Origin of the sequence: Pseudomonas sp. SB113 (assembly GCF_040754745.1) — a bacterium.
Lineage (GTDB): Bacteria > Pseudomonadota > Gammaproteobacteria > Pseudomonadales > Pseudomonadaceae > Aquipseudomonas > Aquipseudomonas grimontii.
This window is the reverse complement of the sequence record NZ_JBFMHW010000040.1, coordinates 1-41,264: the sequence shown is the minus strand read 5'-3', so window position 1 is coordinate 41,264 and position 41,264 is coordinate 1. Positions and strand designations below refer to the sequence as shown.

The window sequence follows — 41,264 nt, the reverse complement described above, 5'->3', positions numbered from 1 at the left end:
GCGTTGGGCTGCGAAGCGGCCCCAAAACACAAGCACCGTATTTCTGTCTGAAGGAGCGCGGTGGCACTACCGGGGCCGCTTCGCGCCCCAACGCGGGGCAAGCCCGCTCGCCACAACAAGCCCGTTTGCCACAGAAAGCCCGCTCGCCACAGGGTTTTGTCAGGCTTAGAATGCTCGTCTATTTACTGATCAGGGCCATTTGTCATGCTTCCTGAATGCCAGTTGTTCGGCACCCTGGGTTGCCATCTTTGTGAAATTGCCGAAGCCGAAATCATGCCGCTCGTCGAGCGCGGGTTGCTGGTCGAGTTGGTTGATATCACCGACCCCGAAGACCTGACCGACGCCTACGGCCTAAGGATTCCGGTGCTTCGAAGGGTAGATACCGGAGCTGAACTGGATTGGCCTTTCGACACTGATCAGGTTGTCGCCTTCCTTCGCTGACGTTTAGGCGATGGCGAGTTTCCGAATATTACGTTACTGTATGTTTGTACAGCGATTGAATAGAGGGAACGCCCGTGGTGAATGTTGAACAACTGAAAAGCAGCGTCAATCGCATGTCTGCCGATGTCGTGCGCGACGCGGTGAACGAGCTGCGCCTCGACGGCCTGGTCACGGAAGGCAAGACGCCGTTTAACAAAGTGCATTTCAATACCTGCTTTGCGGAGATCGAGGCGTTGTTCCAGCGCGCCGGGTATCACAAGCAGCTTGATGTGGTGGGCTATCAGGGCCTGTTGTACGCGCTTTACGATCCCGGCCGCTGGGAAGCGGTGGACGTGCTGCGCTGGCTCAAGGAGTTCACCGAGGCGGCGAGTGCTTCGCCGATCCTGCGCGCGGAATTGGTTAAGGCCTGAGATCCACCCTAGGCTCAATCCCGCTTCATGCGGGATAATGCCCGCCTGTTTTTCCAGGCTTCGAGCACTTCATGTCTACATCCGCTTTTTCTGCGTCCCAGCACCAAGCCAGCACCCTGTACCTGCCACCTGGCCCGTGGGCGACGGTGCTGGAGTGCCTGTGCGAGCACTTTGCGGCGATCAGTCGTGAACACTGGCTGGACCGCATCGCCCGGGGGCGGGTGCTGGATGTCAACGGCAGCCCGATCAGCCTGGACCTGGCCTACAAGGAAGGCCTGTGCATCTATTACTTCCGTGAAGTACCCAACGAAAAAGTGATCCCGGTGCAGGAAACTATCCTGTACGCCGACGAGCACTTGGTCGTGGCGGACAAACCGCACTTCCTGCCCGTGACCCCGGCCGGCGAGTACGTCGAGCAAACCCTGCTGCGCCGCCTGATCCGCCGCCTGGACAACCCTGCGCTGGTGCCGCTGCACCGTATCGACCGGCACACCGCCGGGCTGGTGTTGTTCTCGGCAAACCCCGCCAGCCGCTCGGCCTATCAGCAGCTGTTTCCCACGCGCCAGATCGATAAACTCTACGAAGCCATCGCCCCGGCCTTACCTGGGCTGACGTTCCCGTTAGTGCACAAAAGTCGCCTGGTGGATGGCGAACCTTTCTTCCGCATGCAGGAAGGCCCCGGCGCCAGCAACACCGAAACAGCCGTGGACGTGCGGGAAAAGAACGGCGACTTATGGCGTTACGGCCTGTTTCCCGTGACCGGCAAGAAGCACCAGTTGCGTGTGCATATGACCGCGCTGGGGGCGAGTATCTGCAACGATCCGTTCTACCCGGACGTGATCAAGGATGCCGTGGACGATTACGCCAATCCCCTCAAGCTGCTGGCCCAGGGCGTGCGGTTTATCGACCCCGTCACCGGTGAAGAACGCAGCTTCCGCAGCCGGATCACCCTCGACTGGTGACCCCCGGAAACGACAAGGCCCGCGCGAGGCGGGCCTTGTGTGCAAGCGCTAAGACTTACAGGTCTTTAACGGTGCGAACCTGATCTTTGTTGATGCGGGTACGCTTGCCGTCAAGCTGTTCGAATTCGTAGAAACCCGAATCTTCGTTGTATTTCGGGGTGTCGACGGCCTGGATTTCGCGACCGTCATTCAGGGTGATCACTGTCGGCGAGGCGCAACCGGCGAGGGTAGCGAGGCCCAGTGCAAGCATGAGAGCGGCGATGGTCCGGTGAGTCATGGGTGTTGTCTCCGAGAGAATACTTTTTGATTGCTGACCTTGTGACGTGTGAGACGTCGCCAAAGTTCCTTAAGCGAAGCTTCATTCTGACACGTCAAACCTTGGGCGCAACAGCTCTGGTGTATTCAGGTTGGCCAGGCGCGGGTCATCGGTTGGGCATTCCAGGCCCACGCCGCCCAATTGCAGGAGGATCTTTCGGGGGCTGCGTTCACCGGCATGCCAGGCTTGTTCTACCTCGGTTTGCAGGCCGATGGGGATGATGCAGATCAAGGGTTCCCAGAATTCACCGTGGCGCACCATCACCGGCAACAATGGATTGCGTTGTGCGGTTTCACGCAGGTCGGCGAGCAGACGGGCATCGATATGGGGCACATCACACGGCAGGATCAGCAGGTGCTCATGGCGCGCGGCGGCCAGGCCCGCGCGGATACCGGCCAGCGGGCCGGGGAAGTCTGGGCTGTCGTCGCTCACCAACTGGTCGGCATAGGGCGCGTACTGCGCCTGGTTGCGGTTGCACGAGATGATCAGGTCATCGGTCAGTGGCCGCACCAGGCGCTGCAAGTGTGCGATCAAGGGCAGGCCGTGCCAGTCCAGCAGGCCTTTATCCTGGCCGCCCATGCGCTGGCCGCGGCCACCGGCCAACAGCAGGATCGAACAGGGCAGGGGTATTGAATCGGGTGGCATGTGGGTTCCGCGCAGGCAGCTGAACAGGGGCCTGTGATATAACATCGGGCTGTTCCTTCGACAACCGGACCGTGCCATGAAAGCCAAGGCCGATGCGCCCTTCGTACCCCTGAATATCGCTGTATTGACCGTCAGCGACACCCGCACCCTGGACACCGACACCTCGGGCCAGGTCTTCGTCGACCGCCTCACTGCCGCCGGCCACAACCTGGCCGAGCGTGTGCTGCTCAAGGACGACCTCTACAAGATCCGCGCCCAGGTCGCCCACTGGATCGCCGAAGACGTGGTGCAGGTTGTGTTGATCACCGGCGGCACCGGCTTCACCGGCCGCGACAGCACCCCCGAAGCCGTCAGCTGCCTGCTCGACAAACAGGTCGATGGCTTTGGCGAACTGTTCCGCCAGATCTCCGTGGCCGACATCGGCACCTCCACCGTGCAATCCCGCGCCCTGGCCGGCCTGGCCAACGGCACCCTGGTGTGCTGCCTGCCGGGCTCCACCAATGCGGTGCGCACCGGTTGGGATGGGATCCTCGCCGAACAACTGGATAACCGTCATCGCCCGTGCAATTTCGTGCCGCACCTGAAGCTCGCCGAACCCTGTGAATCCCGTGGGTAAGCCCGGCAAGACCGGCGCCCTGATGCCGGTAGAACAAGCCCTGCAGCAGCTGCTGGCGATGGCCGACGCCGCGCCCATCCGCGAGCAGCAACGGCTGCCCCTGGCCGAGTGCGATGGTCTGGTGTTGGCGCAGGACCTGGTCTCCACCCTCGACCTGCCGCCCTGGCCCAACAGCGCCATGGACGGTTACGCCATATGCCTGGCGGATTGGACCGGTGAACCGTTGCCCGTCAGCCAGCGTATCTTTGCCGGCCAGGCGCCGCAGCCGCTGGCCGCCGGCACTTGCGCACGCATCTTCACCGGGGCGCCGGTACCGGAAGGCGCGGACTGCGTGGAAATGCAGGAAAACGCCGTCGTCCACGCCGATGAGCGCGTGAGCTTTACCGCGCCGTTGCGCCCAGACCAGAACATTCGCCCCCAGGGCCAGGAAACCACCGTCGGCGAGTTAGTGCTCGCGGCCGGTACGCGCCTGGGCCCGATCGAGCTCGGCCTGGCGGCATCCCTGGGCCGTGACCGCCTGGACGTGATCCGCCGCCCGCGTGTCGCCGTGTTGTCCACTGGCGATGAACTGATCGAACCCGGTTTGCCGCTCGGTCCGGGCCAGATCTACAACAGCAACCGCCGCGTGTTGTGCAGTTGGCTGAAGCGCATGGGTTGCGAAGTCATAGACGCTGGCATCCTGCCGGATGACCTGGAACAGACCCGTTCCAGACTGGCAGGCTTGAGCGCGGTGGATCTGATTTTGTCCACGGGCGGTGTGTCGGTGGGCGAGGCGGACTTCCTCGGTATCGCCCTGCGCGAAGAGGGTGAACTGGCGTTATGGAAGCTGGCGATCAAGCCGGGCAAACCCCTGACCTTTGGCCATTTCCGTGGCGTGCCGGTGATCGGCCTGCCGGGCAACCCGGCCTCGACCCTGGTGACCTTTGCGCTGTTGGCCCGCCCGTACTTGCTGCGCCGCCAAGGGGTGGCAGACGTGGAGCCGTTGCGTTTCGACGTGCCGGTGGGGTTCACCTGGCCCAAACCGGGCAATCGTCGCGAGTATCTGCGCGGGCGCATCGAGCAGGGCAAGGCGATCATCTACCGCAACCAGAGCTCCGGCGTGCTGCGCAGCGCGGCGTGGGCGGAGGGGTTTGTGGAGGTGTTGGAAGGCACGACGCTGGACATCGGTGATCGAGTCAATTTCATCCCGCTAAGCGAAGTCTTGAATTGACCCCAATCCAAATGTGGGAGGGGGCTTGCCCCCGATGGCGGAGTATCAGTTACCTAACTTGTGTAGCTCAAACCACCGCTTATCGGGGGCAAGCCGCCTCCCACATTTGAACCTGAATATGCCTGTGGCTATTCAGTAGTCGTCGCCACGCTCGGTCACATCCCGCTCCACCGGCCCCGCATCCGGGTCATAGCCCACCGGGAACTTGCCTTTCAAGGTCCAGGCAAACGCGATGATTTCGGCAATCGTGCGGTACAACTCCTCCGGAATACTGTCGCCCAACTCCATGCGCGCCAGCAGTTTCACCAGCTCGGCATTTTCATAGATCGGTACTTCATTTTCCCGCGCCAACTTGAGGATCGCTTCAGCCAGGGCATCGTCGCCCTTGGCGGTCAGGGTCGGCGCTTGCTGGCCGTCGTACTTGAGGGCAATCGCCTGGCGCGGCGGGTTGGCGTTGTTCATGCGATTTCATCCACCCAGCGTTGCTCCAGTCCGGTTTTCGGCCCGCGAGGTGGCGTGCCCAAGTGGCAATCGAGGTCGCCGACGTTGATGCCCGAGTTCACCAGGCGCTCGCGCAAATTGCCCAAATGGCTTTCGATCAAACTCGCGGTAAACGGCCGCGCCGCCCACAGCTGGCTGGACAGCTTGCCCTGATTCAACTGCGCCTGGACCTGCAACGGTCCCAGAGGCTCCATGTCGAAGGCCAGCTCCACGCGCCAGAGCATCTGTTTGGGTTCCTTGGTGTCTTTGCGTTCGGGCTGGTCCTTGTCCGGCGCCGGCTCTTCGCGCTGGAACTTGACCTGCAACGGCACGATGTCCTGCAGGGTGCGCATGGGGATTTCCAGCTGCCAGGTAGTCTGCAGGCGGCCATCGGCGGTGGTGCCGGTCTGTTCCAGGCTCGACAGTTGATGGCTCTGCAGGCGCGAGATCGCCCCAGCGGCCAGGCGCAACAGGTTTTCGAGGTCGCCTTCGCCCTCCAGTTTCGCCATGAGCCGCTCCGGCAGCGGGAAGCTGACCGGCGTCTGCCGCGCACCAACCTGACCGAGAGTGCCCAACGGGCTGCGCACGAAGTTGGGCATTACCTGGGCCAAGGTATTGGCGGCAAGGATGGCATTCAGGTTGGTGTTGGCGGGCAAGGCAGGCAGTAGGTCGGCGACCAGCCGCAGAAGGGCGCCTTTCATATCCAGTGGCGGCACTTGCGGGTTTTGCCCGGCAAGTAACTTGGCTTCAAGGAACGCCCCACTGTTCTGGATTACCTGGGCCAACACCTTGGGATTACTCACCTGTGCCAGGTCGGGCAAGGCGGCCAGCAAGCGGTCGGCAGCGGCACGCAGGTCTGCGGACGTGCTGTCGCTGCGCGGCAGATTTTGCAACGCGGTGAAGACCGCATCCAGCGAGCCCTGACGACTTTGCTGGGTCGACAGCTGCTGGGTGACGGCCAATTGATCCTTGAGGCCGCTCAACGGCACGAAGTTCAAGGTTTGCGCGTTCTGCACCACGGCGCTGAGCAAGCTGCCCACGCGCAATGGTTGTGGGCTTTCCACCATCAGGGTCGTACTGGCCAAGGCGCTGTTGAGCACAGTCACCAATGAACGGTAGATCGCCGGCTGCGCAGCGCCTTGGGGCAGGGCCTGGGTGGTCAGCACCTTGGCTTGCAGCAGGGTGCCTTCCGGGATTTTGGACGTGTCGATACGAGTGAGGGCCGCAACGTTTGCGCTCAACGCTTGTTGCAGGCTCAGGGTCAGGTTTCCGGCCGGTGTCTGGCTGACCGCCACATTGCTGCCCAGCGGCAAGGGTTGGGCGCTGCTGGCCTGCACCAGGGTCTGACGGCCACCTTCCAGGGTCAGCTTGAGCAACAACTGAAAGGCTTCACCGCCCTGCTTGAGGGCAATGACTTCCGCATTCGCGGTTTTTCCTGCGCCGATCAAGCCGATCTGCGGCTCCAGCAGTTTCAGCAATTCTCCAGCCGCAGGCTGCGGGGCAGGGCCGGCCGCCGGGGTGGGAGGAAGCGTAGGAAGGTTGATCTCGCCGGTCATCGTGCGCGTCGTCTCTGGGGAAATAGCCCTCTTTAGCGTAGGGCATCGCATGTATAATGCCGCCCGTCTGCAAAGAGAGCGCTAAAAACCTCACAACTATTTGATCCAGCTCTCTAAAATCGATCGCCAAAGCCGTTATTGTGCTTCTTTCTATAACGGCCGCTGCACCGCCGACTTGAACCGTAAAGGCCCAAAACTAGTGTGGACTGGTCCTGCGCTGTATTGAGGTCATGGTGCCCGCTGAGCAAAATCTCAATTTTTCAGTGTCTGATTTCATGTCGTAAACCTCATGCGGCAATCGTTAGATTACACCCATCAGTTCTCCCCGATGTTTGCTCATCCCTTCCCCAAAGTTTTTAGATTATAACGAGACAGTCATGTGTCCGCACGATAGTGATCTTTCGCTCATATTTGTGGCTTATCTCCCGCCCCAAAAACGGCTGACTTGAATTTCGATTTTATCTGAGATTAGGTTTGAGATAAGGACTACATCTCAGCGGGAATTTACCTACATCAATCACCATTGACGATTCATCTGAAGTAGCTAATATCTGTCATGTAACTTTAAGTATTTAGCTGGATGCAACGTTCTCGGAACAGAATGTCTACTTTCGGGGGGCAGTCTTTGTCTTCCTTAGTTTGTGGCTCGGCTATATTTCGATACTAATAATAAAGGAATGTGCTTTATGTATCTTATAAAGGTTAAAGAAATTGCTGCGAATATTTTGTTTCTCGAGTCATTGGACGATATTGAGAGTGATGTTCCATTCGGCGATATAGGGTTTTCCTCTATAGATTTTATTGATTTCTGCTATGAGATTAAATCTCAAATAAGCTCTGACATTGAGCCGCATGATATATGGCCGTTTGCTCGACTTCTAGTAGATCCGGTTTTATTGCGATGGTCGGTGGACTGAAGGAGGAAGAAGCGCTGTTAATGAAATCCTAGGTGTGAGTAGTGGAGTAGAAATTGATCCAAAGTCACTAGATAAATATTGGACACCCGATTTTTGCGCGCGGCGGATCGAGAGTTTTTTAAATGTCTAATTTATATATAACTGGGTATGGTATAACTCAAGCAGCGTTAAAAAACGACTCTCTTGCTCATGATTTATCTGAGTGTGCCAGTGAGTCGTCATCAGTTAAACTAGATGAGGCTATGTTGTTTCCAGAGATTGCGGCACTAATGGCTCGAGAGGATCGAGCAATGCTGACTTCGCAATCTATCCATTGTCTGAATGTAGGCTTCTCTGCAATGAAGATGGCCGAGGGGGATGTGAAGTTTACTCCTGCTGAAAAGGAGGCAATGTGCGTTTACTCTACTTTCGAAACTATAAGAGATTTTCATGACGTTGTATGGGCGTTCAAAACATCCAATGTACAGTACACTGAAAAGCAGTTACTCCTAAGTCATTTGGGATGTATGTCAAGTATCGTGCATCCTTTACGGTTGTTTCGGAAACTGCCAACAAACAGCCTATATCATTTATCGAAGATTTTTGAACTTCGCGGCGGTGGTTATCCGTTACGTAAGATGTCGCTAGGCGGGCTGTCTTTACTTGAGGAGGCATTCTATAACCTGTCATGCAGCGATTCCCGTGGTGCTTTAATTTGCGCCTACGGAGACATGTCGAAGCCGGATAATGCTGAAGTTTTTCGCAAAATGGGCTTGCTTGACCCCCTAGACTCTAGCCGTTCGAGTGTCCGTGGGGCCGAAGGTGCCGTATCGTTGGTCGTAGAAACCGCGGAAAGAGTTTTCCTGAAAGAGATCAGGCCGCTCGCGCAAGTCTTACTGGCATTCAGTCGCTACTCCACAAGCATGTTTTCCACAGCACAAGACTGGATTGAGGCTTATAAGCATTTAGACGATTGGGTTCGTGAAAGCAATCCAGTAGTTGTTTTATATGACAACGGGGCTCCAGGTATTGGAGACGCTGAAGTGCGGGCACTAGAGAGTTGTTTTGAAAGTTTTGAAGTGCGCCGATACAAACCGTTGTCAAAATACGCAGTAGCTACAAGCGGTTTGGTTGATCTGGTGTGCGCACTGGCTGACTCATCAATCGAGCCCAGCAGGGTTATTATTATCCACGGAGAAGGAGCCGGGGTAGGTCTTAGCCTTATAGTTTTACGTAAATTGGAAGCGCCGTTACCCCAATCAGCAGGAGCGCTGACATGAGCAATCAAAAAGTCGTCATCAGTGGGTTTGGATGCTGTACTCCTTTGGGCGATAACTACACGGCTATTGAAGAGGCACTTCGCGAAGGTCATTCAGGTATAAGAAAAATAAATAAATACTGCACCGATACATTTAAAAGTCATTTTGCTGGTATCCCTGCAATAGGCAATTTTCTAATGGCGAGTGAACGGCAGCGGTTCAGCCATGAAGAGTTTTATACCGCTACCGCCATGGAGAATCTGCTTGCTTCAGTTAATTTTGAGCCCGCTGTCATCGGGGAGCACCGCATTGGCTGCTTTCTAGGAGTTGATGAACCAGTGGTGGATATTCAACAAACAGTTAATTTGGCATATGATTTAACCAAGATTAATGGACGGTTTTCAAATCTTGACACCGCCTTGGAAAAGCACTTTCGAGTACAAGACTTTATTCGTTACGATCCCACCAATGCGCTGCGGACTATCCACTCGTTCATTGCGTTTAAAGGTCCTGCCTCGGTAAATCTCGGATTATGCTCTGCATCGTTGCAAGCTATCGGTACTGGTTTACAAGCCATCAGACAAGGCCGTGTCGATGTTGCAATCGTCGGTGGTATCTCCGCAAAAATTACGCCCGAACATTATATAGGTTTAGAGTCAGTTGACATCATCGCCACAGATGATCGACTGGATCCAACAGCTCTTTCACGGCCGTTTGAGATGAGGCGCTCCGGATATGTGCCAGCTGAAGGTGCAGTTCTGTTTTTACTTGAATCCTTAGAGTCTTGTTTGCAAGGTGGGCGAGAGCCGCTATTGGAGTTGGTGGGTTATGGTACCAGTACCAATGCGAGTCATATTGTTAAGCCTGCTTTAGATTCTAGAGAAATGAAACTATCAATGACGCGAGCATTGGCGAACGCGGGGCTTTGTGCACGTAATATAAGCATGGTAAATGCCCATGGAACGTCGACTATATTAAATGATGTACATGAATCTGCTGCTATATGCGCAGTACTAGGTGAGCAGGTGCCGGTGACCGCCAATAAGTCTTTACATGGCCACATGATTGCGGCCGCTGGGGCCATGGAGACACTTAATACTTTGATAAGTCTACGTTCGGGTTTCATCCCCGGTACGATCAATCTTGAGTCTAAAGATAGAAGTTGTCGAGCTAATATACTGCCTTTTACCGCATCGCACAAAATGGATTATTGCATGAAAAACTCTTTTGGTATGGGTGGTCTCGCAGCTTCGATGATTTTCAAAAGAATTTAAGAGTATATCTAGTAATGAATATAAAAAATAAAACGTCATTCGATATGAAGAAGTTCAATGAGATGGTAGGTGTATACGCCGATCAGTCTTATCCGATGGAGATGCCTGAGGTAACGAGTTATGAAGATTTTGCACTAAAATATCCGCCTGTTGACAAGCAGGGGCTTATGGCGGTTAGCGATAAACTCATATTAGCTGATAAGCTAAAAAACTGTTATGTCATCTCTACATCCGGCACTACATCACGACCTTTAGTACTAGCGAGTCGTATTTTTCGAGATATTACGGAAAATAGCTATCCCTATCAGATTCGCGGTTTTATGGCCGAACACGTATTCTGTGAAAACGATACAGTAGTGAACCTTCTCACTGCAGGGTGCTTGGGTTATAACTACGAGGGTATGTGTCGGTTGCTTGAGCCGATCGGCTCTACGGTGTTGCCTGTAGGGCGCCCGGATATCATGAACAACATGCCATATTTATTGGAAACTATGGCCCGTTTCAATACCAACGTACTGGTCGGTTCTCCAACTGGTATTATTCAAATTGCCCAAGCTGCGGAAAATTTGAATATTGATTTATTGATTACGAAAATCGTATTTGTCGGTGAAGCCTTTCACCCCAGCAAACGAGACTTTATTCAAAGATTATGGCCCCGTGCTGAGTTCTATAGTCTTTATGGTGCGACTGAATTTGGGTTTGCAGCAGTAAATACTCCATCCATGACGGCACACCACCATTTGGTTATTTCAAGTTGGTTTTTTATTGAGTAGGCTAGTTGCGGTGAACTGCTGGTTACCGATTTCAAGTCTCCAGTAGTACCTATTATTCGTTACCGTATTGGGGATATTGGCGAAATTGTCCAAGCAGACGGTGATAAGTTTTACTTGAAAGTTGGTTCGAGAACAGCTGAAGAGTTTAGCTTGGGTGGCCACCGGATCAGTTTGGAATTGGTAGAGCGCGCGTTGATTGCTTCTGGGGTGTCAACAGAAATTTACCAAGTAAAACTATCGATTGTCGAGGGCGGAAAAGATTGTTTAACTGTTATTTTAGATATAGAAGACTCTAAAATTAGCACAGTATTAACTATGCATTTAGAAAAATGCCTGTTGAGTATTTCGAGGTTGAGGGAGGCTGTAAATCGTGGGGTCTCGGTGATTGGGTGGCGAGGGCGTGAACAATTTATATATAGCCCTCGAGGTAAACTTAATCGTTTATTAGATATTCGTAATAAAGTGCCCGGAGTGCAAGGGCTTTAAGTCGATAAGATCTATGGTTTAGACAATAGGAGGCATAATGCTTGATATATTGCGTGGTACGCCATTATGGGTGTATGCGGTTTTTTTTGTGGTAACTTATTATGGTCTTATAGCTTGCTTCAAAAACTACCAGTCAAAGAAGTCTCTTCAAATAACGCCGGTAGTATTTGTAGTTTTTTCTTTGGTCTCTATAGCACCCTCTCACGGTGTTGTTGTTCAATTATTGGTTTACGCGTTGGGTTTGTTTGTTGGGTCGTTTCTAGCCTTACGGTTTTATTCGTATAGCAATATTGAGCGAGAAGGAGGACGCTTGATCATCGCAGGTTCGATAAAGGTGCTTACTGTTTATTGGTGCTTTTTTGCATGGCGATATTATATCGGATATCAAGCAGCTATGTATCCCGAACTAGCCAATGAAATTTCTGTCAAGTTTTTATCTTCTTTGGGGGGCGGACTCATCAATGGCTTGATTGTCGGTCGGTGCCTGAGGTTGTTAAGTCTATTTAAGGCTGATAGCGATGACACGGTAGTCCCGAAATGAAGGAGATACATTCCTTGGCCGGATCGGAGCTTTCAACCTCAAAATCATACTTGGAACTGTGCCCTCCGGTGTATGAGGCCGCCGGATGCTGGACTAGTCATATTAGTGAATATTGTTTCGATGGTTATACTGGTTTTTATAGCCCTGTGGTATTGCTCACGGAACTACTCAGTCAGTTTGCGGTTCGTTGCGCTCGTAACTCTACCACGTGGAGCGTTTTGCATATCCATCATGTTCCCGCATTGATTACAGGCTTGCGTGTGCTCAATCCAATGGATATTTCTGACTTAGTAGGTCAGGTCAGTATTGACAATAACGTAGCTCGAGTCGTAGTGGTTGGAAAGATGCGCTCAGGCACTAAAGATTGCTGTTTGGCGACGATTACAGTGCTGGAATTAAGGACTTCAACATTATGATTAGACTTTTAATTCCTTGGCTGGCGTTCCCCTATGTCATTGATTGGCTAGATGGCGATTTTGCAAAATCCGCTTTATTAACGGCTGCATTAATAGCAGTTATGTGTTTTAAAAACCTTACGCGGGGCTTTGTGGTAGAGAGTACCGTGGTGGCCGCTTTGGTGGGTATGGTAGTTTTGTCCCGATATTACCCACAATACTCAGGCGTCGAAACCACCAAGATTTTTTTATACGGTTTATTGAGCGTTGCGGGGTGGGCAGGAGTGCTGTTAGGGCGCCCGTTTACATTGCAGTATAGTCGTTCCGAAGTTGCGGATGGATATCATCGATCAGACAGGTTTCTTAAAATAAATAATACTATATCGAAAATATGGTGTGTGTCATTTTCGATAAATTTGGTTTTCACGATTTTAAGTATAAGTTTTGAGTTTTATTGGCCTGTTTTTTTACTTGGCTCTTATTTTAGTATTTTGATAGCTTCCGTGGTGACGGAGGTTTTTCCTGAGGCTTATTTAAATAAATGCGAGGCCACTCATGAGTGAGTTTGAGATTTTTCGAGTGGATCATTTTATGGTGAGTGACAGTCGATTTGAGGTTTTTTTTACGATCAATACTAACGCTGTGATTTTTACTGATCACTTTCCAAATTTTCCAATTGTACCAGGGGCTTGTATTGTGGGGTTCGTCATTGCATGTATTGAAGAAATGGACAAACCCATGCTCGGTTTATTTTCACTTCAACGTGTCGCTTTTCTCGAGCCGATTACTCCAGGCCTTGAACTGCATCTTGTTATCGATAAAAAAATTGGGAGTGGAGGATACGAAGTTGATAGGTACAATTTTAAAATTTGCCAAGCAGCAATAAATTTTTGTCGTGGAGCTATAAACTTTGGAGTCGATAGCCAGTGAGCAAAATTGCGCTAGTAACGGGCGGAACTAGAGGTATCGGTAGATGTATTGCGGAGAAATTTGTCGAGGCCGGTTATAGAGTGTTTGTCACCTTTCTCCGTGATGAACAAGCCGCTGCCACGCTTATGGCGCGATATTCCACACTAATTGCTTTACAGGTAGATGGGCGAGCAACGGATCAAATACATGCATTGCGGGAACGGATCTGTGCTGATGGGATACCATCGGTTCTTGTCAATAACGCAGGAATCACTGGGGATGCTATTTTTTTAAACGGTAATGTTAATGTTTTTCATGAGGTTATGGCTACGAATTTTGTAAGTACTTTGAACTATTGCGATACGTTTGCTCCCCTGATGGCGAGTGCTCGCTTCGGTAATATAGTCAATATTAGTTCTATAGCTGCTACTAAGATAAAACTAGGAAACACGGCGTATGGGTGCGCCAAGGCGGCAATCGAACGACTTACGCTTGGACTCGCCTTGGAACTGGCCCGCTTTGACGTAAATGTAAATGGAGTATCCCCCGGGTTCGTGGATACAGAAATGTATAAATTATTCGCAAAGGGAGTAGAGCGGGAGATCTTAAGGTCCATTCCGGCTAGAAGAATAATGCAGCCGGACGAGGTTGCTAATATGGTTTTTTTGTTAGCTTCACGTCAGTTCTCTACGACTGGAACTATTCTAAAGGTTGGGAATGGTGAAAATATAGGATAGAACCAGGCGACGTAGGTATTTTGTTTGCGTTCTATACGTTTAGCTGATTGTTAGCTGGCTTTTTCGGAGTTTGCAGGTGGGTGCCAGAATGGATTCAATACGAGTGACGGATGAGGGCGACCCAATAAGGCCCTTATGGCTTGTTCATTATTTCGAAATGATAAAATTAGTGATGCCGAAAGGTCATAACTCAAAAATATTGGCGGACATACACATTGCGCATGTCAATGCTATTGCGTACGACATGTTGGACGTCTTCCTCGGGGTCACACCCGCATTTGCTATGGATGACATACGTAGGAAACTATTTTCTGGGCGGCGCGGGGGGGGCTGTAGTCAATTGAATGGCTTGCTAGCTGCTGTTTTGGAGTCTCTTGGATTCCATGTGCGGCGAGTACTCTCCTCTGTCGTTCGTGAGGACAATACATCGAGATTTTTTACGCACATGGTGTTGTTGGTAAGTGCCGATAATGAGGAGTGGGTGTGTGACGCGGGGTTCGGTTATCGAGGATTTTTGTATCCTTTGCGCCTTCAGCATAATGCGTATGCTATACAAGGAATTCATGAGTACCGTGTGCAAAAGAAACAGGGTATGACTTGGTGCATTCAATACAAACACAGTGCCCTATGGGCCGATATGTATGTATTTAAGGAGAAATTTTATGAGCAAGAAGAGTTTGTGGTAGCGCAATTTTTCAACAGCTACTTCCCGTTGTCTCCATTTAAGGCGAATCTGATTTGTGCAAAGCCATCTCTCGAAGGCGGTAGCTATTTGCTCAATAAGGTTTTGGTGTCAATTAAGGGCGGCGTACGTGCTCAACTAGTTATAGGCTCTGTTGAAGAGCTTGTTGGTGTGTTGAGTGAGCATTTTTTAATTAAAGTTGATTCGGCAGACTTCGTTTCTCTGCCGGTGGGTATATTTGATGTTGTGAAGTGAATAGGGAGCGTAAAAATGCCTTCATGCTTGATTGTGAATCCCGTATCAAATGCAAATATATTGGTGCGTTATTTGAAAGGTAAGGGGGTTGATTGCTATGCGATCATTGAACTTGAAAAAGTGGCGCAGATTCCGGTGCTTAGCTCGAAAAAAAAAGGTGAGTTCCAGGCCGATTTATATAAAGGGATCTTCACTTGCGAAGAGCAATTACCGTCAATTCATAGTGGTTTGTTTGACGCTGTTTTACCAGGAAGTGAGAACGGTGTGTTTTTAGCCGAAAAGCTAGCTGCAAAATACTCACTCGTTGGGAATAATCCGGCGACTTCATTCCTGCGTCGACATAAAGACGAGATGCAGCATTCTCTGGCCAATTCAGGTCTGGCGTTTATACCTACCACCGTAGTGAAAAGCAAGAGAGATGCGATGTTGGCCCTTGAGCAGTGGGATCACTATCCCTGCATTTTTAAGCCGCAATCTTCCGCCGGGGGCGAAGGTGTGCGACGTTGCAATAATCTTAACGAGCTAAAATACGCAATAAATAATGCTTCTTGGGGTAAGTTTTCCGCAACTTGGACAACTAATGATAATTTTCTGATACAGCCTATGATCCCCGGCAGCGAGTACGTTGTGGATTTGGTGGCTTATGCTGGCACTTACTTCATATCGGCTGTTTGTCGGTATGTTCGAGGTGATGAGTTGAATATCGAGCATTGCGATTTCGTTAAAAAATTCACTTTTATGCTACCTCTCGACTCTCCAGTCAGTGTCGTACTAGCCGATTATGCAAAGCGTGCCGCAGAAGCACTAGATATTACCTATGGCGCTGTACACATGGAGTTGGTGATGGGGAAGGATGGGCCAGTAATGATTGAGGCTGCTGCCCGCATCCACGGAACAATTACTCCGAAATTATTCATAGACAGTTATACCCCATCGTTGTTGGGTCAATTATATGATGTCTATTTCGGTGTCCCGGAAGAACTAAAAGATGCAGTGCTTGTTACTCCTGCAGTTGTTTCTGATGTTATTTGTATGACGAGTGGCGTTTATGCAAGTAGCGAGGCTCAGATTAACAAGGAGTTGAATACTTTAAAGTCGCTCAGAGGCTACTCCTGCCTGATTGATCAAGGTGACGAGTATGTTGTTACGCGCGATCTCTTTTCGTCGCCGATGAATGCGTGTTTCTGCGACTTGGATACTGATCAGTTGTGGGCTGATGTATCTGCTTTCGATAGGGCCGCTGAGCGATTAATGGGCGGTGTGGGATTCAGCGCTGGAAATTGGCTTTCCATTCGTAGCATTTATGAAGCGTACCTGAAGCCTATTTGACGACGCTGGCGCGGATTTTCGCATGGTCGCGATGTCAGTCTAACGCGCTAAATTTACCCCAAGTGTATGAAGAAGACACTCTCCGGACGATTGTTCTTTCTGGCTCCACGCGAGAAATATTTTCGTTGTGCGTGCGACTTTTGTTTTACCGGTGGCTGTCGCCAAACTGCATCCTCGTCGAAAATTTCACCAGTTCGATGTCGCACGCGTCGTCTCTGGTGAAATAGCCCTCTTTAGCGTAGGGCATCGCATGTATAATGCCGCCCGTCTGCAAAGAGAGCGGTAAAAACCTCACAACTATTTGATCCAGCTCTCTAAAATCGGTCGCCAAAGCCGTTATTGTGCTTCTTTCTATAACGGCCGCTGCACCGCCGACTTGAACCGTAAAGGCCCGCGATCTCTTGACCAGCCCTCTTCTTGAAGCCGTAGCGCTCTCCTGTGAACGCGACCTGCGTCTGCTGTTCGAGCATCTCGACCTGTGTGTGGCGGGCGGCGACATGGTGCAGATCAGCGGTCCCAACGGTAGCGGCAAGACCAGCCTGCTGCGTCTGCTGGCCGGCCTGATGCAGCCCACGGCGGGTGAAGTTCGGCTGAACGGCAAGCCGCTCAACGAACAACGCACCGAACTGGCGCGCAACCTGATCTGGATCGGCCACGCCGCCGGAATCAAGGACGTGCTCACCGCCGAAGAAAACCTCAGCTGGCTCAGCGCCCTGCACCATCCCGCGAGCCGCGAAGCCATCTGGCAGGCCCTGGCCGCCGTGGGCCTCAAGGGTTTCGAAGACGTTCCCTGTCACACCCTGTCCGCCGGCCAGCAGCGCCGCGTGGCCCTGGCGCGCCTTTACCTGCCGGGCCCGCCGCTGTGGATCCTCGACGAACCCTTCACCGCCCTCGACAAACAAGGCGTCACCCAATTGGAAGAACACCTGGCGCGACATTGCGAGCAGGGCGGCCAGGTGGTGCTCACCACCCACCACACCCTGGCGCGCATGCCTGTCGGTTACCGCGACCTCGACCTGGGTCGGTGGTCGGTATGAGTGTGTTTGCCCTGTTGGTCGCCCGCGAAGCGCGGTTGCTGTGCCGTCGTCCGGCCGAATTGGCCAATCCGCTGGTGTTCTTTGCCATCGTGATCGCGTTGTTCCCGTTGGCGGTCGGCCCCGAGACTAAACTGTTGCAAACCTTGTCGCCGGGACTGGTGTGGGTCGCGGCCCTTTTGTCCGTCCTGCTCTCGCTGGACGGGCTGTTTCGCAGTGATTTCGAAGACGGTTCCCTCGAACAGTGGGTCCTTTCGTCGCACCCCCTGCCACTTCTGGTACTGGCCAAGGTACTGGCACACTGGGCTTTTTCCGGCTTGGCGCTAGTCTTGCTCTCGCCACTGTTGGCAATGATGTTGGGATTGCCCAGCGAGTGCCTGCCGATCCTGCTGCTGAGCCTGCTGCTCGGCACTCCGGTACTCAGCCTGTTGGGGGCAGTGGGTGCCGCGTTGACCGTCGGTTTGAAGCGGGGTGGCCTGTTGCTGGCCCTGTTGATTCTGCCTTTGTACATCCCGGTACTGATCCTGGGCAGCGGCGCGTTGCAAGCCGCGCTCATGGGCATGCCGGCGACCGGTTACCTCCTGTGGCTTGGCAGCCTGACCGCCTTGGCGGTAACCCTGACACCCTTTGCTATAGCCGCCGGCCTGAAGATCAGCGTCGGTGAATAATGAGGTCTGACCAAGCGGCACTGTCAGCTCTTCAACATAAGAAAGACCCTACGCTTCTCGCCATGACGAGAAGCAACCGTGAGAAACAGCAATGAACTGGACCTGGTTTCACAAGCTCGGCTCGCCCAAATGGTTCTACGGCATCAGTGGCAAACTGCTGCCTTGGTTCAGCATCGCCGCCGTGTTGCTGATCGGCATCGGCCTGGTCTGGGGCCTGGCCTTCGCGCCGCCGGACTACCAACAAGGCAACAGCTTTCGCATCATCTACATCCACGTGCCCGCCGCGATGCTGGCCCAGTCCTGCTACGTGATGCTGGCGGTGTGCGGCGTCGTCGGCCTGGTGTGGAAGATGAAACTCGCGGACGTCGCCCTGCAATGCGCCGCGCCCATCGGTGCGTGGATGACCGCCGTGGCGCTGGTCACCGGCGCGATCTGGGGCAAACCCACCTGGGGTTCGTGGTGGGTGTGGGATGCGCGACTAACGTCCATGTTGATCCTGCTGTTCCTGTACTTCGGTCTGATTGCGCTGGGCAATGCGATCAGCAATCGTGACAGCGCCGCCAAGGCCTGTGCGGTGCTGGCGATTGTCGGCGTGATCAACATCCCGATCATCAAATACTCGGTGGAGTGGTGGAACACCCTGCACCAGGGCGCCACCTTCACCCTCACCGAAAAACCGGCGATGCCCGTGGAAATGTGGGCGCCGTTGCTGCTGATGGTGCTGGGGTTCTACTGCTTCTTCGGTGCCGTGCTGCTGATGCGCATGCGCCTCGAAGTGCTCAAGCGTGAAGCCCGCACCAGCTGGGTCAAGGCCGAAGTGCAAACCTGCCTGGGAGCGCGTGGATGAGTTTTGCTTCTTTCAGTGATTTTCTCGCCATGGGCCACCACGGCCTGTATGTCTGGACGGCCTATGGCATCTGCCTGGCCGTGCTGGCCCTCAACGTCGCCGCGCCGATCCTGGCCCGCAAGCGTTACCTGCAACAAGAGGCGCGTCGTCTGCGCCGGGAGACCGAAAAGTGAATCCGCTGCGTAGAAAGCGTCTGTTGATCATCCTTGCCATTCTGGCCGGCGTCAGTATTGCCGTGGGCCTGGCGATGAGCGCCCTGCGGGAGAACATCAACCTGTTCTACACCCCGACCCAGATCGCCAACGGCGAAGCGCCGCTGGATACACGCATCCGCGCCGGCGGCATGGTGGAGAAGGGTTCGCTGAAGCGTTCCGGCGATTCCCTCGACGTCACCTTCGTGGTCACCGATTTCAACAAGGCCGTGACCATCACTTATCGCGGCATCCTCCCGGACCTGTTCCGCGAAGGCCAGGGCATCGTCGCCCTGGGCAAGCTCAACGCTGATGGCGTAGTGGTGGCCGATGAAGTGCTGGCCAAGCACGATGAGAAATACATGCCGCCTGAGGTGACCAAAGCCCTCAAGGACAGCGGCCAGTCCGCACCAATCCCAGCGAAGGAGGGCTAAGTCATGACTTCCGCACTGTTTATTCCGGAGTTGGGCCAATTGGCGATGATCCTCGCCCTGTGCTTTGCCATCGTCCAGGCCGTGGTGCCGTTGCTCGGCGCCTGGCGGGGTGACCGCCTGTGGATGAGCCTGGCGCAGCCGGCCGCCTGGGGCCAGTGTGCGTTCCTGGTGTTCGCGTTTGGCTGCCTGACCTACGCCTTTATGACTGACGACTTTTCCGTCGCCTATGTGGCCAATAACTCCAACAGCGCCTTGCCGTGGTACTACAAGTTCAGCGCGGTATGGGGCGCCCACGAAGGTTCGTTGCTGTTGTGGGCATTGATCCTCGGCGGCTGGACCTTTGCGGTGTCGGTGTTCTCGCGCCAGTTGCCGCAAGTCATGCTCGCGCGGGTGCTGGCGGTGATGGGCATGATCAGCATCGGCTTCCTGCTGTTCCTGATCATGACCTCCAACCCGTTCACCCGCATCCTGCCGCAGATCCCTGCGAACGGTCATGACCTCAACCCGCTGTTGCAAGACATTGGCCTGATCGTGCACCCGCCGATGCTCTACATGGGGTACGTCGGTTTCTCCGTGGCCTTCGCCTTCGCCATCGCCGCCTTGCTCGGCGGGCGTCTCGATGCGGCCTGGGCGCGCTGGTCGCGGCCGTGGACCATCGTCGCCTGGGCCTTCCTCGGCATCGGCATCACCCTAGGGTCGTGGTGGGCCTACTACGAACTCGGCTGGGGCGGCTGGTGGTTCTGGGACCCGGTGGAAAACGCCTCGTTCATGCCATGGCTGGTGGGGACCGCACTGATTCACTCGTTGGCCGTCACCGAAAAACGCGGTGTGTTCAAGAGCTGGACCGTGTTGCTGGCCATCGCAGCATTTTCCCTCAGCCTGCTCGGTACCTTCCTCGTGCGTTCGGGCGTGTTGACCTCGGTGCATGCCTTCGCCTCCGACCCGGAGCGCGGCGTGTTCATCCTGATCTTCCTGCTGTTTGTGGTCGGCGGCTCCCTCACCCTGTTCGCCCTGCGCGCGCCGGTGGTCAAGAGCCAGGTCGGCTTCAACCTGTGGTCGCGGGAGACCCTGTTGCTGGGCAATAACCTGGTGCTGGTGGTGGCCGCGTCGATGATCCTGCTCGGCACCTTGTACCCCTTGGTGCTGGATGCCCTGAGCGGCGCCAAGCTGTCCGTCGGCCCACCGTACTTCAACGCGTTGTTTATTCCGTTGATGGGCCTGTTGATGGTGGTGATGGCGGTCGGCATGCTGGTGCGCTGGAAGGACACCCCGGTCAAATGGCTGGCAGGCATGTTGATGCCGGTGCTGCTCGGCAGCGTGGCCCTGGCCGTGGTCGCCGGGATTGCCTATGGCGACTTCAACTGGGCGGTGCTCGCCACCTTCCTGCTCGCCGCCTGGGTGTTGCTGGCCGGTGTGCGTGACATCTTCGACAAGACCCGTCACAAAGGCCTGGTCAGAGGCCTGCCGACCCTGACCCGCAGCTACTGGGGCATGCAGATTGCCCACATCGGCATCGCCGTGTGCGCCCTCGGCGTGGTGCTGTCCAGCCAGAACAGTGCCGAGCGCGACCTGCGCCTGGCGCCGGGTGAGTCCATGGACCTGGCCGGTTACCAGTTCATCTTCGAAGGCGCCAAGCACTTCGAAGGGCCGAACTTCACGTCAGACAAAGGCACCGTGCGCGTAGTCCGCAACGGCAAGGAAATCGCCGTGCTGCACCCGGAAAAACGCCTTTACACCGTACAAAGCTCGATGATGACCGAAGCCGGCATCGACGCCGGTTTCACCCGTGACCTCTACGTGGCCCTGGGTGAACCCCTGGGCGAGGGCGCCTGGGCCGTGCGGGTGCATGTGAAACCGTTCGTGCGCTGGATCTGGTTCGGTGGTTTGCTCACCGGCTTTGGTGGTTTGCTCGCGGCGCTGGATCGCAGGTATCGGGTCAAGGTCAAGAGCCGGGTGCGTGAAGCGCTGGGCATGCAAGGAGCGGCGGTATGAAGCGTTGGTTGATGGTGTTGCCGCTGGCATTGTTCCTGGTGGTCGCGGTGTTTCTGTATCGCGGCTTGTACCTGGACCCGGCCGAGCTGCCCTCGGCGATGATCGGCAAGCCGTTCCCCGCGTTCAGCCTGCCGACCGTGCAGGGTGACAAGACCCTGACCCAGGCCGACCTGCTCGGCAAACCGGCGCTGGTCAACGTGTGGGGCACCTGGTGCATCTCCTGCCGCGTCGAGCACCCGGTGCTGAACAAGCTGGCCGAGAAGGGCGTGGTGATCTACGGCATCAACTACAAGGATGACAACGCGGCGGCCCTGAAGTGGCTGGCGGAGTTTCACAACCCGTACCAGCTGGATATTCGTGATGAAGACGGCAACCTCGGTTTGAACCTCGGCGTGTACGGCGCCCCGGAAACCTTCTTTATCGACGCCAAGGGCGTGATCCGCGACAAATACGTCGGCGTGATCGACGAAGTGGTGTGGCGCGAGCAACTGGCCGCCAAGTACCAGGCGCTGGTCGACGAGGCCAAGCCATGAAGCGCCTGTTAGCCGCTGCCGTGCTGGCGCTGGGCTTGGCCGGGATGGCCCACGCGGCCATCGACACTTACGAATTCGCCAAGGACGGTGACCGCGAGCGTTTCCGCGAATTGACCAAGGAACTGCGTTGCCCCAAGTGCCAGAACCAGGACATCGCCGACTCCAACGCGCCCATCGCCGCCGACCTGCGCAAGGAAATCTTCCGCATGCTGGGGGAGGGCAAGGACAACCAGCAGATCATCGACTTCATGGTCGACCGCTACGGTGATTTCGTGCGCTACAAACCGGCCCTCACCGGCAAGACCGCGCTGCTCTGGTTCGGCCCTGCCGGGCTGCTGCTGGCTGGCGTCGTAGTGATGGCCGTGATCGTCCGCCGTCGCCGCGCCGCACCTACCGATGGTTCCGACGCGCTATCCCCCGAAGAGCGCCAACGCCTCGACCAATTGCTGGACACCAAGACTGATGATTGATTTCTGGCTCGCAGCCGGCTTGCTGCTTCTGATTGCCCTGAGTTTCCTGTTGATCCCTGTGTTGCGCGGCCGCCGCGCCCAGCGTGAAGAGGACCGCACTGCGCTGAACGTAGCGCTTTACCAAGAACGCGTCGCCGAGCTGCAAGTGCAGCAGGACGAAGGCGTGCTCAACGCCGCGCAGCTCGACACCGGTCGCGCCGAAGCCGCCCGCGAGCTGCTGGCCGACACCGAAGGTGTGGAAAAGCCCCGCGAATCGCGCCTGGGTAAACCGCTGCCATTGCTCGCCGCCGTCCTCGTGCCGGTGCTCGGCCTTGGCCTGTATATGCACTTCGGTGCCAGTGACAAGGTTGAACTGACCCGCGAATTCTCCCAGCCGCCGGTGTCCATGGAAGACATGACCCGCCGCCTGGAGCGCGCCGCCGCCGCCCAACCGGACTCGGCGGAAGGTTTGTACTTCCTCGGTCGCGCCTACATGGCCCAGGACCGTTCCGCTGATGCGGCCAACGTCTTTGAACGCACCGTGGCGCTGGCCGGTCGCCAGCCGGAATTGCTCGGCCAATGGGCCCAGGCGCAGTACTTTGCCGACAACAAACGATGGTCGCCCAAGGTCCAGGCGCTGACCGACGAAGCCTTGAAGCTCGACCCGAAGGAAGTCACCAGCCTCGGCCTGCTGGGTATCGCCGCGTTTGAAGGCCAGCGCTATCAAGAGGCAATCGACTACTGGAGCCGCCTGCTGGCCCAATTGCCACCAGAAGACAACTCCCGCGCAGCGCTGCAAGGAGGCATCGACCGCGCCGCCGAGAAGCTCAAGGAAAGCGGTGGCACCGTCGCGCAAAAGGCGGTGATGAAAGTCCGCGTGGACCTGTCCGCCGAGGTCAAGGCCAAAGCCCTGCCTACCGACAGCGTATTCATCTTCGCCCGCGCCGTGACAGGCCCGCCGGCACCCTTGGCGGCCAAGCGCGTCACCGTTGCCGAACTGCCCGTCACCGTCGAACTCGGCGATGCCGACGCGATGATGCCGCAGTTGAAACTGTCCAACTTCCCCGAAGTCCAACTGGTTGCGCGCATATCCCGGGCCGGTCAACCGACCACTGGCGAGTGGATCGGCCGCAGCCAACCCTTGGCCAGCAGCACCACTGCGCTGCAGCAGCTGACCATCGACAGTCCGGACAAGTAATTCGAGGAAACGCCTATGACCGCATTTGCACGCATCACCCTGCTCAGCCTGGTATTGGGCCTGAGCGCCTGTGCGGTCCACCGCCCACCTCCCGCGCCGACCGGCCCGACCATCCCGCCGTCAGGCCCTTCGACCCAGCCAAGCACCAAGCCCTCAGGCCCGGTGACCCCGCCGCCGAAGCCACTGCCGAGCAAATCGCCTACCTTCGCCCCACCACCGGGCGCCGCCAGCCACTGGGACGGCAAGATGCAGGTGTACGTGCTGGACGACCAGCCCGACACCTTCTACCGCCAGCGCACCTACTACCGCTGGAGCAACGGCTGGAGCCGCTCCATCAGCCCCAATGGGCCATGGGAAGACACCGACGTGCAGGGCGTACCGCCGGGCTTGAGCAAGCAGTACGCGCAATGACAAAAGGCGACCTTCGGGTCGCCTTTTTCATGCCTGTGAAATCCATTCTTTCAAACACTGAAGATCAAATGTGGGAGGGGGCTTGCCCCCGATAGCGGTGTTTCAGTTAATTAATGTCTGACTGACATACCTCTATCGGGGGCAAGCCCCCTCCCACAGGAGATCTCCTCAGCCATCAAGCCACAGGACACTCCCGCTCCAGTGCCGCACCCACTAACAACTGCGCAATCTCAACCATCTGTACCACCGCCAGCACCTGCTTGCGGCTTGAGCTGCGGTGCTGAGGCCGGGGCGGACGCTGAAGATGATGTTGGGTGGGTCTTGCGGGGTGTCATCCGGGGAGGATGGCGGGGATTTGGCGTGATTTTTTTCATGCAGTAAATCTCCATTCAGTTGGAGCTCACCACATCCGCGACCAAGCGGAAAGGCGGCGAGCTGTACGCAGGTTGGTCGACCAGGGAATGGAAATCCGGCAGGGCCGTAAGCCTTCCCACGCACAGCTCGTCATAACGCGAACACAATAATGCCGCTTGCGCGGCACTGTGCGCCGTTCTAATCCAGGCGACCAAGCCTGATCGCTGATGAGCAGCGACTGCGAGAGGCTAACGGTGCGTTATAGCTACTGCAGGCCACAGAGATCGTAGGAAATGTCCTGTTAGCGTTTCGCTGATTTGATTGATCACGCCAAGCATGGGAACGATCATTAGGAGATAGGCGGCAATATGATCAGGACCAGATTAACTCCCCACCCTTCAACGAGACGGACCCTCATGAACCTCTACGTCATACGCCACGGCGAAACGTGGGCCAACGCGGAGCACCGCTACCTCGGCGTACTCGACCCGGAACTGAGCGAGCGGGGCAGGGAACAGGCTGTTTTGCTCAGCAAAAAACTGCCTGACGGTATTGAGGTGTTGATCGTTTCTCCACGCCTGCGGGCGCGGCAAACGGCGCAGATTCTTAATCGTGTGTTAAACCTTGAACCGGTGACAATTGATAGCTTCCGCGAGCGCGATGTGGGTGTGTTCGAAGGGTTGACTCAGGCGGAGGCCAAGGCCATGCATCCAGCGCTCTGGGCACAGAACATTACGCGCCAATGGGCGGCGGGGCCTGACGGCGGTGAGTCGATTGCTGATGTGGTCATGCGAGTACACCAAGGCCTGGTCCAGTTAACGTCGCTTTATCCAACACAGGTTGTTTTGCTGGTGGCACATGGTTTTGTGGCAAAGGTGATTCGTGCATTGGCCAGAGGGGACTTCTCGGATTTCTACACCTGGCAGCTTTCAAATGGGGAGATGTTGGCCATGGAAGATTTTCAATTGAAGATACTTCCGGCTGTCTCGCCCTTTGAAACGCACTGAATCACCGCCACAGGCGACTTTCAACCCCCCCCGGGGCTGCGCAAGCCCTACGCCCAGCAAATATTGAAGAGGCGCTCCCCGGCGCCTCTGCTCAGATGTTCATCAGTTTCGCCGCGATGGCATTCCAACCAGCCGGTTCTTGGATCATGGCCAAATAATCATGACCCGCGAAGAGCTGACCCTGGAAGGTATGTTTCGCCATGATCTCCTTGATGATCAAAGTGGCGGGGCCCAGGCCGGTATTGCCGGTCCGGGCGTTGAGTGCCTGGCTTCGCACCTGGGTGGTTATCGCCGCGCCGAGCTGCATCTTTCTTTGTTCAAGCTGTTTGATCTGATCTGCTCGGGATAAGCCGGCGAGGCTGGCTTGCGGCATATCCGCGGCGCTGGGGTTCTGTTCAAGAAAGGCCGCCCACTGCAACTCCATGGCCGCCACCTTGCACAGCGCGGCGTATCGGTCGCTGACCAGGAGCCGGGCCAGTTCGAGTTGGAAGCTGACCATAATGAGCGGGATTTTCCCGACCAGCCCGATGCCCGTAAATGAAAGCAAGGTCGATGTGGTCGACACGGCCATCTCTGTGCCTCGAAAGGCGAGCTTCTTGAGCTTGACCTCAATGGCCAGTTGCAGCCATTTGATCGCATCGCTGACTTGTTCATCGCCCGCAGCGAAGGGTTGATAAGCGGCGAGCAATTTGGACAGGTGCCGCAGATGTATCGCGGTAGAGGCCGTGGCAGAGGCATGCCTGGCTGCATAGAACGGCGCGGGAACAGGCGATATGGCCGGGCCCAGCGCCGCCACTCCCACCCCGGTTGCGTTAACACCCAGGCCCTTCAATTTGCGGTTGGCAAGCATCCTCTGTGTTTTCGGCGAGAGGCCACAGTTTCCGTTTTTGACAAAGTAAGGGTTGAGTTTTAACCCGCTTTGTTCGCAGGCCTTCATATAACTTCTGGCGAGGCCGATCACTGATATGACCGGGTGTACACCGGCCAGCCCGGAGAGCAGGGCAAAGAATATGTCCTCCTTCGATTGTTCTGTTTGAGCGGTTTCACGTATTTGCGCGGCTATTGAGTCAGGCACTTTTTCGTCTCCGTTGTTGGGAGCGGTATCGGAAGCCGTACCGTAGGTAAGTGCTTTACTGCTGGCTGTAGGATTGTTCGGGAGGCAACCTCCAGTCGCCTATCAAACAGACAGAAAAGCCCATGACCCACCCTGGAAGCGGCGCGCGGCTGCCAAGCGCTGAACATGAAAGTATTGATGGGCGCGCCTAACGTGGTGCGTGGCGGGTCGCACTCCGGTAATGTGGCCGCCGCCGGCCTGGTTGCCGAGGGATTGCTGGATATACTTTCCAGTGACTACTACCCGGCCAGCCTGTTGCAGGCGCCGCGCAGGGCTGTCAGTGGTACAACAAGTCTGGCGACAAGCGAAGAGGGTGTTTTGATGGCAGGCAGGTTGATCTATCTCATCGGGCCATCGGGTTCGGGCAAGGACAGCCTGCTGGATGCCGCACGCCCACGCTTGGCCGAGCGCGGTTGCCGGATTGTGCGCCGCGTTATCACCCGCTCGGCGGAAGCGGCGGGTGAAGCGGCCCAGGGAGTGAGCCCGGAGCAATTCGCCGGGATGCAGGCCGAGGGCGCGTTTGCCCTCAGCTGGCACGCCAATGGGTTGTCTTATGGCATTCCCAAGGTCATTGACGAATGGTTGGCGGCGGGGGAGGACGTGCTGGTCAACGGCTCGCGCGCGCATCTGGCGCAGACCCGCGAGCGCTATCCGGACGTGTTGGTGCTGTTGCTGACGGTGGATCAAGCGGTCTTGCGCCAGCGCTTGATTGCGCGGGGGCGTGAGTCTTTGGCGGACATCGAAGCGCGCCTGGCCCGCAATGCGCGATTTACCCAAGAGCTGATCGCCGGCAATGGCGCCGGGTTGTTCGTACTGGATAACTCCGGCCCGCTGGAGCATACGGTCGAGCGTTTGCTGTTCTGCCTGGACCAGGGGCACTCGGCATGCGCCTGACCCTGCTCGGCACCGGTGACGCGCGGCCAGTCCCGGTGTATGGCTGCGAATGCGCCGCCCGTGCAGCGCGCTGATTGAAAGCGGCGACCAGCGCTGGTCGATCGATAGCCGCTTGCCCGACCTCAACGGTTCAACAACTGCTCCACATACTCCACAAACGCCCGCGCCTTGGCGCTCGCCATGCGCCCGCTGGGGAATACCGCCCACAGGTCCCTGGACGGTAATTTCCAATCGTTCAGCACGGTCTTGACCTCGCCACTGGCCAGTTCCGGCGCGAACATCCAGGTCGATGACAGGGTCAGCCCCAGATGGCTCAGCACGGCGGCGCGTACGCCTTCGGCTGCGGTGACGCGCACGCGGCCGTGGGCGACGAGGGGATATTGCTTGTCGCCCTGGGTGAAGTTCCAGTGCGAGCCTTCGCCACGGGTGTAGATGACCGCCTGGTGTTGCAGCAGGTCCGCCGGAGTGGCGGGTTCGCCGAAGCGTTCGAAGTAGGCCGGGGTGCCGAGGATAACGCAGGGCGATTCACCGATCTTGCGCGCCGTGAGGCTTGAGTCATTCAGGTTGCCCATGCGCACGGCAACGTCGATGCCTTCCTCCACCAGGTTGAGGCTGCGGTCATCGAGCACCACGTCCACGTTCACACCTGGGTACTGCTCCAGGAACGCCCCCAGGTGCGCAATGATGTGCATGCGGGCGAAGGTCACTGGCGCACTGATCCGCAAGTTTCCCGAGAGCCCGGAGCCTGCGCCGCGTGCCGCCTCGTCGGCCGCATCGGCTTCATCGATGGCGCGCTTGGCTTTATCGAAAAACGCCAGCCCCGCCTCGGTCGGCGTCAGGCCCCTGGTCGAACGCATCACCAAGCGTACCGCCAGGCGTGCCTCCAATTGCGCGACGCTCTTGGACACGGCCGGTTGGCCGATGCCCAGGCGCTTGGCGGCGGCCGAGAACGAGCCGGTCTCGACAACGTGGACGAAGGTTTCCATGGCGGTGAGACGGTCCATCGGGTGTTCCTTGCTGGATTGGGCGCATCGCGAGGCAGCGCGGCGTACAAGCCTAAGGGGAATGCCCATGGGGTGTCATCCGGTTGGCGGTTTTCAACATGGCGCAAAACAACCCAATCTGTATCGAATGGGGCGATGACTTCACCGCCACGGGTATCCAGATCCCCGATATTCCAGGCGCCGTCACCGCCGGGGACAGTTTTGAAGAGGCGTACAACGCCGCTGTGAAAGTCGCGCACACCCTGCTGCAGGAGATCGCCGCAGAGGGTGGGGGGATTCCGATGCCAACGTCGGTGGCCGATCATCACGCCCACGCAGACTATGCCGGGAAGGGCTGGGGCATGCTGGAGTTGGACATCTCGCCCTACCTGGGCAATACCGAGAAGGTCAATGTGACCTTGCCCGGCTATGTCATCCAACGCATCGACCGTTATGTGCGCGAGCACAAGGTCAAAAGCCGCTCGTCATTTCTGGCGGACGCGGCTTTGGAGAAGCTGGTGCGTTCTTAGGCGGTGGCGACAGCCGTTCGCCGCGACGCACTGAGGAACCGCAACAATGCCACCAGCGGGAACGCACTGCCCACCAGCATCACCCCCAGCCAGCCGCCGTGTTCGTACACACTGCTGGCAATCGCCGAGCCGAACGCACCGCCGATGAAGATGCTGGTCATGTACAACGCGTTCAAGCGGCTGCGGCTGTTGGCGTCGAGTGCGTAGATGGCGCGTTGGCCGAGGACCATGTTCATCTGCACGCAGAAGTCCAGGACCACGCCGGTCACTGCCAGGCCGATCACGCTGTACAGCGGGTGCACAAAGGCCGGCAGGAAGCTCAGCACCGCAAAGACCATGGCCAGCAGTGATGCGCGGTGGGTATGGCCAGCATCGGCCAGGCGTCCAGCGATGGGGGCGGCAATGGCGCCGATGGCACCGACCAGGGCGAAGATCGCGATCTGGGTCTGGCTCAGGCCGTGGTTGCGCACCAGTTCCAGCGGGGCTGCGGTCCAGAACAGGCTGAACGTGGCGAACATGCAGCCTTGGTAAAACGCGCGTTGGCGCAGCAGAGGTTGTTCACGCAGCAGGGTGCCCAGGGAACGCAACAATTGGCCATAGCTGGCGCTGTGGTCCGGCTGGCGCTTGGGGATGGTCAGCATCAGCACCACGCTGATAAACGCCATCAGCGCGGCGGCGACCATGAACATCGCGCGCCAGCCAAAATGGTCCGCCACGACGCTGGACACCGGCCGTGCCAGCAGGATGCCCAGCAGCAGGCCACCCATGATGCTGCCGACGACCCGGCCCCGGGACTCGGCGGGCGCCAGGTGCGCAGCCAACGGGATCAGGATCTGTACCGACACCGAGCTGAAACCGATCAGCAATGACACCAGCAGGAACAGGTTCGGTTGTTCGGTAAAGGCCGCGCCCAACAGGCTGGCAATCGCCACCACGGTCGTGATGATCATCAGCTTGCGGTTTTCCAGCAGGTCACCCAGGGGGACCAGGAAGAACAGGCCGAGGGCATAGCCGATCTGCGTCAGGGACACGATCAGGCTGGCCATCGCGGGGGTGAGGCCGATGTCGGGGGCGATCAGTTCGATGATCGGCTGTGCGTAGTAGATGTTGGCGACAATGGCACCGCAGCAAAACGCAAACAGCATCACCATGCTCCGGGTCATGGTGCTTGTAGCGTGGGAAGTAGCGTTCATGGTGTTCTCATAAAAGCGAATGAAAGTGAGGCGAGCCTAAAGACAACACCGTAGCCCGGGTAGGCCGCCGGCAGTGATAACACTCATGCCCGGTAATGATGAGTGAATCGTTAACTTTCTGCGCGAACGGCAATGATACAGTCAGCCCCAATTGCCGAAACAGGAAATCCATTGCGATGAAGATCACGTTGAACAAGATGCTCCTGGCTTCCACCCTTGCCGCCGCGATGGCGGTGGGGCTGGCGAATGCGGCCGAGGCGCCGCGCGTCGGTGTGCGCGGCGCCATCACCGCGATCGACGGCGACGCCCTGCACGTCAAGGTCAACAGCGGTGAAGAAGTCACCGTGCACCTGACCCAAGCGACCCAGGTGCGCGCCGTCACCCTGGCCAAGATCGATGAAATCAAGCCTGGCAGCTACATCGGCTCGGCCGCCATGCCCAACGCCGACGGCACCCTGACGGCGCTGGAAGTGCACGTGTTCCCACCGGCCATGGCCGGCACGGGCGACGGGCATCGGGCGTTCGACCTGAAGGAAGGCAGCAGCATGACCAACGGCACCGTCGGCGACCTGGTGGTCAGCAAAGGGCGGACATTGACCGTGAAATACAAAGGCGGCGAACAGAAGATCGTCGTGCCGGAGGACGTGCCGATCGTCAACCTGGAACCGGGGGATCGCAGCTTGCTCAAGCCGGGGGTGAAGGTGGTGTTGTTTGCGGCGCAGGGGGCGGATGGGAAAATCACTGCCCAGGCTATTTCAGCCGGCAAGGGCGGCGTGACACCGCCGATGTAACTGCAAAATACAGATCTAAATGTGGAAGGGGGCTTGCCCCCGATAGCAGAGGGACAGTCAACATATACAGTGACTGACACTCCGCTATCGGGAGCAAGCCCCCTCCCACATGTTGACCGAGTTTATTCAGTCAGGTCGGGTTACTGGCCGCTGTAGATCTGGTCAAAAACCCCACCATCATTGAAGTGGGTTTTCTGCACGGTGCGCCAGTCACCAAAGGTCTTCTCTACCGACAGGAAGTCGACTTTCGGGAAGCGGTCGGTGAACTTGGCCAGCACCTTCGGATCACGCGGGCGCAGGTAATTGTTGGCGGCGATTTCCTGGCCTTCCGGTGACCACAGGTACTTCAGGTAGTCTTCAGCCGCCACGCGTGTGCCTTTCTTCTCGACCACTTTATCCACCACCGACACCGGCGGTTCGGCTTCGGCCGAGACGCTTGGGTAGACCACTTCGAACTGATCACGGCCGAATTCACGCGCGATCATTTCCGCTTCGTTCTCGAAGGTCACCAGCACGTCGCCGATCTGGTTGGTCATGAACGTGGTGGTGGCGGCGCGGCCACCGGTGTCGAGCACAGGCGCCTGTTTGAACAGCTTGCCGACAAAGGCCTTGGCTTTCTCTTCATCGCCGCCGTTCTTGAGCACATAACCCCAGGCCGACAGGTAGGTGTAGCGGCCGTTACCCGAGGTTTTCGGGTTGGGCACGATCACTTGCACGCCCTCTTTCAACAGGTCCGGCCAGTCTTTCAGGGCTTTAGGGTTGCCCTTGCGCACGATGAACACGGTGGCCGACGTGAACGGCGCGCTGTTGTTCGGCAGGCGGGTGACCCAGTTGTCCGGCACCAGTTTGCCGTTGTCGACCAGGGCGTTGATGTCGGTGGCCATGTTCATGGTGATCACGTCAGCCGGCAGGCCGTCGATGACCGAGCGCGCTTGTTTGCTGGAACCGCCGAAGGACATCTGCAGGGTCAGCTTGTCGTTCGGGTGCTCGGCTTCCCAGTGCTTCTGGAAGGCGGCGTTGTAGTCCTTGTAGAAATCGCGCATTACGTCGTAGGAGACGTTGAGCAGAGTGACCGGGGCAGCCTGGACGGCGCCCGCCAGGGCAAGGCCGGCGGCCAGGAGAGAGGCGCTTACGAGTTTTTTCACTGCTCATTCCTTGTTGTTCGGGAGAAGAGGGGAGGCACATTGCCAGCGACTATAGCCGGGGGCACTTAGTCGCTTAAAGATTAAAAAGAACTTTGCTTATTCCACTTTCTTAAAAAGGGCGCTGCCACAACGCGAACAGAACGCCGCATTGGGCTCGTGGCTGTTTTTCTTGCACACCGGGCAGTCGTGTTGCAGTTGTTCACCGCGCATGGCACTGGCCAGCTCGGCGGTGAAAATCCCCGTGGGCACGGCAATGATCGAGTAACCAGTGATCATCACCAGCGATGAAATCACCTGGCCCAGCGGCGTCTTGGGCACGATATCGCCAAAGCCCACGGTGGTCAGCGTCACGATCGCCCAATAGATGCCCTTGGGGATACTGGTGAAGCCGTGCTCCGGGCCTTCGATCACATACATCAAGGTGCCGAACACCGTCACCAGGGTGCACACGCTCACCAGGAACACCACGATCTTCTGCTTGCTGCCACGCAGCGCCGCCATCAGGTAGTTGGCCTGCTTGAGGTACGGGCTCAGCTTGAGCACGCGGAAAATCCGCAGCATCCGGATGATGCGGATGATCAGCAGGTACTGCGCGTCGCTGTAATACAGCGCAAGGATGCCGGGCACGATGGCGAGCAAATCCACCAGCCCGTAAAAGCTGAAGGCGTAGCGCAGCGGCTTGGGCGAGCAGTACAGGCGCAACCCGTACTCGATCAGGAAGATCAGCGTGAAGCCCCATTCAATGTAGGCCAGCACATCGGCGTAGTTCTGGTGGATCTGGTCGATGCTGTCGAGCATCACGATCACCAGGCTGGCGAGGATGATCAACAGCAGAATGCCGTCAAAGCGCCGCCCGGCGACGGTGTCGCTCTGAAAAACCATGACGTAGAGCCGCTGACGCCAGTCGTTGTTGCTGTCCATAAAGCCCGCCTGAATCGAATATCGAGCAAGCCTAGGGGGATTCGAAGGGGCTGTCCATGCGCGGTTTCTGAAGCATTCGGCGGCCGGCGTGCACCAGCCAGCAGGCGAGGATAAACGGCGCGGTGAGTGCGGGCAGGTGCAGGGCGGCAAAGCCCGGTGTAAGGAGAATCGCCAGGAGGATGCCCAGCAGCGGCAGCCACGGTTGGCGCCGTGCCTGGCTGAGCGCCAGGGCGGCGAGGGCCGGGTTGTAGCTGTGCAGGCCGAGGAGGGCGCCGGTGGTTTCGTCCAGCAGCAACGCGATCAGTACGCCGCTGCTGGCGCCGATCAAGGCCCAGACCACGGCGCGCCGGTTCGCCAGCCACAGGCCGAGGGCAATCAGCGCGCCCGCCAGCGGCTGGTCCAGCAACATGACTTGCGCCAGGCCGGTGAACGGCGCGCCGAGCACGGCCAGGGCATCGGGCTCGCTCAGGGCCAAGACACTGTGCGGGACGCTGCCCGGCAGCAACCAGCCCAGGCCGACAAAGGGCACGGTGTAGGCGGGCAAGTCGTCGGGCTGCGTCGCGTGTTTCAACCACTGCCGCGTGAGGATCGCACTCAAGCCGCCGCACGCCAGGATCAGCGGCGGCAACAACGCCGACCAGGCGAAATGCTGGCTGATCAACAAGCCCAGCAGCACGCCGTTGTAGCTATAAAGACCCGCTTGGCGCTCGGCCTTGGGATAGCCGCGCCGCTGGGCCGTGAGCAACCCGGCGACGCCCCCCAGCAGCGCCCCGCCGAGCAAGGTCGGGGCGCTGACCAGGACTGCCAACAGGCACAGCAGGCCGCACAGCGGATGGCGTTGCAGGAAGATCTGGCTGAAGCCGTTGAGCAGGGCTTCGGCCCAGTCGTGGCAGGTTGGGTTGTGCATGATGGGTATTCAGTGAGACCGAGTTGTTCCCATCGGGGGCTTACCCCCGATGGGCATAAGTATCTACACATCTTGAGCCGAGCCCCCTGCGTAGCAGCTGTCGAGCCTTGGCGAGGCTGCGTCGGCGGTGTGTCAGACACGCCGCAAACGCAGCCTCGCCAAGGCTCGACAGCTGCGCGTTATCCTACTGACGTTGTGTAGATACTTATGCCCCGATGGGGCCTCTACAGGCGCTAGATCAATGTCTCTATACGCAGCGAATTCGTAGACCCCGGCTGCCCGAACGGCACCCCGGCGGTAATCACCAACGTATCCCCGCGCTGCGCCATGCCTTGGGCCTGGGCAATCTCCAGCGCCGTGGAACACACCTCATCCACCTGCCTCAGTCGATCATTGACCACCGAATGCACGCCCCACGCCACGCTCAAACGGCGTGCGGTGGACAGGTTCGGCGTGAGGTTGAGGATCGGCGCCACCGGCCGTTCCCGCGCCGCGCGCAGGCTGGAGCTGCCGGACTCGCTGTAGTTCACCAGCACCGCCACCGGCAGGATGCTGCTGATGCGCCGGATCGCGCAGCTGATGGCGTCCGACACCGTGGCATCGGCCTTGGGCCGGCTGACATCGAGTTGGGTCTGGTAGTCCGGGCCGTTTTCCACCTGGCGGATGATCTTGCTCATCATCTGCACTGCTTCCAACGGGTATTCGCCCGACGCGGTCTCCGCCGACAGCATCACCGCATCCGCCCCTTCGGCCACCGCATTGGCGACATCCGTCACTTCCGCGCGGGTCGGCGCCGGCGAGAAGCGCATGGACTCCAGCATCTGCGTGGCCACCACCACCGGTTTGCCCAGTTGGCGGCAGGTGCTGATGATGTCTTTCTGGATGTGCGGCACGCTCTCGGCCGGTACTTCCACGCCCAGGTCCCCTCTGGCCACCATGATCGCGTCGCTCAGCTCGGCGATTTCCCGCAGGCGTTGTACGGCCGAGGGCTTCTCGATCTTGGCCATCAGGAACGCCTTGTCGCCGATCAGCTCGCGAGCCTCGCGGATGTCTTCCGGGCGCTGCACAAACGACAGTGCCACCCAGTCCACGCCCAGCTCCAGGCCGAAACTCAGGTCGCGACGGTCCTTGGCGGTGAGCGGGCTGAGTTCCAGCAGGGCTTGTGGGACGTTGACACCTTTACGGTCGGACAACTCGCCGCCATTCAGTACGGTGGTGTCGATGGCATCGGCATGCTGGGTGATCACGCGCAGGCGCAGTTTGCCGTCGTCGAGCAGCAGGTCCATGCCCGGCTCAAGAGCGGCGATGATTTCCGGGTGAGGCAGGTTGACCCGGCGCTGGTCACCCGGCGTCGGGTCCAGGTCCAGGCGCAGGGCCTGGCCACGCACCAGTTGCACCTTGCCCTCGGCAAACGTCCCGACGCGCAGCTTCGGCCCTTGCAGGTCCATGAGGATGCCCAGCGGGTAATTGAGCTGGCGCTCCACCTGGCGAATCCACTGGTAGCGCTGGGCGTGATCGGCATGCTCACCGTGGCTGAAGTTGAGGCGGAAGATATTCACCCCGGCCTGCACCAGCTCGCGGATGTCATCGATACCGTCGGTGGCGGGGCCCAGGGTGGCGAGGATCTTGACCTTCTTGTCAGGCGTCATGGTGGGCAGTCTCAAGGATCAGGATGGCGCGCAAGTCATTGACGTTGGTGCGCGTCGGCTCGGTAACGATCAAGCCGTCAAGGGCGGCGAAATAGCCGTAGCCGTTGTTGTTATCCAGCTCATCGCTGGCCGACAGGCCCAGGGCTTCGGCGCGGGCATAACTGGTGGGCGTCATGATGGCGCCGGCGTTGTCTTCCGAGCCGTCGATGCCGTCGGTGTCGCCGGCCAGGGCGTACACGCCGGGCAGGCCTTTGAGGCTGTCGGTCAGGCTCAACAGGAATTCGGCGTTGCGCCCGCCACGGCCGTTGCCGCGCACGGTGACGGTGGTTTCACCGCCGGAGAGGATCACGCACGGCGCCGCCAGCGGTTGGCCGTGCTGCACGATTTGCCGCGCGATGCCGGCGTGCACTTTGGCCACGTCCCGGGCTTCGCCTTCCAGGTCGCCGAGGATCAGCGGGCTGAAACCGGCCTGGCGGACTTTCACCGCCACCGCTTCCAGTGATTGTTGCGGGCGTGCGATCAACTGGAAGTGGCTGCGGGCAAGCACCGGGTCGCCGGGCTTGACGGTTTCCGACGCCGGATTCTGCAACCAGCTGCGCACGGACGCTGGAGCGTCGATACCGTAGCGCTTGAGGATCGCCAGGGCCTGTTGCGAAGTGCTCGGGTCGCCGACCGTAGGGCCGGAGGCGATGACCGTGGCCTGGTCGCCCGGCACATCGGAAATCGCGTAGGTATAGACCGTCGCCGGCCAGGCCGCCTTGGCCAGCCGCCCGCCCTTGATCGCCGAGAGGTGCTTGCGGACGCAATTCATCTCGCCAATGGTGGCGCCGGATTTGAGCAGGGCTTTGTTGATGGCCTGCTTGTCGGCCAGGGTGATGCCTTCGGCGGGCAGGGCCAGTAGTGCCGAGCCGCCGCCGGAGAGCAGGAAGATCACCCGGTCGTTTTCACCCAGGTTGCTGATCAGTGCCAGCACGCGCTTGGCCACGGCCTGTCCGGCGGCATCGGGAACCGGGTGGGCGGCCTCGACCACTTCGATTTTCTGGCAGGGCGCGCCATGGCCGTAGCGGGTCACCACCAGGCCCGAGACGTCGCCCTGCCAGCCGTTCTCGACGACGAGCGCCATGGCGGCAGCCGCTTTGCCGGCGCCGATCACGATCACACGGCCGCTGCGGTCGGCCGGCAGGTAGGGTTCAAGGACGTGCCGGGGGTGGGCGGCGTCGATAGCTGTGGCAAACAGCTCGCGAAGCAGGTGTTGCGGATCGACCGACATGAGCGGGCTCCCGGGGATTTTTGTTATTAGAGGTGCAGCCATTTCATCGGGGTTATTTATCGCGAATCGAAAAATTCGCCATATGCTCCAAGCCCTTGATCAACGCCGAGTGGTCCCAATTTCCGCCGCCAATCGCCGCGCAGGTGCTGAACACCTGCTGGGTGCCGGCGGTGTTCGGCAGGTTGATCCCCAGCTCCTTGGCACCGGCCAGGGCCAGGTTGAGGTCCTTCTGGTGCAGGTTGATGCGAAAGCCTGGATCGAAGGTGCCCTTGATCATGCGTTCGCCATGCACTTCGAGGATCTTCGATGAGGCAAAGCCGCCCATCAGCGCTTCACGCACCTTGGCCGGGTCGGCGCCGTTCTTGGACGCGAACAGCAGCGCTTCGGCCACCGCCTGGATATTCAGCGCGACGATGATCTGGTTGGCCACTTTGGCGGTCTGGCCGTCGCCATTGCCGCCCACCAGGGTGATGTTCTTGCCCATGCTCTGGAACAGCGGCAGGGCGCGTTCGAAGGTCTGCGGCTCGCCCCCGACCATGATGCTCAAGGTGCCGGCCTTGGCGCCGACTTCACCGCCGGACACCGGTGCGTCGAGGTACTGCGCGCCGGTCTGGTTGATCCTGGCGGCGAAGGCTTTGGTGGCGGTGGGCGAGATCGAACTCATGTCGATCACTACCTTGTTCGGCGACAGGCCGGCAGCTACACCGTCGGCGCGAAACAGCACGTCGTCGACCTGTGGGGTGTCGGGGACCATGACGATAATGAACTCGGCTTCCTGGGCGACTTGCTGCGGGTTGGCCAAGGCCACTGCGCCGGCGCTGATCAGCTCGGCCGGCGCCTTGCCGTGGTGCTCGGAAAGAAACAGTTGATGACCGGCTTTCTGCAGGTTCGCGGCCATGGGTTGGCCCATGATGCCGGTGCCGATAAATCCGATTTTAGCCATGATGAAATCCTCTTGTTATGTGGGAGGGGGCTTGTGTGGTGTTTGTCAGATGGCATTGTGGGTTTTGAGCCAGCCCAAACCGGCTTCGGTAGTGGTCAACGGCTTGTACTCACAGCCGACCCAGCCCGCGTAGCCGATACGGTCCAGATGCTCGAACAGGAAGCGGTAATTAATCTCCCCGGTTCCCGGCTCATTGCGTCCAGGGTTATCCGCCAGCTGGATGTGATTGATCTGCTCCAGATGCGCGGCCATGGTCCGGGCCAGGTCGCCTTCCATGATTTGCATGTGGTAGATGTCGTATTGCAGGAACAGGTTGTCACTGCCCACCTGCTCGCGAATCGACAGGGCCTGGGCGGTGTTGTTGAGGTAGAAACCCGGAATGTCGCGGGTGTTGATCATTTCCATCATCAGCTTGATGCCCACCGCTTGCAGCTTGTCGGCGGCGTACTTGAGATTGGCGACAAAGGTCTTTGCCACGGTTTCATCATCCACACCCTGTGGCCGAATCCCCGCCAGGCAGTTGACCTGGGTATTGCCCAGCACCTGGGCGTAGGCGATGGCCAGCGTGACCCCCGCGCGGAATTCCTCGACCCGGTCCGGGTGGCACGCCAGGCCGCGTTCGCCCTTGGCCCAGTCACCGGCCGGCAGGTTGAACAGCACTTGGGTCAGGCCGTGGGCGTCGAGCTGGGCCTTGATGTCAGCCGAGCTGAATTCGTAGGGGAACAGGTACTCGACACCCTGGAAGCCGGCATCGGCAGCGGCTTTGAAGCGAGCGAGAAAGTCCTGCTCGGTAAACAGCATGGACAGGTTGGCGGCAAAGCGCGGCATAGGGTTCTCCTTAATCGAGCAGGGAAATGGCGGTCGGTGCATCGTTGCCGACCAGGGCCAGGTCTTCGAATTCGTTGACGGCGTTGATCTCGGTGCCCATGGAAATATTGGTCACGCGCTCCAGAATGATCTCAACAATCACCGGCACCTTGAACTCTTCGATCATTTCCTGGGCGCGGCGCAGCGCCGGCTGGATTTGTCCCGGCTCGAACACGCGCAGGGCCTTGCAACCCAGGCCTTCGGCAACCGCGACGTGGTCGACACCATAACCGTTCAGCTCCGGCGCGTTGAGGTTGTCGAAAGACAACTGCACGCAGTAGTCCATTTCAAACCCGCGCTGGGCCTGGCGGATCAGCCCCAGGTAGGAGTTGTTCACCACCACGTGGATGTACGGCAGCTTGAACTGCGCGCCCACGGCCAGCTCTTCGATCATGAACTGGAAGTCATAGTCGCCGGACAGCGCCACCACCTTGCGGCTCGGGTCGGCCTTGACTACGCCAAGCGCCGCCGGAATGGTCCAGCCCAACGGGCCGGCCTGGCCGCAGTTGATCCAGTGGCGTGGCTTGTACACATGCAGGAACTGCGCGCCAGCAATCTGCGACAGGCCGATGGTGCTGACGTAGCAGGTGTCTTTGCCGAACACCTGGTTCATCTCTTCGTACACCCGTTGCGGCTTGACCGGCACGTTGTCGAAGTGGGTCTTACGGTGCAGGGTCGCCTTGCGCTGCTGGCAGTCATGCAGCCAGGCGCTGCGGTCCTTGAGCTTGCCGGCGGCTTTCCACTCGCGGGCCACTTCAATGAACATCGTCAGCGCGGAGCCGGCGTCGGACACGATGCCCAGGTCCGGGGTAAATACGCGGCCAATCTGGGTGGGTTCGATGTCGACATGGATGAATTTACGGCCTTCGGTGTACACCTCGACCGAACCGGTGTGGCGATTGGCCCAGCGGTTACCGATACCCAGCACCACGTCCGATTTGAGCATCGTCGCGTTGCCATAACGGTGGGAGGTTTGCAGGCCGACCATGCCCACCATCTGCGGGTGATCATCGGGGATGGTGCCCCAGCCCATCAGCGTCGGGATCACCGGGATACCGGTGAGTTCAGCAAACTCAACCAACAGCTCGCTGGCATCGGCGTTGATCACACCGCCGCCGCTCACCAGCAAGGGACGTTCAGCCAGATCCAGCAGGGCCAGGGCCTTTTCGACCTGAATGCGCGTGGCCATTGGCTTGGCCAGTGGCAGCGGCTGGTAGGCGTCGATGTCGAATTCGATCTCGGCCATCTGCACGTCGAACGGCAGGTCGATCAGCACCGGGCCAGGGCGGCCGGAGCGCATTTCATAGAAGGCTTTCTGGAAGGCGTACGGCACTTGGCCCGGCTCGAGCACGGTGGTCGCCCACTTGGTCACCGGCTTGACGATGCTGGTGATGTCCACGGCCTGGAAGTCTTCCTTGTGCATGCGGGCCCGTGGCGCCTGGCCGGTGATACACAGGATCGGGATCGAGTCGGCCGAGGCACTGTAGAGGCCGGTGACCATGTCGGTGCCGGCCGGGCCCGAGGTGCCGATGCACACGCCGATATTGCCAGCCTTGGTGCGGGTGTAACCCTCGGCCATGTGCGAGGCGCCTTCAACGTGGCGAGCAAGGATGTGATCGATGCCGCCCACCTTCTGCAAGGCCGAATACAGCGGGTTGATCGCAGCGCCTGGGATACCGAAGGCGGTATCCACGCCTTCACGGCGCATGACCAGGACGGCGGCTTCGATTGCTCTCATTTTGCTCATGATTTTGGTGCCTCTTGCGTTTTGTAATTGTATACAAGTGGTGTCTGTTCAAAGTGTATTCACGGCGGGCGGCGCAGGTCAATCCATTTTATTGATTGGTCTTTGCGTTCGTCGGAACGGCTTTTTTCGACGTATGGAGTCTTTGTTTTAAAATATTGTATACAAAAACAAATGTAATTGTGTTCTATTTGTTGGATCGAGCATCTGATCAAACAAACCTCCACCGCTTTCCCAATAACAAAAGAAGGACGGCACCATGAGCGCTTTAACCTTGAAGATTGCCACCCAACTGACCAGCCAGGCCCTCACCGCCGGCCGCACGATTTCAGCCGCGCCGCTGACCATCGCGGTGCTCGACAGCGGCGGCCACTTGATTACCCTGCAACGTGAAGACGGCGCCAGCCTGCTGCGTCCGCAAATCGCCATCGGCAAGGCCTGGGGCGCGATTGCGTTGGGCAAGGGCTCGCGCTTGCTGGCGCTGGACGCACAGCAACGGCCGGCGTTTATCGCGGCGTTGAACAGCCTGGGGCAGGGCAGCGTGGTGCCGGCACCGGGTGGGGTGTTGATTCGGGATCAGGCAGGGGCGGTACTGGGGGCGATCGGGATCAGCGGGGATACGTCGGATATTGATGAGCAGTGTGCGATCACGGCGATCGAGGGGGCGGGGTTGATGGCGGATGCGGGGGTGTCAGCTTAAGCATTGAGTGACTATCAGGGCCTCATCGGGGCATAGGTATCTACACATCTTGAGCCGAGCCCCCTGCGTAGCAGCTGTCGAGCCTTGGCGAGGCTGCGTCGGCCGCGACTCGAGCTTGAATCGGCAGCGCGCCTGACGCAGCCTCGCTTGCGCTCGGCAGTTGCTACGGGGGGAGGCCTTGATGTGGATTGGCATTCGTAGCAGCTGCCGAGCCCCGGCGAGGCTGCGTTGGCCGCGACTCGAGCTTGAATCGGCAGCGCGCCTGACGCAGCCTCGCTTGCGCTCGGCAGTTGCTACGGGGGGAGGCCTTGATGGGGTTGGCA

The 41,264-nt window shown here is 58.1% G+C and carries 46 protein-coding genes and 1 pseudogene; 32 read left to right on the top strand and 15 right to left on the bottom strand.

Translation table 11 applies throughout. The features are described from left to right. Nucleotides 1-204: 204 nt before the first annotated feature. The 3 genes from AB1462_RS30285 to AB1462_RS30275 all read left to right on the top strand — a co-directional run bounded on the left by AB1462_RS30285 (nucleotide 205) and on the right by AB1462_RS30275 (nucleotide 1,813). A complete protein-coding gene (locus tag AB1462_RS30285) occupies nucleotides 205-441 on the top strand; it encodes a glutaredoxin family protein (RefSeq protein WP_259193526.1) in 237 nt (78 codons plus the stop codon). Between the two features lie 74 nt (nucleotides 442-515). Next, nucleotides 516-851 (top strand): transcriptional regulator, encoded by a 336-nt coding sequence (locus AB1462_RS30280; protein WP_090407222.1) that lies wholly within the window; start codon nucleotides 516-518, stop codon nucleotides 849-851. 71 nt (nucleotides 852-922) lie between these two features. Further along, on the top strand, nucleotides 923-1,813 hold the full coding sequence (locus tag AB1462_RS30275; RefSeq protein WP_367248815.1) for a pseudouridine synthase: 891 nt from the start codon (nucleotides 923-925) through the stop codon (nucleotides 1,811-1,813). Between the two features lie 55 nt (nucleotides 1,814-1,868). Here AB1462_RS30275 and AB1462_RS30270 read toward each other — a convergent pair whose 3' ends face one another. Both AB1462_RS30270 and mobA read right to left on the bottom strand, forming a co-directional pair. After that, nucleotides 1,869-2,090 carry a YgdI/YgdR family lipoprotein gene (locus AB1462_RS30270; RefSeq protein ID WP_090407216.1) on the bottom strand — a complete coding sequence of 74 codons (222 nt, stop codon included), beginning with the start codon at nucleotides 2,088-2,090 and terminating at the stop codon, nucleotides 1,869-1,871. 81 nt (nucleotides 2,091-2,171) lie between these two features. Next, the gene (gene mobA, locus AB1462_RS30265) at nucleotides 2,172-2,774 is read right to left on the bottom strand and encodes a molybdenum cofactor guanylyltransferase MobA (RefSeq protein ID WP_259193525.1); all 603 of its coding nucleotides are present in this window, start codon (nucleotides 2,772-2,774) and stop codon (nucleotides 2,172-2,174) included. Nucleotides 2,775-2,850: 76 nt separating this feature from the next. Between mobA and moaB the strand changes: the two genes are divergently transcribed. Next, nucleotides 2,851-3,390, top strand: a complete 540-nt coding sequence (gene moaB / locus AB1462_RS30260; RefSeq protein ID WP_131699497.1) for a molybdenum cofactor biosynthesis protein B — start codon at nucleotides 2,851-2,853, stop codon at nucleotides 3,388-3,390. Continuing rightward, a complete protein-coding gene (gene glp / locus AB1462_RS30255; protein WP_367248813.1) occupies nucleotides 3,374-4,600 on the top strand; it encodes a gephyrin-like molybdotransferase Glp in 1,227 nt (408 codons plus the stop codon). Before moaB ends, glp begins: the two co-directional genes overlap by 17 nt. Nucleotides 4,601-4,732: 132 nt before the next feature. On the opposite strand, the gene AB1462_RS30250 is transcribed toward glp, so the two are convergent. Then, nucleotides 4,733-5,062 (bottom strand): EscU/YscU/HrcU family type III secretion system export apparatus switch protein, encoded by a 330-nt coding sequence (locus AB1462_RS30250; RefSeq protein WP_065939955.1) that lies wholly within the window; start codon nucleotides 5,060-5,062, stop codon nucleotides 4,733-4,735. Then, entirely contained in the window at nucleotides 5,059-6,636 is a 1,578-nt protein-coding gene (locus AB1462_RS30245) for a flagellar hook-length control protein FliK (protein WP_259193522.1), read from the bottom strand. The genes AB1462_RS30250 and AB1462_RS30245 overlap by 4 nt, the downstream gene beginning before the upstream one ends. A gap of 677 nt (nucleotides 6,637-7,313) precedes the next feature. Here AB1462_RS30245 and AB1462_RS30240 point away from each other — a divergent pair. The 22 genes from AB1462_RS30240 (at nucleotide 7,314) to AB1462_RS30135 (ending at nucleotide 25,290) form a co-directional block, all read left to right on the top strand. Then, the gene (locus AB1462_RS30240; RefSeq protein ID WP_367248810.1) at nucleotides 7,314-7,553 is read left to right on the top strand and encodes a phosphopantetheine-binding protein; all 240 of its coding nucleotides are present in this window, start codon (nucleotides 7,314-7,316) and stop codon (nucleotides 7,551-7,553) included. 122 nt (nucleotides 7,554-7,675) lie between these two features. Then, nucleotides 7,676-8,812: a hypothetical protein gene (locus AB1462_RS30235; RefSeq protein WP_259193520.1), complete on the top strand. Its 1,137-nt coding sequence runs from the start codon at nucleotides 7,676-7,678 to the stop codon at nucleotides 8,810-8,812. Further along, nucleotides 8,809-10,065 (top strand): beta-ketoacyl-[acyl-carrier-protein] synthase family protein, encoded by a 1,257-nt coding sequence (locus AB1462_RS30230; protein ID WP_367248809.1) that lies wholly within the window; start codon nucleotides 8,809-8,811, stop codon nucleotides 10,063-10,065. Before AB1462_RS30235 ends, AB1462_RS30230 begins: the two co-directional genes overlap by 4 nt. 44 nt (nucleotides 10,066-10,109) lie before the next feature. Further along, nucleotides 10,110-10,838: an AMP-binding protein gene (locus AB1462_RS30225; protein ID WP_367248807.1), complete on the top strand. Its 729-nt coding sequence runs from the start codon at nucleotides 10,110-10,112 to the stop codon at nucleotides 10,836-10,838. 114 nt (nucleotides 10,839-10,952) lie between these two features. Then, the gene (locus AB1462_RS30220) at nucleotides 10,953-11,324 is read left to right on the top strand and encodes a hypothetical protein (protein WP_367248805.1); all 372 of its coding nucleotides are present in this window, start codon (nucleotides 10,953-10,955) and stop codon (nucleotides 11,322-11,324) included. Between the two features lie 37 nt (nucleotides 11,325-11,361). Further along, complete coding sequence (locus tag AB1462_RS30215; protein WP_259193517.1) at nucleotides 11,362-11,865, top strand: hypothetical protein; 504 nt, start codon at nucleotides 11,362-11,364, stop codon at nucleotides 11,863-11,865. Nucleotides 11,866-12,277: 412 nt separating this feature from the next. Beyond that, nucleotides 12,278-12,823, top strand: coding sequence for a hypothetical protein (locus AB1462_RS30210; protein ID WP_259193516.1), 546 nt, complete (start codon nucleotides 12,278-12,280; stop codon nucleotides 12,821-12,823). Then, entirely contained in the window at nucleotides 12,816-13,190 is a 375-nt protein-coding gene (locus AB1462_RS30205; RefSeq protein ID WP_259193515.1) for a hypothetical protein, read from the top strand. Before AB1462_RS30210 ends, AB1462_RS30205 begins: the two co-directional genes overlap by 8 nt. Then, nucleotides 13,187-13,906 (top strand): SDR family NAD(P)-dependent oxidoreductase, encoded by a 720-nt coding sequence (locus tag AB1462_RS30200; protein WP_259193514.1) that lies wholly within the window; start codon nucleotides 13,187-13,189, stop codon nucleotides 13,904-13,906. The genes AB1462_RS30205 and AB1462_RS30200 overlap by 4 nt, the downstream gene beginning before the upstream one ends. A gap of 88 nt (nucleotides 13,907-13,994) precedes the next feature. Next, nucleotides 13,995-14,843 (top strand): arylamine N-acetyltransferase, encoded by an 849-nt coding sequence (locus tag AB1462_RS30195; protein WP_259193513.1) that lies wholly within the window; start codon nucleotides 13,995-13,997, stop codon nucleotides 14,841-14,843. A gap of 15 nt (nucleotides 14,844-14,858) precedes the next feature. Continuing rightward, the gene (locus tag AB1462_RS30190) at nucleotides 14,859-16,172 is read left to right on the top strand and encodes an ATP-grasp domain-containing protein (RefSeq protein WP_367248802.1); all 1,314 of its coding nucleotides are present in this window, start codon (nucleotides 14,859-14,861) and stop codon (nucleotides 16,170-16,172) included. A 401-nt stretch (nucleotides 16,173-16,573) separates the two neighbouring features. After that, nucleotides 16,574-17,209: a cytochrome c biogenesis heme-transporting ATPase CcmA gene (gene ccmA / locus AB1462_RS30185; RefSeq protein ID WP_090407206.1), complete on the top strand. Its 636-nt coding sequence runs from the start codon at nucleotides 16,574-16,576 to the stop codon at nucleotides 17,207-17,209. Further along, nucleotides 17,206-17,874, top strand: coding sequence for a heme exporter protein CcmB (gene ccmB / locus AB1462_RS30180; protein ID WP_003172769.1), 669 nt, complete (start codon nucleotides 17,206-17,208; stop codon nucleotides 17,872-17,874). The genes ccmA and ccmB overlap by 4 nt, the downstream gene beginning before the upstream one ends. Nucleotides 17,875-17,965: 91 nt before the next feature. Beyond that, nucleotides 17,966-18,721 carry a heme ABC transporter permease gene (locus AB1462_RS30175; RefSeq protein ID WP_090407204.1) on the top strand — a complete coding sequence of 252 codons (756 nt, stop codon included), beginning with the start codon at nucleotides 17,966-17,968 and terminating at the stop codon, nucleotides 18,719-18,721. Then, nucleotides 18,718-18,894 carry a heme exporter protein CcmD gene (gene ccmD / locus AB1462_RS30170; RefSeq protein WP_003172771.1) on the top strand — a complete coding sequence of 59 codons (177 nt, stop codon included), beginning with the start codon at nucleotides 18,718-18,720 and terminating at the stop codon, nucleotides 18,892-18,894. Before AB1462_RS30175 ends, ccmD begins: the two co-directional genes overlap by 4 nt. Beyond that, nucleotides 18,891-19,346 carry a cytochrome c maturation protein CcmE gene (gene ccmE, locus AB1462_RS30165; RefSeq protein WP_090407201.1) on the top strand — a complete coding sequence of 152 codons (456 nt, stop codon included), beginning with the start codon at nucleotides 18,891-18,893 and terminating at the stop codon, nucleotides 19,344-19,346. Before ccmD ends, ccmE begins: the two co-directional genes overlap by 4 nt. A gap of 3 nt (nucleotides 19,347-19,349) precedes the next feature. Continuing rightward, a complete protein-coding gene (locus AB1462_RS30160; protein WP_315338150.1) occupies nucleotides 19,350-21,338 on the top strand; it encodes a heme lyase CcmF/NrfE family subunit in 1,989 nt (662 codons plus the stop codon). Beyond that, nucleotides 21,335-21,871, top strand: a complete 537-nt coding sequence (locus AB1462_RS30155) for a DsbE family thiol:disulfide interchange protein (RefSeq protein WP_090407195.1) — start codon at nucleotides 21,335-21,337, stop codon at nucleotides 21,869-21,871. The genes AB1462_RS30160 and AB1462_RS30155 overlap by 4 nt, the downstream gene beginning before the upstream one ends. Continuing rightward, nucleotides 21,868-22,341, top strand: coding sequence for a cytochrome c-type biogenesis protein (locus tag AB1462_RS30150; protein WP_090407191.1), 474 nt, complete (start codon nucleotides 21,868-21,870; stop codon nucleotides 22,339-22,341). The genes AB1462_RS30155 and AB1462_RS30150 overlap by 4 nt, the downstream gene beginning before the upstream one ends. Further along, the gene (gene ccmI, locus AB1462_RS30145; RefSeq protein WP_367248798.1) at nucleotides 22,334-23,518 is read left to right on the top strand and encodes a c-type cytochrome biogenesis protein CcmI; all 1,185 of its coding nucleotides are present in this window, start codon (nucleotides 22,334-22,336) and stop codon (nucleotides 23,516-23,518) included. The genes AB1462_RS30150 and ccmI overlap by 8 nt, the downstream gene beginning before the upstream one ends. 15 nt (nucleotides 23,519-23,533) lie before the next feature. Then, entirely contained in the window at nucleotides 23,534-23,929 is a 396-nt protein-coding gene (locus tag AB1462_RS30140) for a hypothetical protein (RefSeq protein ID WP_090407185.1), read from the top strand. A gap of 770 nt (nucleotides 23,930-24,699) precedes the next feature. Then, nucleotides 24,700-25,290, top strand: a complete 591-nt coding sequence (locus tag AB1462_RS30135; protein ID WP_367248796.1) for a histidine phosphatase family protein — start codon at nucleotides 24,700-24,702, stop codon at nucleotides 25,288-25,290. Between the two features lie 91 nt (nucleotides 25,291-25,381). On the opposite strand, the gene AB1462_RS30130 is transcribed toward AB1462_RS30135, so the two are convergent. Then, on the bottom strand, nucleotides 25,382-26,365 hold the full coding sequence (locus AB1462_RS30130) for a hypothetical protein (RefSeq protein ID WP_367248794.1): 984 nt from the start codon (nucleotides 26,363-26,365) through the stop codon (nucleotides 25,382-25,384). Nucleotides 26,366-26,725: 360 nt separating this feature from the next. Here AB1462_RS30130 and phnN point away from each other — a divergent pair, with 360 nt between their 5' ends. Next, complete coding sequence (gene phnN, locus AB1462_RS30125; RefSeq protein WP_259193639.1) at nucleotides 26,726-27,298, top strand: phosphonate metabolism protein/1,5-bisphosphokinase (PRPP-forming) PhnN; 573 nt, start codon at nucleotides 26,726-26,728, stop codon at nucleotides 27,296-27,298. After that, nucleotides 27,289-27,422, top strand: a pseudogene (locus AB1462_RS30120) (phosphonate metabolism protein PhnP); the annotation flags it as partial. The gene phnN and the pseudogene AB1462_RS30120, both read left to right, overlap by 10 nt. Here the strand turns inward: AB1462_RS30120 and AB1462_RS30115 are convergent. Beyond that, nucleotides 27,421-28,302 (bottom strand): LysR family transcriptional regulator, encoded by an 882-nt coding sequence (locus AB1462_RS30115; protein WP_367248792.1) that lies wholly within the window; start codon nucleotides 28,300-28,302, stop codon nucleotides 27,421-27,423. The pseudogene AB1462_RS30120 and the gene AB1462_RS30115 overlap by 2 nt on opposite strands. A gap of 98 nt (nucleotides 28,303-28,400) precedes the next feature. On the opposite strand from AB1462_RS30115, the gene AB1462_RS30110 reads away from it, so the two are divergent. Next, nucleotides 28,401-28,811, top strand: coding sequence for a type II toxin-antitoxin system HicB family antitoxin (locus AB1462_RS30110; protein ID WP_367248790.1), 411 nt, complete (start codon nucleotides 28,401-28,403; stop codon nucleotides 28,809-28,811). Here the strand turns inward: AB1462_RS30110 and AB1462_RS30105 are convergent. Then, complete coding sequence (locus AB1462_RS30105) at nucleotides 28,808-30,004, bottom strand: MFS transporter (protein WP_090407172.1); 1,197 nt, start codon at nucleotides 30,002-30,004, stop codon at nucleotides 28,808-28,810. The genes AB1462_RS30110 and AB1462_RS30105 overlap by 4 nt on opposite strands. A 176-nt stretch (nucleotides 30,005-30,180) precedes the next feature. Here AB1462_RS30105 and AB1462_RS30100 point away from each other — a divergent pair, with 176 nt between their 5' ends. Beyond that, nucleotides 30,181-30,795 carry a DUF5666 domain-containing protein gene (locus AB1462_RS30100; RefSeq protein ID WP_090407168.1) on the top strand — a complete coding sequence of 205 codons (615 nt, stop codon included), beginning with the start codon at nucleotides 30,181-30,183 and terminating at the stop codon, nucleotides 30,793-30,795. A gap of 140 nt (nucleotides 30,796-30,935) precedes the next feature. Here the strand turns inward: AB1462_RS30100 and AB1462_RS30095 are convergent, their stop codons facing one another. From AB1462_RS30095 to gcl, 8 genes are all read right to left on the bottom strand, one after another. Further along, on the bottom strand, nucleotides 30,936-31,940 hold the full coding sequence (locus tag AB1462_RS30095; RefSeq protein WP_090407165.1) for a sulfate ABC transporter substrate-binding protein: 1,005 nt from the start codon (nucleotides 31,938-31,940) through the stop codon (nucleotides 30,936-30,938). Between the two features lie 96 nt (nucleotides 31,941-32,036). Next, complete coding sequence (locus AB1462_RS30090; protein ID WP_090407162.1) at nucleotides 32,037-32,861, bottom strand: ion transporter; 825 nt, start codon at nucleotides 32,859-32,861, stop codon at nucleotides 32,037-32,039. Between the two features lie 31 nt (nucleotides 32,862-32,892). Then, nucleotides 32,893-33,768, bottom strand: a complete 876-nt coding sequence (locus AB1462_RS30085) for an urea transporter (RefSeq protein WP_259193503.1) — start codon at nucleotides 33,766-33,768, stop codon at nucleotides 32,893-32,895. Between the two features lie 233 nt (nucleotides 33,769-34,001). Next, a complete protein-coding gene (gene pyk, locus AB1462_RS30080; RefSeq protein ID WP_090407159.1) occupies nucleotides 34,002-35,417 on the bottom strand; it encodes a pyruvate kinase in 1,416 nt (471 codons plus the stop codon). After that, nucleotides 35,407-36,687 carry a glycerate kinase gene (locus AB1462_RS30075; protein WP_367248787.1) on the bottom strand — a complete coding sequence of 427 codons (1,281 nt, stop codon included), beginning with the start codon at nucleotides 36,685-36,687 and terminating at the stop codon, nucleotides 35,407-35,409. The genes pyk and AB1462_RS30075 overlap by 11 nt, the downstream gene beginning before the upstream one ends. Before the next feature lie 52 nt (nucleotides 36,688-36,739). After that, nucleotides 36,740-37,630 (bottom strand): 2-hydroxy-3-oxopropionate reductase, encoded by an 891-nt coding sequence (locus AB1462_RS30070; protein ID WP_090407153.1) that lies wholly within the window; start codon nucleotides 37,628-37,630, stop codon nucleotides 36,740-36,742. 45 nt (nucleotides 37,631-37,675) lie between these two features. After that, nucleotides 37,676-38,458, bottom strand: a complete 783-nt coding sequence (gene hyi, locus AB1462_RS30065; protein ID WP_367248784.1) for a hydroxypyruvate isomerase — start codon at nucleotides 38,456-38,458, stop codon at nucleotides 37,676-37,678. Between the two features lie 10 nt (nucleotides 38,459-38,468). Then, nucleotides 38,469-40,244, bottom strand: a complete 1,776-nt coding sequence (gene gcl / locus AB1462_RS30060; protein WP_315338138.1) for a glyoxylate carboligase — start codon at nucleotides 40,242-40,244, stop codon at nucleotides 38,469-38,471. 256 nt (nucleotides 40,245-40,500) lie between these two features. On the opposite strand from gcl, the gene AB1462_RS30055 reads away from it, so the two are divergent. Further along, nucleotides 40,501-40,941, top strand: a complete 441-nt coding sequence (locus AB1462_RS30055) for a heme-binding protein (RefSeq protein WP_090407142.1) — start codon at nucleotides 40,501-40,503, stop codon at nucleotides 40,939-40,941. Nucleotides 40,942-41,264 lie beyond the last annotated feature (323 nt).

Coding starts and splice junctions, on each gene's coding strand:
- AB1462_RS30285 (WP_259193526.1), top strand. CDS start 205: ATGCTTCCTGAATGCCAGTTGTTCGGCACCCTGGGTTGCCATCTTTGT.
- AB1462_RS30275 (WP_367248815.1), top strand. CDS start 923: ATGTCTACATCCGCTTTTTCTGCGTCCCAGCACCAAGCCAGCACCCTG.
- AB1462_RS30270 (WP_090407216.1), bottom strand. CDS start 2,090: ATGACTCACCGGACCATCGCCGCTCTCATGCTTGCACTGGGCCTCGCT.
- mobA (WP_259193525.1), bottom strand. CDS start 2,774: ATGCCACCCGATTCAATACCCCTGCCCTGTTCGATCCTGCTGTTGGCC.
- moaB (WP_131699497.1), top strand. CDS start 2,851: ATGAAAGCCAAGGCCGATGCGCCCTTCGTACCCCTGAATATCGCTGTA.
- AB1462_RS30250 (WP_065939955.1), bottom strand. CDS start 5,062: ATGAACAACGCCAACCCGCCGCGCCAGGCGATTGCCCTCAAGTACGAC.
- AB1462_RS30245 (WP_259193522.1), bottom strand. CDS start 6,636: ATGACCGGCGAGATCAACCTTCCTACGCTTCCTCCCACCCCGGCGGCC.
- AB1462_RS30240 (WP_367248810.1), top strand. CDS start 7,314: ATGTGCTTTATGTATCTTATAAAGGTTAAAGAAATTGCTGCGAATATT.
- AB1462_RS30235 (WP_259193520.1), top strand. CDS start 7,676: ATGTCTAATTTATATATAACTGGGTATGGTATAACTCAAGCAGCGTTA.
- AB1462_RS30230 (WP_367248809.1), top strand. CDS start 8,809: ATGAGCAATCAAAAAGTCGTCATCAGTGGGTTTGGATGCTGTACTCCT.
- AB1462_RS30225 (WP_367248807.1), top strand. CDS start 10,110: ATGAAGAAGTTCAATGAGATGGTAGGTGTATACGCCGATCAGTCTTAT.
- AB1462_RS30215 (WP_259193517.1), top strand. CDS start 11,362: ATGCTTGATATATTGCGTGGTACGCCATTATGGGTGTATGCGGTTTTT.
- AB1462_RS30210 (WP_259193516.1), top strand. CDS start 12,278: ATGATTAGACTTTTAATTCCTTGGCTGGCGTTCCCCTATGTCATTGAT.
- AB1462_RS30205 (WP_259193515.1), top strand. CDS start 12,816: ATGAGTGAGTTTGAGATTTTTCGAGTGGATCATTTTATGGTGAGTGAC.
- AB1462_RS30195 (WP_259193513.1), top strand. CDS start 13,995: ATGGATTCAATACGAGTGACGGATGAGGGCGACCCAATAAGGCCCTTA.
- AB1462_RS30190 (WP_367248802.1), top strand. CDS start 14,859: ATGCCTTCATGCTTGATTGTGAATCCCGTATCAAATGCAAATATATTG.
- ccmB (WP_003172769.1), top strand. CDS start 17,206: ATGAGTGTGTTTGCCCTGTTGGTCGCCCGCGAAGCGCGGTTGCTGTGC.
- AB1462_RS30175 (WP_090407204.1), top strand. CDS start 17,966: ATGAACTGGACCTGGTTTCACAAGCTCGGCTCGCCCAAATGGTTCTAC.
- ccmD (WP_003172771.1), top strand. CDS start 18,718: ATGAGTTTTGCTTCTTTCAGTGATTTTCTCGCCATGGGCCACCACGGC.
- AB1462_RS30160 (WP_315338150.1), top strand. CDS start 19,350: ATGACTTCCGCACTGTTTATTCCGGAGTTGGGCCAATTGGCGATGATC.
- AB1462_RS30155 (WP_090407195.1), top strand. CDS start 21,335: ATGAAGCGTTGGTTGATGGTGTTGCCGCTGGCATTGTTCCTGGTGGTC.
- AB1462_RS30150 (WP_090407191.1), top strand. CDS start 21,868: ATGAAGCGCCTGTTAGCCGCTGCCGTGCTGGCGCTGGGCTTGGCCGGG.
- ccmI (WP_367248798.1), top strand. CDS start 22,334: ATGATTGATTTCTGGCTCGCAGCCGGCTTGCTGCTTCTGATTGCCCTG.
- AB1462_RS30140 (WP_090407185.1), top strand. CDS start 23,534: ATGACCGCATTTGCACGCATCACCCTGCTCAGCCTGGTATTGGGCCTG.
- AB1462_RS30135 (WP_367248796.1), top strand. CDS start 24,700: ATGAACCTCTACGTCATACGCCACGGCGAAACGTGGGCCAACGCGGAG.
- phnN (WP_259193639.1), top strand. CDS start 26,726: ATGGCAGGCAGGTTGATCTATCTCATCGGGCCATCGGGTTCGGGCAAG.
- AB1462_RS30115 (WP_367248792.1), bottom strand. CDS start 28,302: ATGGACCGTCTCACCGCCATGGAAACCTTCGTCCACGTTGTCGAGACC.
- AB1462_RS30110 (WP_367248790.1), top strand. CDS start 28,401: ATGGCGCAAAACAACCCAATCTGTATCGAATGGGGCGATGACTTCACC.
- AB1462_RS30105 (WP_090407172.1), bottom strand. CDS start 30,004: ATGAACGCTACTTCCCACGCTACAAGCACCATGACCCGGAGCATGGTG.
- AB1462_RS30100 (WP_090407168.1), top strand. CDS start 30,181: ATGAAGATCACGTTGAACAAGATGCTCCTGGCTTCCACCCTTGCCGCC.
- AB1462_RS30090 (WP_090407162.1), bottom strand. CDS start 32,861: ATGGACAGCAACAACGACTGGCGTCAGCGGCTCTACGTCATGGTTTTT.
- AB1462_RS30085 (WP_259193503.1), bottom strand. CDS start 33,768: ATGCACAACCCAACCTGCCACGACTGGGCCGAAGCCCTGCTCAACGGC.
- pyk (WP_090407159.1), bottom strand. CDS start 35,417: ATGACGCCTGACAAGAAGGTCAAGATCCTCGCCACCCTGGGCCCCGCC.
- AB1462_RS30075 (WP_367248787.1), bottom strand. CDS start 36,687: ATGTCGGTCGATCCGCAACACCTGCTTCGCGAGCTGTTTGCCACAGCT.
- AB1462_RS30070 (WP_090407153.1), bottom strand. CDS start 37,630: ATGGCTAAAATCGGATTTATCGGCACCGGCATCATGGGCCAACCCATG.
- hyi (WP_367248784.1), bottom strand. CDS start 38,458: ATGCCGCGCTTTGCCGCCAACCTGTCCATGCTGTTTACCGAGCAGGAC.
- gcl (WP_315338138.1), bottom strand. CDS start 40,244: ATGAGCAAAATGAGAGCAATCGAAGCCGCCGTCCTGGTCATGCGCCGT.
- AB1462_RS30055 (WP_090407142.1), top strand. CDS start 40,501: ATGAGCGCTTTAACCTTGAAGATTGCCACCCAACTGACCAGCCAGGCC.